56 protein-coding genes and 1 pseudogene (1 of these 57 running past the window's edge) are annotated in these 56,885 nt (G+C 68.6%); 41 read left to right on the forward strand and 16 right to left on the reverse strand.

The genetic code is table 11. From position 1 onward, the window contains the following. Positions 1–120 precede the first annotated feature (120 nt). The 6 genes from N415_RS20245 (at position 121) to N415_RS20270 (ending at position 5,996) form a co-directional block, all read left to right on the forward strand. On the forward strand, positions 121–504 hold the full coding sequence (locus N415_RS20245) for a DUF4267 domain-containing protein (RefSeq protein ID WP_068185951.1): 384 nt from the start codon (positions 121–123) through the stop codon (positions 502–504). 105 nt (positions 505–609) lie between these two features. Further along, complete coding sequence (locus tag N415_RS20250; protein WP_068185954.1) at positions 610–1,551, forward strand: NADP-dependent oxidoreductase; 942 nt, start codon at positions 610–612, stop codon at positions 1,549–1,551. Between the two features lie 74 nt (positions 1,552–1,625). Further along, positions 1,626–2,402: an SDR family NAD(P)-dependent oxidoreductase gene (locus N415_RS20255; RefSeq protein WP_068185956.1), complete on the forward strand. Its 777-nt coding sequence runs from the start codon at positions 1,626–1,628 to the stop codon at positions 2,400–2,402. Positions 2,403–2,455: 53 nt separating this feature from the next. Then, positions 2,456–2,971 (forward strand): MarR family transcriptional regulator, encoded by a 516-nt coding sequence (locus N415_RS20260; RefSeq protein ID WP_068185957.1) that lies wholly within the window; start codon positions 2,456–2,458, stop codon positions 2,969–2,971. Positions 2,972–3,304: 333 nt separating this feature from the next. Beyond that, a complete protein-coding gene (locus tag N415_RS20265) occupies positions 3,305–3,679 on the forward strand; it encodes a DUF732 domain-containing protein (protein ID WP_068185960.1) in 375 nt (124 codons plus the stop codon). 97 nt (positions 3,680–3,776) lie between these two features. After that, positions 3,777–5,996: an acyltransferase family protein gene (locus N415_RS20270; protein ID WP_068185963.1), complete on the forward strand. Its 2,220-nt coding sequence runs from the start codon at positions 3,777–3,779 to the stop codon at positions 5,994–5,996. 14 nt (positions 5,997–6,010) lie between these two features. Here N415_RS20270 and N415_RS20275 read toward each other — a convergent pair whose 3' ends face one another. Next, positions 6,011–6,301 (reverse strand): hypothetical protein, encoded by a 291-nt coding sequence (locus N415_RS20275; RefSeq protein ID WP_152531492.1) that lies wholly within the window; start codon positions 6,299–6,301, stop codon positions 6,011–6,013. A gap of 14 nt (positions 6,302–6,315) precedes the next feature. Beyond that, entirely contained in the window at positions 6,316–6,705 is a 390-nt protein-coding gene (locus N415_RS20280) for a heme-binding protein (protein ID WP_068185965.1), read from the reverse strand. Positions 6,706–6,837: 132 nt separating this feature from the next. Here N415_RS20280 and N415_RS20285 point away from each other — a divergent pair, with 132 nt between their 5' ends. The 12 genes and pseudogenes from N415_RS20285 to N415_RS20335 all read left to right on the forward strand — a co-directional run bounded on the left by N415_RS20285 (position 6,838) and on the right by N415_RS20335 (position 16,921). Beyond that, a complete protein-coding gene (locus N415_RS20285; protein ID WP_204366832.1) occupies positions 6,838–7,275 on the forward strand; it encodes a cupin domain-containing protein in 438 nt (145 codons plus the stop codon). Positions 7,276–7,377: 102 nt separating this feature from the next. Continuing rightward, positions 7,378–8,007, forward strand: a pseudogene (gene phoU, locus N415_RS20290) (phosphate signaling complex protein PhoU); the annotation flags it as partial. 6 nt (positions 8,008–8,013) lie between these two features. Further along, complete coding sequence (locus tag N415_RS32870) at positions 8,014–8,316, forward strand: DUF3349 domain-containing protein (protein WP_239645639.1); 303 nt, start codon at positions 8,014–8,016, stop codon at positions 8,314–8,316. Between the two features lie 103 nt (positions 8,317–8,419). Continuing rightward, positions 8,420–9,574: a cation:proton antiporter gene (locus N415_RS20295; protein WP_068185968.1), complete on the forward strand. Its 1,155-nt coding sequence runs from the start codon at positions 8,420–8,422 to the stop codon at positions 9,572–9,574. 99 nt (positions 9,575–9,673) lie between these two features. Beyond that, complete coding sequence (locus N415_RS20300) at positions 9,674–9,898, forward strand: hypothetical protein (RefSeq protein WP_068185970.1); 225 nt, start codon at positions 9,674–9,676, stop codon at positions 9,896–9,898. Positions 9,899–10,025: 127 nt separating this feature from the next. Next, the gene (locus tag N415_RS20305; protein ID WP_068185973.1) at positions 10,026–11,003 is read left to right on the forward strand and encodes an NAD(P)H nitroreductase; all 978 of its coding nucleotides are present in this window, start codon (positions 10,026–10,028) and stop codon (positions 11,001–11,003) included. Positions 11,004–11,011: 8 nt separating this feature from the next. Continuing rightward, positions 11,012–12,145 carry a 4Fe-4S dicluster domain-containing protein gene (locus N415_RS20310; protein ID WP_239645633.1) on the forward strand — a complete coding sequence of 378 codons (1,134 nt, stop codon included), beginning with the start codon at positions 11,012–11,014 and terminating at the stop codon, positions 12,143–12,145. A gap of 22 nt (positions 12,146–12,167) precedes the next feature. Further along, the gene (locus N415_RS20315; RefSeq protein WP_152531495.1) at positions 12,168–12,983 is read left to right on the forward strand and encodes an FAD/NAD(P)-binding protein; all 816 of its coding nucleotides are present in this window, start codon (positions 12,168–12,170) and stop codon (positions 12,981–12,983) included. Beyond that, complete coding sequence (locus tag N415_RS20320; protein ID WP_068185980.1) at positions 12,984–13,742, forward strand: oxidoreductase; 759 nt, start codon at positions 12,984–12,986, stop codon at positions 13,740–13,742. After that, positions 13,739–15,031: a Ni/Fe hydrogenase subunit alpha gene (locus tag N415_RS20325; RefSeq protein WP_068185984.1), complete on the forward strand. Its 1,293-nt coding sequence runs from the start codon at positions 13,739–13,741 to the stop codon at positions 15,029–15,031. The genes N415_RS20320 and N415_RS20325 overlap by 4 nt, the downstream gene beginning before the upstream one ends. Next, the gene (locus N415_RS20330; RefSeq protein WP_068185990.1) at positions 15,028–15,507 is read left to right on the forward strand and encodes a hydrogenase maturation protease; all 480 of its coding nucleotides are present in this window, start codon (positions 15,028–15,030) and stop codon (positions 15,505–15,507) included. The genes N415_RS20325 and N415_RS20330 overlap by 4 nt, the downstream gene beginning before the upstream one ends. A gap of 4 nt (positions 15,508–15,511) precedes the next feature. Next, positions 15,512–16,921 carry a phosphatidylglycerol lysyltransferase domain-containing protein gene (locus tag N415_RS20335; protein ID WP_239645635.1) on the forward strand — a complete coding sequence of 470 codons (1,410 nt, stop codon included), beginning with the start codon at positions 15,512–15,514 and terminating at the stop codon, positions 16,919–16,921. 1 nt (position 16,922) lies between these two features. Here the strand turns inward: N415_RS20335 and N415_RS20340 are convergent, their stop codons facing one another. The 7 genes from N415_RS20340 to acsA form a co-directional block, all read right to left on the reverse strand. After that, on the reverse strand, positions 16,923–17,357 hold the full coding sequence (locus N415_RS20340; protein WP_068185993.1) for a pyridoxamine 5'-phosphate oxidase family protein: 435 nt from the start codon (positions 17,355–17,357) through the stop codon (positions 16,923–16,925). A gap of 61 nt (positions 17,358–17,418) precedes the next feature. Beyond that, entirely contained in the window at positions 17,419–18,396 is a 978-nt protein-coding gene (locus N415_RS20345; protein WP_068186120.1) for an NAD(P)H nitroreductase, read from the reverse strand. Positions 18,397–18,508: 112 nt separating this feature from the next. Next, positions 18,509–18,763, reverse strand: a complete 255-nt coding sequence (locus N415_RS20350) for a phosphopantetheine-binding protein (RefSeq protein WP_068185994.1) — start codon at positions 18,761–18,763, stop codon at positions 18,509–18,511. Positions 18,764–18,778: 15 nt separating this feature from the next. Next, positions 18,779–20,008, reverse strand: a complete 1,230-nt coding sequence (locus tag N415_RS20355) for a dihydrolipoamide acetyltransferase family protein (protein WP_068185997.1) — start codon at positions 20,006–20,008, stop codon at positions 18,779–18,781. After that, positions 20,005–20,994, reverse strand: a complete 990-nt coding sequence (locus N415_RS20360) for an alpha-ketoacid dehydrogenase subunit beta (protein WP_068186002.1) — start codon at positions 20,992–20,994, stop codon at positions 20,005–20,007. Before N415_RS20360 ends, N415_RS20355 begins: the two co-directional genes overlap by 4 nt. Continuing rightward, positions 20,991–21,929: a pyruvate dehydrogenase (acetyl-transferring) E1 component subunit alpha gene (pdhA, locus tag N415_RS20365; RefSeq protein ID WP_068186125.1), complete on the reverse strand. Its 939-nt coding sequence runs from the start codon at positions 21,927–21,929 to the stop codon at positions 20,991–20,993. The genes N415_RS20360 and pdhA overlap by 4 nt, the downstream gene beginning before the upstream one ends. Before the next feature lie 89 nt (positions 21,930–22,018). Continuing rightward, a complete protein-coding gene (gene acsA / locus N415_RS20370; protein WP_068186005.1) occupies positions 22,019–23,830 on the reverse strand; it encodes an acetate--CoA ligase in 1,812 nt (603 codons plus the stop codon). 186 nt (positions 23,831–24,016) lie between these two features. Between acsA and N415_RS20375 the strand changes: the two genes are divergently transcribed. From N415_RS20375 to N415_RS20430, 12 genes are all read left to right on the forward strand, one after another. Beyond that, positions 24,017–25,003: a nitroreductase family protein gene (locus N415_RS20375; RefSeq protein ID WP_068186007.1), complete on the forward strand. Its 987-nt coding sequence runs from the start codon at positions 24,017–24,019 to the stop codon at positions 25,001–25,003. Between the two features lie 9 nt (positions 25,004–25,012). Further along, positions 25,013–25,294 (forward strand): DUF1918 domain-containing protein, encoded by a 282-nt coding sequence (locus N415_RS31600; RefSeq protein ID WP_068186008.1) that lies wholly within the window; start codon positions 25,013–25,015, stop codon positions 25,292–25,294. A gap of 1 nt (position 25,295) precedes the next feature. Continuing rightward, positions 25,296–25,538, forward strand: coding sequence for a hypothetical protein (locus tag N415_RS20385; RefSeq protein ID WP_068186011.1), 243 nt, complete (start codon positions 25,296–25,298; stop codon positions 25,536–25,538). A 142-nt stretch (positions 25,539–25,680) separates the two neighbouring features. Beyond that, on the forward strand, positions 25,681–26,673 hold the full coding sequence (locus tag N415_RS20390) for a 1-phosphofructokinase family hexose kinase (RefSeq protein ID WP_068186016.1): 993 nt from the start codon (positions 25,681–25,683) through the stop codon (positions 26,671–26,673). A 67-nt stretch (positions 26,674–26,740) separates the two neighbouring features. Beyond that, positions 26,741–27,529: a universal stress protein gene (locus N415_RS20395; protein WP_068186022.1), complete on the forward strand. Its 789-nt coding sequence runs from the start codon at positions 26,741–26,743 to the stop codon at positions 27,527–27,529. Between the two features lie 10 nt (positions 27,530–27,539). Further along, on the forward strand, positions 27,540–28,376 hold the full coding sequence (locus tag N415_RS20400) for a universal stress protein (protein ID WP_068186024.1): 837 nt from the start codon (positions 27,540–27,542) through the stop codon (positions 28,374–28,376). A gap of 59 nt (positions 28,377–28,435) precedes the next feature. After that, on the forward strand, positions 28,436–29,107 hold the full coding sequence (locus N415_RS20405; RefSeq protein WP_068186026.1) for a response regulator transcription factor: 672 nt from the start codon (positions 28,436–28,438) through the stop codon (positions 29,105–29,107). A 236-nt stretch (positions 29,108–29,343) separates the two neighbouring features. Next, complete coding sequence (locus N415_RS20410; RefSeq protein ID WP_068186129.1) at positions 29,344–30,996, forward strand: GAF domain-containing protein; 1,653 nt, start codon at positions 29,344–29,346, stop codon at positions 30,994–30,996. A gap of 58 nt (positions 30,997–31,054) precedes the next feature. After that, positions 31,055–31,603 (forward strand): GNAT family N-acetyltransferase, encoded by a 549-nt coding sequence (locus N415_RS20415; RefSeq protein ID WP_068186030.1) that lies wholly within the window; start codon positions 31,055–31,057, stop codon positions 31,601–31,603. Beyond that, positions 31,591–32,478 carry a universal stress protein gene (locus N415_RS20420; RefSeq protein WP_068186033.1) on the forward strand — a complete coding sequence of 296 codons (888 nt, stop codon included), beginning with the start codon at positions 31,591–31,593 and terminating at the stop codon, positions 32,476–32,478. The genes N415_RS20415 and N415_RS20420 overlap by 13 nt, the downstream gene beginning before the upstream one ends. Continuing rightward, on the forward strand, positions 32,475–32,849 hold the full coding sequence (locus N415_RS20425) for an STAS/SEC14 domain-containing protein (RefSeq protein ID WP_068186037.1): 375 nt from the start codon (positions 32,475–32,477) through the stop codon (positions 32,847–32,849). The genes N415_RS20420 and N415_RS20425 overlap by 4 nt, the downstream gene beginning before the upstream one ends. Positions 32,850–32,923: 74 nt before the next feature. Continuing rightward, positions 32,924–34,288: an HNH endonuclease signature motif containing protein gene (locus tag N415_RS20430; protein WP_068186039.1), complete on the forward strand. Its 1,365-nt coding sequence runs from the start codon at positions 32,924–32,926 to the stop codon at positions 34,286–34,288. Positions 34,289–34,290: 2 nt separating this feature from the next. Here the strand turns inward: N415_RS20430 and N415_RS20435 are convergent, their stop codons facing one another. Further along, positions 34,291–35,130: a universal stress protein gene (locus tag N415_RS20435; RefSeq protein WP_239645636.1), complete on the reverse strand. Its 840-nt coding sequence runs from the start codon at positions 35,128–35,130 to the stop codon at positions 34,291–34,293. A gap of 71 nt (positions 35,131–35,201) precedes the next feature. Beyond that, positions 35,202–38,873, reverse strand: coding sequence for a trehalose-phosphatase (otsB, locus tag N415_RS20440; RefSeq protein ID WP_068186046.1), 3,672 nt, complete (start codon positions 38,871–38,873; stop codon positions 35,202–35,204). A gap of 132 nt (positions 38,874–39,005) precedes the next feature. Between otsB and N415_RS20445 the strand changes: the two genes are divergently transcribed. The 5 genes from N415_RS20445 (at position 39,006) to N415_RS20465 (ending at position 44,494) form a co-directional block, all read left to right on the forward strand. Next, entirely contained in the window at positions 39,006–39,893 is an 888-nt protein-coding gene (locus N415_RS20445; protein ID WP_068186049.1) for a universal stress protein, read from the forward strand. A 38-nt stretch (positions 39,894–39,931) separates the two neighbouring features. Further along, entirely contained in the window at positions 39,932–41,395 is a 1,464-nt protein-coding gene (locus N415_RS20450) for a bifunctional aminoglycoside phosphotransferase/ATP-binding protein (protein WP_239645637.1), read from the forward strand. 110 nt (positions 41,396–41,505) lie between these two features. Continuing rightward, the gene (locus tag N415_RS20455) at positions 41,506–42,510 is read left to right on the forward strand and encodes an NAD(P)H nitroreductase (protein WP_068186055.1); all 1,005 of its coding nucleotides are present in this window, start codon (positions 41,506–41,508) and stop codon (positions 42,508–42,510) included. 15 nt (positions 42,511–42,525) lie between these two features. Beyond that, the gene (locus N415_RS20460; protein ID WP_068186135.1) at positions 42,526–43,629 is read left to right on the forward strand and encodes a 3-oxoacyl-[acyl-carrier-protein] synthase III C-terminal domain-containing protein; all 1,104 of its coding nucleotides are present in this window, start codon (positions 42,526–42,528) and stop codon (positions 43,627–43,629) included. Next, on the forward strand, positions 43,613–44,494 hold the full coding sequence (locus N415_RS20465; protein ID WP_068186059.1) for a 3-oxoacyl-[acyl-carrier-protein] synthase III C-terminal domain-containing protein: 882 nt from the start codon (positions 43,613–43,615) through the stop codon (positions 44,492–44,494). Before N415_RS20460 ends, N415_RS20465 begins: the two co-directional genes overlap by 17 nt. Before the next feature lie 93 nt (positions 44,495–44,587). Here the strand turns inward: N415_RS20465 and ppsA are convergent, their stop codons facing one another. Then, positions 44,588–46,984, reverse strand: coding sequence for a phosphoenolpyruvate synthase (gene ppsA, locus N415_RS20470; RefSeq protein ID WP_068186062.1), 2,397 nt, complete (start codon positions 46,982–46,984; stop codon positions 44,588–44,590). Between the two features lie 108 nt (positions 46,985–47,092). Between ppsA and N415_RS20475 the strand changes: the two genes are divergently transcribed. Continuing rightward, positions 47,093–48,472, forward strand: coding sequence for a wax ester/triacylglycerol synthase family O-acyltransferase (locus N415_RS20475; RefSeq protein ID WP_068186065.1), 1,380 nt, complete (start codon positions 47,093–47,095; stop codon positions 48,470–48,472). Here N415_RS20475 and N415_RS20480 read toward each other — a convergent pair. Both N415_RS20480 and N415_RS20485 read right to left on the reverse strand, forming a co-directional pair. Next, the gene (locus N415_RS20480; RefSeq protein ID WP_068186070.1) at positions 48,462–49,145 is read right to left on the reverse strand and encodes a PAS and ANTAR domain-containing protein; all 684 of its coding nucleotides are present in this window, start codon (positions 49,143–49,145) and stop codon (positions 48,462–48,464) included. The two genes, N415_RS20475 and N415_RS20480, sit on opposite strands and share 11 nt — an antisense overlap. A 74-nt stretch (positions 49,146–49,219) precedes the next feature. After that, a complete protein-coding gene (locus tag N415_RS20485) occupies positions 49,220–49,669 on the reverse strand; it encodes an HSP20 family small heat-shock protein (RefSeq protein ID WP_068186141.1) in 450 nt (149 codons plus the stop codon). Between the two features lie 155 nt (positions 49,670–49,824). Between N415_RS20485 and N415_RS20490 the strand changes: the two genes are divergently transcribed. The 5 genes from N415_RS20490 to N415_RS20510 all read left to right on the forward strand — a co-directional run bounded on the left by N415_RS20490 (position 49,825) and on the right by N415_RS20510 (position 55,406). Continuing rightward, the gene (locus N415_RS20490) at positions 49,825–50,202 is read left to right on the forward strand and encodes a helix-turn-helix transcriptional regulator (RefSeq protein WP_068186073.1); all 378 of its coding nucleotides are present in this window, start codon (positions 49,825–49,827) and stop codon (positions 50,200–50,202) included. Positions 50,203–50,373: 171 nt separating this feature from the next. After that, entirely contained in the window at positions 50,374–51,090 is a 717-nt protein-coding gene (locus N415_RS20495; RefSeq protein ID WP_068186075.1) for a GAF and ANTAR domain-containing protein, read from the forward strand. Positions 51,091–51,141: 51 nt separating this feature from the next. Then, positions 51,142–52,323 (forward strand): zinc-dependent alcohol dehydrogenase, encoded by a 1,182-nt coding sequence (locus tag N415_RS20500; protein WP_068186144.1) that lies wholly within the window; start codon positions 51,142–51,144, stop codon positions 52,321–52,323. Positions 52,324–52,392: 69 nt separating this feature from the next. Continuing rightward, the gene (glgX, locus tag N415_RS20505) at positions 52,393–54,543 is read left to right on the forward strand and encodes a glycogen debranching protein GlgX (RefSeq protein ID WP_068186077.1); all 2,151 of its coding nucleotides are present in this window, start codon (positions 52,393–52,395) and stop codon (positions 54,541–54,543) included. A gap of 104 nt (positions 54,544–54,647) precedes the next feature. Then, positions 54,648–55,406 (forward strand): SDR family oxidoreductase, encoded by a 759-nt coding sequence (locus N415_RS20510; protein WP_081665382.1) that lies wholly within the window; start codon positions 54,648–54,650, stop codon positions 55,404–55,406. Here N415_RS20510 and N415_RS20515 read toward each other — a convergent pair. After that, on the reverse strand, positions 55,403–56,371 hold the full coding sequence (locus N415_RS20515; protein WP_068186085.1) for an aldo/keto reductase: 969 nt from the start codon (positions 56,369–56,371) through the stop codon (positions 55,403–55,405). The genes N415_RS20510 and N415_RS20515 overlap by 4 nt on opposite strands. A 22-nt stretch (positions 56,372–56,393) precedes the next feature. Further along, positions 56,394–56,885, reverse strand: the 3' portion of a protein-coding gene (locus N415_RS20520) for a sensor domain-containing protein (protein ID WP_068186146.1). The gene runs 447 nt beyond the window's last position; 492 of the gene's 939 nt are visible here — the last part of the coding sequence; the start codon falls outside the window, past its right edge — the gene reads right to left on this strand; the stop codon is at positions 56,394–56,396.

A 56,885-nucleotide genomic window follows, 5' to 3' on the forward strand; every position in this document is an offset into this window, starting at 1 on the left:
GCCCGGAATTCGCCGCCGACATGGCCGGCTTCGACGTCGAGAACATCGTCGACGTTCAGACGACATTGCTTGACCCGACATCGTTTTCACCAATTCACTGACGAAACCGGAGTACTCGACATGACCATCACCACAACCATCGGCTACGTCCTCGCCGGGCTCCTCGCCGCCGGCATCATCTTCATCGGCGCGCGCTTCCTCGTCGCGCCGCGCGTCGCCGCGGCCGGTTACGGTGTGCTGCCCGACCTGGACCAACCGGGCGTCGGCGCCTACCTGAGCGTCAAGGGCGTGCGTGACATCGCCTCGGGCCTGGTGGTCATCATCCTGATGATCGCCGGCGCGACCCACCTGGTCGGTTGGGCGATCTTGGCCGCCACCATAATTCCACTCGCCGACGCGGCGATCGTGCTGCGCAACGGCGGCTCCAAGTCGATCGCGTGGGGAGTCCACGGCGTCACGGCCGCCGTCATGCTCGTCACGACCGCGCTGCTGGTCGTCACCTGACTATGACGACGATCACATAACCTTCCGGAATTGCTTCGACATCGAAGCGAGTTGTAGGCAGCGTAACTGCTTCGAACTCGAAGCAACTAACCGAGGAGGGACACCATGAAGGCAGTGCGGTACCACGAGTACGGCGGTAGCGACGTTCTACGAGTCGAGGAGGCCCCGCGCCCGGTTCCGGGCCCACGGCAGGTGCTGGTGAAGGTCGCCGCCACCTCGTTCAATCCGGTGGACGCCGGCATCCGCGGCGGCTACCTGGCCGAGGTGTACAAGATCGACTTCCCGCACATTCCCGGCGTCGACGTGGCGGGGACCATTGCCCAACTCGGCGACGGCGTGACGGGCTGGAACATCGGCGACGCCGTGGTGGCGTTCCTCCCGCTGGACGCCGACGGCGCCGCCGCCGAATTCGCCCTCGTGCCGGCCGAATCGCTGGCCGCCGCCCCGACGTCGGTGCCGTTGGCCGATGCGGCGGCGCTGCCGGAACCCGCGCTGACCGCGTGGCAGGCGCTGTTCGAGATCGCCGGGCTGGCCGGCGGTCAGTCGGTTCTGATCAACGGCGCCTCCGGTGCGGTCGGCGGCTACGCCGTTCAGTTGGCCAAGCAGGCCGGAGCCGTCGTCACCGCGACCGCCAAGGCGCGCGACGCCGAGCGGCTGCGCGGCCTGGGCGCGGACCGCATCGTCGACTACATCGACTACACCCGCTCGCCGATCGACGTCGAGGGCGCACCGTTCGACGTGGTGCTCAACCTGGTCAGCACCACCGACGAGCAGACCGAAGCCCTCATCGGCGTGGTTGCCGACGGCGGATTCCACGTCGGCACAATGGTTTTCGGGCCGCAGAACCCCGGCCGCGGGGTGCGCACACAGCGGGTCTTCGTCCGCAGCGACGCCGCCCAGCTCGCCGGGCTGGTTCGTCGCGTCGACGACGGGCAACTGCGCATCGAGGTCGCCGATCGCCGTCCGCTCGAGCAGGCCGCGGCGGTGCACGAGGACTCCGACTCGGGCCGCCTGCACGGCAAGATCATCCTCGTCCCCACCGACTAGTAACGCGCCCACGCTGCCCAGGCCGCGCAATGCGGCCTGGGACAGGGGGATCCAGCCCGAGAAAGGAACACATCATGGGCAAGCTCGCACTCGTCACCGGGGCCACCTCGGGAATCGGGCGCGCATACGCCGAACGCCTCGCCGCCGACGGCTACGACCTGGTGATCGTCGGCAGGCGCGCGGATCGGTTGGCCGAGTTCGCCGACGCCCATCCCGAGGTGACTGTCCGAACCGTGGTCGCCGACCTTTCCGCCGGCGAAGACATCGAGCGGGTCGCCGAAATTTGCGCCGCGGAGCCGCTGACGATGCTGGTGAACAACGCCGGGGTCGCCCACTACATGCCGTTGGCCGAGCTGCCCGCGGGCAAGGCCGCGGAACTGGTGAACGTGAAAGTCCTCGCACCGACGATGCTCACCCGCGCCGCGGTCGGCGGGATGCTGCAGCGCGGCACCGGGGCGATCGTCAACATGGCCGGCATGATCGCCTTCAGCGGTCCCGCCCCGCACTCCCAGATGCCCCGCCGCGCCGTCTACGCGGGAACACTGGCCTACCTCGTCACGATGTCGCAGACCCTCGCCGCGGAGCTCGAGGGGACCGGCGTCGTCGTGCAGGTGGTGTGCCCCGGGGTGGTGGCGACGGAATTCCACGAACGCCAGAACATGGACCTCAGCGCGGTGCCGCGGATGAGCGCCGACGACGTCGTCACCGCCAGCCTGCACGGCCTGCAGTCGGGCGAGACGGTCTGCGCACCCGGCGTCGAGGACGCCGGCCTGCTCGACGCCGTCTTCCGGGCGGACCTCGCCGCCTTCGCCGGGCAAAGCCCCCAACTCGCCACGCGCTACCGAGGCTGAGCCCCACGAACAGAACTCGCGGCACTTCGACGTCGAAGCATTACGCTCCAGGCGTGGTCAAGGCCCTCAACCCCGTCCAGCTGCAGACCTACTTCACGCTGATGGAGGCGGTCAGCCTGCTCCAGTACGCGGTGCGGGAGCAGTTACAGGCCGACGGGGGCCTCAGCTACGTGCAGTTCGAGATCCTGGCCAAACTTGCCGACGCCGAGCGCCCCCTCACCATGACCGACCTGGCCGACGGGGTGGTGTACAGCCGCTCCGGCCTGACTCACCAGGCCGGACTGCTGGAAAAGGAAGGCCTGATCACCCGCGCCAGTTCGCCCGACGACCAGCGCGCCACGGTCGTCAGCATCACCGAGGCGGGCCGTGCCCGGGTCGCCGCCGTCTTGCCCGGCCACATCGAGGTGGTGCGCGACCTGCTCTTCGACTCGCTGTCCGACCGCGACGTGCGCACCCTGGGTGAAGTGATGAGCCGCGCCCGCGACCACATGCGTGCTCGGCCGCCGCGCTCCGCCGCCCCCCGCCGTCGACCCGGCCGCGCGAATGGTGGGCGGCCCGTCCGAGGTTGAGCCGTTTGGCCCTAGGCGGCCAAGGTGGGCAGGGGCTGAGCTATGGGTGGGCTATCGAGACTGGGAGAGATGCGCTGAAGGTCAAAAAACTCATCGCTGTGGCGGTCGCATCCGCCGGGCTAAGTTGGAGCGCCGTGGAACTGGGTGCAGGCGTGGCACTTTCAGAGCCGACGTCTCCGTCCCCGGCGCCGACGCGCCCGACACAACCTTCGAAGCCGCCCGGGCCTGACCTCCCGCCGGGGATTGTTGACGCCCCCTCTATCCCACTGGGTCCGCTGATCCCGGACTCATAAGCTTTTTCCTCGCCCGTACAGATAGGAGGCCGCGACCGGTATGAACGTCCGTTCGGTGAAGTGGTGGAAGGTCTGCGCGATGCTGCTGTCTGCCACCGCGCTGCTTCCCCCAGCACCGGCGTCAGCGGACCCGAGCGATGACGCCTTCATCGCGGCGCTGGACAACTACGGGATCGACACTGGCGGCCGCGACACCGTAATTGCGCACGGCCACGCGGTGTGCGCCGCACTCGACAAAGGCCAAGACTCGAGCATCCTGGCGCTCAAGGTGATGAACGACCCGAAGCTGAACATCTCGTCAAGGCGGGATGCCGGCTTCTTCGTGGGCGCCTCGGTGGCGGCCTACTGCCCGCAATACCGAGGCTCCGTCGATCCTTCGGTGATCTGGCTACTGCCGTTCCCCCCGATGATGTGAGGGAAAGGTCAGGACCGCTAGCAGGGGAAACGGTCTCACAGGGTTTCTCCGCGGCCATTTCCGTCCCAAGCCGGAGCGCCTCTGGGACCATAGGCCGGTGACCACGCGCCAGGCCGACACCGTTCGCCCCGCCGAACGGGTGCAGGCTGCGCGGCCGGCAGAGACCGGGTTCCGCGACGATATCGAGGGCTTGCGCGGCTTCACGCTGCTGGCCATCCTCGGGTTTCACATCTCCATGCCCGGTGTCAGCGGCGGCTTCGTCGGCCCCGACATCTTCTTCGAAATCTCGGGCTTCGTCATCACCGGGCAGCTCTGGCGCCAGGTGAGCACCACCGGCACCATCGGACTGCGGAAGTTCTATGGGGCCCGGGCCCGCCGGCTGCTGCCGGTATCGGCCACGGTGGGCGTCATCACCGCGATCGCCGCGGCCCTCTTGCTGCCCGTCGTGCAGGCCGAAGGCGCCCTGAAGGACGCCATCGCCTGCGCGTTGTACGTTCCGAACTTCTGGTTCATCGTCCAACAGGTCGACTATTTCGCCGGCGGCACGCCCTCGCCGTTCCAGCACTACTGGACGTTGGGCGTGGAGGAACAGTTCTACCTGTTGTGGCCGCCTTTGATCGTCGGCACGGCGTGGCTGATCCGCCGCCTGCGTCGGCGCACGAAGACCGACGCGCCCGTGTCGAAGAGGCCGTACCTGGCGCTCGTGACGGTGATCGCGACCGTGTCTTTCGCGCTGTCGCTGCTGATCACCTACGTGATGCCGCTCGCGGCGTACTTCTCGCTCTTCACCAGGGCCTGGCAGTTGGCGGTCGGCGCTTTGGTGGCCCTGACCGCCGAGTACTGGAGCCGCCTTCCGGCGCGAGCCGCAGTGATCACGGGATGGGTCGGGACGGCCATGGTCCTGTGGGCCTGCGTCCTTTTCACCCCGGACATTCCCTATCCCGGCAGCGCCGCGCTGCTGCCCGTCCTGGGCACCGCGCTGGTGCTCGGCGCCGGCTGTTCGACGCCGAACCGGGGCGCGGGGCGGGTCCTGGCCTGGTCACCGATGCGGGCGATCGGGCGGCTGTCCTACTCGTGGTACCTGTGGCACTGGCCGGTGCTGGTGTTCGCGCCGATCATCGTGGGCCATCCACTGGGCCTGGCAGGCAGGTTCGTGGCGGCGGTCGTCGTCTCCGGCGGGCTGGGCTGGCTCACCCTGCGTTTCATCGAGAACCCGTTGCGATACGCCGCGGTGCTGCGCAAGTCGCCCGCGAAAAGCCTGGCGGTCGGCGGGTTGGCCACGTCGGCGGCGGCGTGTGTGGGCGTGGCGTTGCTGATGTGGGTGTCTTCGCTGCCGATGCCGGTCGCGGTCGCGCGCGGCGCGCAGGCCACGCCGCTGACCATCACTGCCGGGCCCGTCCCGACGGGGACCAACCTCGAGGCCTACGACGCGGCGGTGCAGAACGTGTTCTCGCAGGTACAGGCCGCGGTCGCGGCATCGGCCGATGTGAAGGCCGTGCCGTCGAACCTGAAGCCGTCGATCGGCGATGCGGCGGGCGAAATCGGGGCCATGTTGTTCAACGGCTGCCTGCGCGCACCCCTGCAGGCCGGGCAGCCCGAGTGCGCGATGGGCGACACCAACTCCAAGACGACGGTGGCCATGGTCGGCGATTCGCATTCGTCGATGTGGATTCCGGCCTTCCAGCAGATCGGCACGCAGCGGCCCTGGCGACTCGAAGCCATGGCCAAGGCGGCCTGCCCGATGATGGACCTGCCCATCGCCAACCCACTGGTCAGTCCGCTGGTTGAGTACATCCAGCGCTGCGGGCAGTGGCGCGGTCAAATCATGGACCGGCTCCGCGCCGAGCACCCCGCGCTCGTCATGGTAAGCGTGTTCCGCGGGTACACCGCCACCCACAGCAACGGATTCCGCTCGGGCTTCACCTCGTACGACCCGGCCTGGAACGAGGGCCTCACCCGACTGGTGCGTCAACTGCGCGAGACCGGCGCCAAGGTGCTGGTGCTCGGGCCGCTTCCGCACCTGACCACCTCGGTGCCGGGCTGCCTGTCCGAGCACCTCGAGGACGCGACGGCGTGCTCGCCGCCCATGTCATACGCGTTCGACCGACCCGGCATGGCCGCCGAGGCCGCCGCCGTCAAAGCCGGCGGCGGGCAGTACGCGGACCTCTCCGAACTGTTCTGCACCGCGAAGCGCTGCCCGGTCGTCGTGGGCAACACCCTGGTCTACGTCGACGCCGGTCACCTGACGCTCGAATACTCCCGGCTGTTGGCACCGGCGATCGCGGCGCTCGCCGACCGCGCGCTCGCCGGGGGCTGACGCCCACACCGCTGCTAGGTGCAGCCGCTCACGTGGATTCGTCGGCCCACCCCGGCGCACACACTGACGTTCGGTGGCGGAAAGTCTTGTGGCAGAGGGGCATAGTCGCCCGGCGGCGGGGCGTAGGTGTTGACCGTGTCGGCGACGTTGGTGCACCCGCTCACCGAAACGCGCCGACCGACGCTCGCGCAGACGTCGGCGTTGGCCACGCCGGAGGGCTGCACGACGGCATAGATTTCCGGGATCGCCGTGAGGGCCAACACCGTGACCCCAACAGCGGTCCACGACCGCGCCCACAGATTCATCGCGATCTCCTTCGCTAGGGGGTGGCGCTGCTGTCGCCCAGCAGCGGAGTCCATTGGCAACGCTGCCGGGCGTCGGCCAGCGGCTGACGGATGTTCTCCAGGTCGGCCTGCTCTTGCGGGTTGGCGTTGAAGTAGTTCTGCACGTTGTCGCGGATCTGGTCCTTGGGCTGGTCCTGAAGGCCGGTGTAGAACCCGTTCACGTCCGGGTGCGTGTACAGGTAGGTCGACAGCGACGCGGCGACACCCGCTGCGACACCGGCGATGTCGGCGGCCGTGCAGTTGGCCGGCCGGGGCGGCGGATCGGCCGCGGCGGTCCCAGCTGTGGCCAACAGCGTGCCGGCGACCGCGCCGGCGCCGATCGCACCGACGATTAGCCGGCGCCGAATGGAGATTGGGCGAAACATAGCGGGCTCCTTCCTGCGCATAAGTCATCTTCTGCCAACCTCGTCGCTTCCGGAAGGGGCGCGAGCTGGCAAGACCGGCCTCGCGGGACCAGATTCCGTTAATGTCCTAAGGCGCCGACAGGAAGGGATGCAGTGAACCATTTGCGCGCGCGGACCGCCGGATTCGTGTCAGCGGCGTTGGCGACGGCCGTCCTGATCCCCGCGACGGCACACGCGACGCCGCCGATCGGGGTCAGCGCGGTGACCCTGTCGAAGCAAACCGTCGACGGCAAGGATTACATCGTCAGCGAAATCACGGTCGCACCAAAAGGAAGCACCGGCTGGCACACACACCAGGGCGAGATTTACGGCGTCATCAAGTCAGGCGTGCTGACCCACTACGGGTCGGACTGTCAGCAAGACGGCGTCTACGGCCCCGGGGCCGCCATCACCGATCCGACGGGGCCACAGCATGTTCACCTTGCCCGCAATCTGGGGACGACGCCACTGGTGCTCGACGTGACCTACATCGATCCGGCCGGCGCACCCACCTCCGACAGCGCACCCAACCCCGGCTGCGACTTCGAATGAGCACGTTCAGCGCGTCCTGACTGCGGCCGAGATTTGGCAACGGGTGCTGTCAGAAGTCAAAGTCGTTGTCGCGCAGCAGCCGCCGCCTTAGTGTGAGCGCACATGCGCACCGCATTCCATCGGCAATTGGAGGCTCTGACAGCCTCCGTCGCTGACATGTGCGCGCGGGCCGCTGGTGCGATGCAGCGCGCCACGCACGCGGTGCTGCACGCCGACGTGTCGCTTGCCGAATGTGTCCATAACGACCACGACAAGATCACACGGCACGGCAGCTCCGCCCAACGGAAGGCTTTGGCGCTGTTGGCGCTTCAGGCCCCGGTGGCAGGCGACCTTCGAATGGTCATCGGCGACCTCAAGAACATCGCCGATGCCGAGCGCATGGGTGCTTTGGCGTCGCACGTGGCGGACATCGCACGCCGTCGCTACCCCGCATGCGCATTGCCTGAAGAGGTGATCGGTCACTTCGCCGAAATGGGTCGCATCGCCACCGATCTCAGCAACGTCGCCGGACACGTCGTGCGATCCCGAGACCCGGTCGCCGCTGCGCGAATGCGGCACGACGACGACATGATGGACGAGCTGCACAGCCAGCTGTTCACCCTGATGATTGACCGGCCGTGGAACCATGGCGTGGCCGCCACCGTCGACGTCACCCTGCTCGGCCGATACTACGAACGCTTCGCCGATCACGCCGTCGAGATCGGGCGCCGAGTCATATTCCACGCCCGAGGAGAGCCGATGTCTGTTTCCGGTGCCATCGCACGGATTGTGCAATTTCTGCGCGCCGGCTACCCCGCGGGGATTCCGGCCACGGACACCTTCCCGTTGCTCGCGGTCCTGCGTCGGCGTTTGTCCGATCGGGAGGTCATGGAGATCGCGGCTGAGCTCGTCGAGCACGGCGACCTGCCCGTGGACGCTACGACTATCCGGGTCATGATCAGCAAAATTACGGACCAGATGCCCGCACCCGAGGAGGTCGAACGCGTCAAGCGACATCTCGAGATGTGTGGATGGCCGGTCAGCGACGAGTTTCCAGCCTAGAGCGGGAAAAGGCCGTCGCGGGACTCTCCGGGCGCCATCGCATGACGGCGCCGGATCGGGATGCAGAATGACTTGGTGCTGACCGCGCGGAAGGGCCGCTGACGTGCACGGGTTCGGCTTCCACACCCTGGCACTGCTGACCGCGATCGGTTTCGCCGGGCCGCTGCTGGCCTCCGTGCCGCACCTGCGCATTCCGGTGATCATCGGCGAGCTCGCCGCGGGGCTCATCGTCGGCAAGACCGGCTTCGGCATCATCGACGACACCAACCCGACCCTGCAATTGCTCGCCAACATCGGCTTCGCTCTGGTGATGTTCGTCGTGGGCACCCACGTCCCGATCCGCGACCCCCAGCTGCGCTCGGCGGCGCCGCGGGCGCTGCTGCGCGCGGTCGCGGTCGGCGCCGCCGCGGCGGTCCTCGGTGTGGCGCTGGGGGAGGCGTTCGGCACCGGGCACGCCGCGCTCTACGCGGTGCTGATGGCGTCCTCGTCGGCGGCGCTGGCGCTGCCGGTGATCGATTCGCTGGGGCTGCAGGGGCCCGACGTGTTGTCGGTGACGGTACAGATCGCCATCGCCGATGCCGCCGGTATTGTGTTGCTGCCCTTGGTAATTGACCTGCGCCGGGCGCCGGTCGCGGCGCTCGGCGCGCTTGCCATCGCGGCCTGCGCGGTGGTGGTGTTCATCGTCCTGCGCGCGGCCGACCGCAAGGGCTTGCGGCAGCGCCTGCACAAGTACTCCGAAAAGCGGCGCTTCGCACTGGAATTGCGCACCAACCTGGTCGTGTTGTTCGCCCTGGCGGCGTTGGCAACCAGCACCCACGTGTCGATCATGCTGGCGGGCTTCGCGTTGGGTCTGGTGATCGCGATGGTCGGCGAACCGCGGCGGCTGGCGCGCCAGCTGTTCGGTATCACCGAGGGGTTTTTCAGCCCGCTGTTCTTCGTCTGGCTGGGCGCCTCGCTACAGGTGCGCGAGTTGGGCGCGCACCCCAAGCTCATCCTGCTGGGGCTCGGCCTGGGTCTGGGTGCCGTGCTGGCGCATTGCGTGGGACGACTGCTCGGCCAGCCGCTGACGCTGGCGGTGCTGTCCGCCGCGCAGCTCGGCGTGCCGGTTGCCGCCGCCACCATCGGCACCGAGGAACACCTTCTCGTCCCGGGCGAAGCCTCGGCGTTGATGTTCGGCGCCCTGCTGACGGTCGCCGGCACATCGCTCGCCGGCGCGCTGGCGGCGCGCGGCCGGCCGGCCACACAACGCCCCGGCTAACGAAGGGACCGAAGCACTCCCAGCCGGGTCCATTCGGCCCTACGGACCGCACGCAGCGCAGTGGTCGGATGAAACCTTAGGCCGATCTAGGGGGCTGCCATGAGGGATCGTTTGTATCGGGTCTCCGATCGTCTGCACGAGGGTCGCACCGTCGCGGTGCCCGGTAACGAGATCGCACACGTGGTGTCGGTGTGGCTCGCCGAGCTGGGCGCGCACAGCCCGCTGGCGGACGATCTCGAACGGGCGGTCCGCGTCGGCGATTGGGCGGTGGCCCGCACGGTCGGCGACCAGCTGTCCGTCTACGTCGCCGTCATCGCGGCCTAGGACTTGTCATGTCGAGCCCCGCAATTGGCCCAAAGTCCTTTTGCCAAGTGCCGTCCTGCTCTCGCATCGCCCCACGTGATTACGCGATCGTGGATGTGACGAAGCTTTACCGAAGGGAACCACAGCGATGAACGCGCGCTTTCCGGATGCCGGCACAGTCCGGACTGTCCTGACCCTGGCGGGCCGCGCCCCCTCGGTGCACAACACACAACCGTGGCGGTGGCGGGTCGACGACACCAGCGTGCACCTGTACGCGGACGCCGAACGCCAGCTGCCCAACACCGACCCGGACGGCCGGGATCTGATCTTGAGCTGCGGCACCGCGCTGCATCACTGCGTCGTCGCCTTCGCCGCCGTCGGTTGGCTGTCCAAGGTGACCCGGCTGCCGAATCCGGACGACCCCAATCACCTTGCCGCGATCGAGTTGTCGCCATACCCGGCCGACGCCGTCGACATTGCGCTCGCCGCGGCGATACCGCGGCGCCGAACCGACCGTCGCCACTACAGCTCCTGGCCGGTGCCGATCGGCGACGTCGCGCTGATGGCCGCCCGGGCCGCCCGAAACGGCGTGACGCTGTGCCAGGTCGAAGACCTCGACAAGCTGAACGAGATCGTCGCCGAATCCGTTGCGGAGCACTTCAATCGCGACTACCTCGCCGAGCTGACGGCGTGGAGCGGACGCTACGCGTCGGTGGCGGGTGTTCCCGCGCACAGCACGCCGGCCTCGGACCCCGCGGCGAAGATACCCGGGCGGTTCTTCGCCGGCCCAACGCTGCCGCAGGCGCCCGAATCGTCCTCCGAGGAGGACAACGCCGTGGTGCTCGCGCTGGGCACGCGGGCCGACGACCGGCTGGCGCGGCTGCGGGCCGGCGAGGCCACCAGCGTCGTGCTCCTGACCGCGACGTCGATGGGATTGGCCAGTTGCCCGGTCACCGAACCACTGGAGATCGCCGACACCCGCGAGCTGGTTCGCTCGGACATCTTCGGTGGCGGCAACTACCCGCAGATGCTGCTTCGGGTCGGCTGGGCGCCCATCAACGCCGACCCGCTGCCCGCGACGCCGCGGCGCGAGTTGACCGATTTTGTCGAGTGGGTCAACGAGTAAGTGTGCCCGTGAGCGGAGACGGCGAACACCATCAGGTCGTGTCGTTCGACGCGACGGGGCTGCACCGGCTGGTCGAGGTGCTGATCGAGCGGGGCTACCGCGTAGTCGGTCCGACGTTGCGGGACAACGCGATCGTGCTGGCGGAGCTGCAGTCCGCGGACGAGCTGCCGCGCGGCTGGGGTGTCGACGTCTCTCCCGGGCACTACCGGGTGCGCCGCCGCGACGACGACGCCGCCTTCGGACACTCGGCCGGGCCGCAGTCGTTCAAACAATTCCTGCATCCCCCGCGGCAGCGACTGTGGGCCGGCACCCGGGACGGGACGAGCGAGCCAGAACCTTTGGGCCCTGACGGGCCAGCGCCACGCTACGCGTTCCTCGGCGTGCGCGGGTGCGACCTGGCCGCGATCTCGACCCTCGACGGGGTGCTTGGCCGCTCCGAGTATCCGGACAGCTCTTTCGTCGGCCGGCGGCGACGGGCCTTCATCGTCGCGGTGAACTGCACGGAGCCGGGCGGGCTGTGCTTCTGCGCATCGATGGGCACCGGCCCTGCGGCCGGGCCGGGCTACGACTTGGCCCTGACGGAACGCCTTGACGGAGACGCGCCGTCGTACCTCGTCGACGTCGGCAGCGACGAAGGCGCCGACGTCCTCGCGGCGGTGGCGCACCGGGCCGCGAGCGACGACGAAATCGCTTCCGCGCGTGCCGATGTCGAGGAAGCAGCCCACCACATGGGCCGCCGGATGCCGGACACGGACCTGCGGGAGCTGCTGATCGCCTCGCGGGAATCACCGCAGTGGGACGAGGTGGCCAGCCGCTGCCTGACGTGTGGCAACTGCACGATGGTGTGCCCGACCTGCTTTTGCACCACCACCGAGGACGTCAGCGACCTCACCGGCGAGCACGCCGAGCGTTGGCGGCACTGGGCGTCGTGCTTCGAGTTCGACTTCACCTACGTCCACGGCGGCGGCAGCGTGCGCCAGTCCGGGGCCTCGCGCTACCGGCATTGGCTGACCCACAAGCTGAGCACCTGGCACGACCAGTTCGGCACCTCGGGCTGCGTCGGCTGCGGTCGGTGCATCGCCTGGTGCCCCACCGGCATCGACATCACCGCGGAGATGAACAAGATGGCGGGCGATGACTGAGCGGGGTGAGCCCGCATCGGCGATGGCGCCGGTGCCGTACCGGGTGCGCAGCCGCATCGTGGAGAGCCCCGATTCGGCGACGCTGTGCCTCGAGCCCGTCGACGAGTCGCTGCGGACGCCGCTGCCGGGGGAGTTCATGATGCTCTACGCGTTCGGCGTGGGCGAGGCCGCGATCTCGATCAGCGGCGACCCCACCGTGACCGACGGCTCGATCACCCACACCATCCGCGCGGTGGGGGCGGTGAGCCGGGCCCTGCACAACGCCGAACCCGGCAGCGTCATCGGCGTCCGCGGTCCCTTCGGCACCACCTGGGGGCTACAGGAAGCCGTCGGGCGCGACCTGGTCCTGGTCGCCGGCGGCGTGGGCCTATGCCCGCTGCGTCCGGCGGTGCTGGGCGCGCTGGCCGGACGATCGAGCTACGGCAAGGTGACGCTCATCGTCGGCGCGCGCTCGCGGGCGGACTTCGTGTTCGCCGAACAACTCGAAAAGTGGGCCGACGACCCGCAGATCGAACTGCACGTCACGGTCGACGTCCCGGTCCAGGGCTGGCGGGGCGAGGTCGGCCTGGTCACCGAGCCGCTGCACCGGCTCACGCTCGACCCCGATAACACCACCGCCTTCCTGTGCGGGCCGGAGCCCATGCTGCGGTTCGGCGCCGAGGCGCTGCTGGCGAAAGGCGTTGCCGCCCACAATATTCGGGTGTCGCTGGAACGCAACATGCAATGCGGAATCGGGTGGTGCGGTCACTGCCAGCTGGGTCCGCTGCTGTTGTGCCGCGACGGCCCGGTCGTCGGCTACGACGTCGCCGGCCCGCTGCTTTCCGTGAAGGAGCTTTAGATGAGCCCGACCACACTGGCCGTGTGGAAGTTCGCGTCCTGCGACGGTTGCCAGCTCACCCTGCTGGACTGCGAGGACGAGCTGCTCACCCTGGCCGACCAGGTGCAGATCGCGACGTTCGCCGAGGCGTCCAGCGCGATGGTCGGCGGACCGTACGACGTGTCGCTGGTCGAAGGCTCGATCACCACCCACCACGACGAGCAGCGCATCCGCGAGATCCGCGAGCAGTCAAAGGTTCTCGTCACCATCGGTGCGTGCGCGACGGCCGGGGGAGTGCAGGCGCTGCGCAACTTCGCCGACGTCGCCGAGTTCGCCTCCGTCGTCTACGCCAAACCGGAGTACGTCGACACGCTGGCGACCTCCACGCCGGCGTCGGCGCACGTCAAGGTCGACTATCAGCTGCCCGGCTGCCCGATCGACCGCGGCCAGCTGCTCGACACCCTCGCGGCCCTGCTGATCGGGCGCAAACCCCAGATCCCGGCCAAGACGGTGTGCACCGAGTGCAAGCTCCGCGGCGTCACGTGTGTCGTTGTCTCGGAAGGGATTCCGTGCCTCGGCCCGGTCACCCACGCTGGCTGCGGGGCGCTATGCCCCCGGCACCATCGCGGCTGCTTCGGCTGTTTCGGGCCGTCGGCGGCGCCGCGAACCGCGACGCTGATCCCGCTGCTGCGCCGTGATGGCATGTCCGACGGTGCCGTCGACCGGGTGTTCTCGACGTTCAACGTGACCACCTTCTCCGCCGAACGGAGCAACCAGTGAACCCGTCCACCCGCACGCTGAGCGTGGGCACGCTGACGCGCGTCGAGGGCGAAGGCGCGCTGCGTGTCGCGTTGAAGGACGGACAACTGGAAAGCGTCGAGCTGAACATCTATGAGCCGCCCCGGTTTTTCGAGGCGTTCCTGCGCGGACGCGCCCACACCGAGCCGCCCGACCTGACGGCACGGGTATGCGGCATCTGCCCGGTCGCCTATCAGGTCAGTGCGTGCAACGCGATCGAGGACGCCTGCGGCGTCGAGGTGGACCAGGAGCTCGTCGAGCTGCGCCGCTTGCTCTACTGCGGTGAGTGGATCCACAGCCACATCCTGCACATCTACCTGCTGCACGCGCCGGATTTCCTCGGCTACCCCGACATCATCGGGATGGCGCGCGACCACGCGCGCGACGTCGAGCGCGGGCTCTCGCTGAAGAAGGCGGGCAACCAGCTGATGGAGTTCGTCGGGGGTCGTGCGATCCACCCGGTCAACGTGCGGCTGGGCGGATTCTATTCGGTGCCAACGCGATCGGACTTCGCGCCGCTCGAAGAGCAGTTGCGCCGGGCCCTGGACGACGCGCTCGCGACCGTCGAATGGGTGTCGCGCTTCGAGTTCCCCGACCTCGAGCTGGACCACGAGTTCCTGGCGCTCACGGCGCCCGGCCGATACCCGATCGAGAACGGCGCCATCGCGCGCAGCGCCGGCCCGCCGTTTGCCGTCGCCGAGTTCACCGAGCACGTCGTCGAGTCCCAGGTGCCCCACTCCACCGCCCTGCACGCGACGCTCGACGGCGGCCGCCACCTGACCGGACCCCTGGCGCGGTTCTCGCTGAACTCCTCGGCGCTCTCACCCGTCGCGGCGCAGGCCGCCGCGCAAGCCGGCCTGGCGACCGAATGCCGAAACCCGTTCCGCAGCATCATCGTCCGCGCCGTCGAGGTGGTCTACGCGATCGAGGAGGCTTTGCGGATCATCGACGAATACCAGCGCCCGGCGCGCCCGTTCGTCGAGGTCCCAGCGCGCGCAGGCGTCGGCCACGGCGTCAGCGAGGCGCCCCGGGGCCTGCTGTACCACGGCTACCGCATCGGCGAGGACGGGCTGGTTTCGGCGGCGACCATCGTCCCGCCCACCTCCCAGAACCAGGCGGCCATCGAAGCCGACCTGGCCAACCTGGTTTCCGGGAACCTCGCCCTCGACGACGCCACGCTGACCGCGCTGTGCGAGCAGCTGATTCGCAGCTACGACCCGTGCATCTCGTGTTCCGCGCACTTCCTGACTCTGACGGTGCAACAGGGATGACGTCGGCGTCGGGCGGGACCGTCGTGATCGGCCTGGGCAACCGCTACCGCGGCGACGACGGCGTCGGCGTTGCCGTGGCCACGGAGCTGGACCGGTTGGCGCTGCCCGCGGTTCGCGTGGTGACCGACATCGCCGAACCGACGAGCCTGCTCGAGGCGTGGTCGGGCGCCACGCTCGCCGTGGTGATCGACGCGGCGGTCGGGACGCCGCCGGCGCCGGGCCGCGTGCGGCGGTGCGGCCTGAGCGACGTGGCGGCTAGTGACGGATTGAGTTCGCACAGCATCGATATCGTTCGCACGCACGCGCTGGGCGAGGCGCTCGGGCGAGTGCCCGACGAACTGGTGCTGCTGACGGTGGAAGTCGCCGACACCGGTCACGGGACCGGTTTGAGCCCCCGGGTCGCGCGCGCGGTGCCGGAAGTCGTCGGCATGGCGGTGGCCGAGCTCGCGGCGCGCTTAAGGGAGCAAGGGCCATAGTCCCGTGTCCGAGCAGCCGTTGATCGCCGGCGCCGTCGAGCCGCGGGGCCGCGAACGGGTGCTGCTCCGGGGCGATATCGCGGCGGCCCGCCTCGGCAGCGTGATCATCCTGGCCTTTGCCCTGGGCTGGTTCTTGCTGCTGGCCGTGCGCGAACACCTCGGTTTCGAGCGTGTCGCCCCCGGGCGGTTCGGGTGGTCGGTGGCGTTGCTCGCCGCGGCGGCCTTCATTGCACGCGGCATCTTCCTTGGCCGGCCGGTCACCGCCCGGCACGCGCTGATCGCCGCCGCCGCGCTGGGCGCTGGCGTGTTTGCGCACATCCTCTCGTACGGCGTGCTCGGGAACTTCCTCATCGCCGGCAGTGGGCTCGCGCTCGTCTTGCCGACGACGGCCAAACCGCAACCGGAGCTGCTGGATCAGGTGTGGCCGCTCGTGGACGCCACTCGCGAGGATCCGTTGTCGCCCTTCGCCATGCACTCGTCAAAGAGCTACCATTTCAACGCGGACCGGTCCGCGGCGATCGCTTACCGCACCCGGCTCGGGTTCGCCGTCGTCAGTGGGGACCCGATCGGCGACGCCACCCAATTCAACGGGCTGGTAACGGATTTCGTCCGGATGTGCCGAAGCCGCGGTTGGCAGATCATCGTGCTGGCCGCCGGGGAGCGGCACGTCGGCCTGTGGCGCAACGAGGTCGTCGGGCAGCCGATGATCACGGTGCCGATCGGCCGCGACGTCGTCGTCGACGTCCCGCGCTTCACGTTGGCGGGGCGGCGTTTTCGCAACCTGCGCCAGGCGGTGCAGCGGACCCGCAACAGCGGGGTCACCACGCAGATCGTCGACGAGCAAGGGCTCGACCAAGCGCTCTCCGCCGAGCTGACCGAGGTGCTGTATGCCGCGCACCGCGCAGCGCGGACCGAACGCGGCTTCTGCATGAACCTGGATGGGGCCCTGCAGGGCTGTTATCCCGGCATCAAGCTGGCCATCGCGCGCGATCGGTCGGGCCGAGTGGTGGCGTTTCACCGCTACACCACGGCCGACGCGGGACTGGAAGTCAGCCTCGACGCACCGTTCCGCCGCCCCGACGCCCCGAACGGTGTCGACGAGCGCCTCAGCGTGGATATGATCGATGAAGCGAAAATCAGTGGAGCGCTCCGGCTTTCGCTGGCGTTCGCCGCCTTCCCGGAGATCTTCGACGCCGTGAACCCGACGCCGCTGCAACGGGCCGCGTATCGGTTGATCCACCTGCTCGACCCGTTGATCCGGCTGGAGTCCCTGTACCGCTACCTCAACAAGTTCCATTGCCTGGCCGAGCGACGGTACGTGGTCTTGTGCGCCCATCACATCCCGGCCGCGCTGCTGGTGTTGCTGTCGCTCGAGTTCCTGCCCCGCCCGCGCCGCAAAAGACTGGTGAGATGACTCAGGTGCGGTCGCGGCTGCCCAGCAGCGGCGGCCCGAACCGGAACCGGCGGCCGGTGACCATGTCGGGAAGCACCCGCACGTAGTGGGTCTTCTCGGAGGTCAGCCACGGCAACAGCTGTGCGCGTTCGGCTTCCTGGATCTGCTCGTCGGTGCGCAGCGAGCGGGCCCGGCCCTTGACGATCACGCTCCAGCCCTCCGCGACGTTGTGCTCGTCGACCTCGAACAGCACGCGGTTGTTGATCGCGGTGCTGACCAGCTTGGTGCCCTCCGCCGTGCGAAACAGGATCGACTTGTGCTGGACCACGAAGTTGACCGGGAAGATCTCGGGCAGGCCGTCGACGCTGGTGACCAGTCGTCCCAGGGCCACGCCGGACATCAGCTCCCAGCATTCGTGCTCCGGCAGGATCGTCACGCCGTCATCGGTTATGGACATCAGCCACCCTTCTTCAATAGGTCAAAGTCATTCAACCGCTTGGCCGTTCGGGCAAGCGTAGCTAGCGAATCCGCAGCACGTCCTCCGATGCACGCCTGGGGGTCGGGGCGGGCGCCGCTTCCATCGGCGGCGCGATGCCGGCGCGGATCAGCACCTGTGGCTGGCCGTCGTGTTCCAGCAGACCGCGCACGACGTCACGGCTTTCGTCCAGCTCGATCAGATGGGTCAGCGTGCAGGTCGCCAGGAACGCCATCGTGCATTCCAGCAGCACGGTCGACAACACTTCGCCGCACCGCAGCACGTCCGCCCTGGTGTCCTCGGGGGTGGACAGCACCAAGATCTTCGACCAGTCCACCGCGACCTCGGGGCGGCGATCTTGTTTCGTCCGGGCCGGGAATTCCCGCGCCACGTCCACGCGGCCAATTTCCTTGCCGGACAACAGCGCGCCCGGCGGCACACCCTCGTTTATCGCGAAAGGCGAAGTCCACCACTCGAGTTCGGCGTGATACGACGCGTCGTCGCGGCGCAGCGCCTCGGTGAGCTGTGACGCCTTGACCAGCTCGGGGCGCTGGTCGTCGCGGAGCACGTCGAGTGTCACCAGGCTCTCGTCGAACGTGCTGCGCAGCACGGGCTCGAAGAGGTCCCAGTAGGTGGGCTGTCCCATCGGGAGCCGGTCGGTTCGGCGGTGCAGGATCGCGTTGGCGCGGTCGCGCTGCGCGCGCGTGACGTACTCGACGGGGTGGAATTCGACAGTCGCCAAATGGTCCGGGTCGTTCGGATTGGGAAAGCGGTCGACCTCCGCGCCCCATCCCGAGGCGAGCATGGTGACCCGGAGGTGATCGAGCGCGGCGCCGCAGCTGAGGATCGCCTCCCGGCCGGAAGGGTCCGTGCCCGGCACCGTTCGGTCGCGGTCGACGAACAGCCGCAAAGCCCCGTCCTCGGCGACCCACCGCCACGGCTGGCTGTTGTGTACCGACGGAGCCCGGCACGCAAGCTGCACCGCTTGCCTGAGAGTCTGCGTGTCCACCGTCGTCTTCATGGCCGTCAATTCCTTGCCGAGGTTTCGATTCACCATCGACGGTAGGCCGGAACCCGGCTGGTGGCCAGGGTCGTTGTACCCGGTCGCCGGGGCCGATCAGGTGCCGAAAGGCCTACGCAGAAGAGTTCTTTTCGACGTAGCCCACCACGTCGGCCAGTGTCCGAAGCGACCCGTAGTCCGATTCGGGGATGTCGACGTGCAGCCGCCGGTGGATGCCGCGAAGGAAGCTGAGCCAGTCCATCGAATCGAGGTCGACCTGGTCGCGCAGCAGCACGTCGTCGCTGATGTCATCCGGCTCGACTTCGGGGGCGATGCTTGTCAGCACGGAAAGCACAGCCGTCCGGGTGTCTTCGTTCATCGTCGTCATGTGCACTCACTTCCCTCACTTTTCGAGGAGGTCGGGCTGCTGGAGCAGCTCGTTGATCGCGCTGAGGAACAACGCTCCCCGGTGGCCGTCGCTCGCGCGATGGTCGGCGGCGAGCGTCGCCTGCACGGTGCTCATCACCCGGATTCCGCCGTCGATGACGCAGACCCGCTGGGCCGGCTGCCCGAAGCCGACGATCGCCACCTGCGGTGGGTAGATGACGCCGAAGACCGTGTCGACGCCCTTGTCGCCGAGGTTGGTGACGGTGATTGTCGGGTCGGACATTTCCGAGCTTCGGAGGGAGAACGAGCGCGCCCGCGCGACGAGGTCGGTGAGGTCGTCCATCAATTCGTCGAGCTTCTTCTCCGGGACGTCGTGGATGGCCGGCGCGACGAGACCGCCGCCGCGCAGCGAGATCCCGACGCCGACGTGGACCCCGTTCGCGGGCTCGAACCCGTCGTCGCGCCAAAATCCGTTGAACTCGCCGAAGCGTTGCGCGGCGACGCCGACCGCCTTTAGCAGCAGCACGGCCGGCAGCACCCGCTCGTCGATGGAGCGTTGCGCGTTTCGGGTGGTCAGCCAGGTCAGCGACTTCTCCAGCACGATCTCGTCGGCAAGGTAGTAGTGCGGGATCTCGTGCTTCGACCGGCTCATCGCGGCGGCGATTGACGTGCGCATCGCGGCCGCGCGGTCGGCCGGTGTGGCCTTGGCGGCTTTTTCCTCTTTTGGCTTCTGCGGCTGCTGGGCGGCGGCGTGCCGAATGTGGGCGGCGGCGTGCTCGACGTCGCTGATGATGACGGCGCCCTGCGGGCCGGTCCCGCTCAGCGCGTCGATGTCGACGTGCAGGCTCATCGCGAGGCGGCGGGCCGCCGGCGACACCCACCGGCGATGCTGCGGGGCGCCGGCGGGAGTGGCCCCGAGGGGCGCCTTGGCGCGTTCCGCCGCCGGTTTGTCACCGTTGGCTGCGGGGCGCTGTTTGGCGGCGGGCCGGGCCCGCTTTTCCGCCCGTTCGCCCGGGGCGAGCAGCGTCGCCAAAGTGGTTCCCACTTGGACCGTTTCACCGACGGGGACGAGCAGTTCGCCGACCGTGCCCTCTTGCCAGCATTCGATTTCCACGGCGGCCTTGGTGGTTTCGACGACCGCCACGATCTGGCCGCGCGTCACCTTGTCCCCGGGCTTGACCAGCCACTCGTTGAGCGTGCCCTCGTCCATGTCGGCGCCCAGGGCGGGCATCTTGAACTCGATCATTGCGGCGGCTCACCGAACAGGCCCTGGACGGCGGCGACGATCTGCGCGGTTTGCGGCAGCGCCGCCTGCTCCAGGTGCTTGGCGTACGGCATCGGGACCTCGGCGCTGCACACCCGGGCGATGGGGGCGTCGAGGTCGTAGAACGCGCCCTCCACCACCCGCGCGGTGATCTCGGCGGCCAGACTGCCGCTGCGCCAGGCCTCGTCGATGACGACCAGCCGATGCGTCTTGCGCACCGATTCCAAGATGGTGTCCTCGTCAAGTGGCCGCAACACCCGCAGATCAATTACCTCGCAATCGATTCCGGCCAACGACAACTCGTTTGCGGCGTCGAGCGCCTTCCACAGCGAGCCGCCGTAGGCCACCACGGTGACATCGTTGCCGGCGCGGCGAACGGCCGCTCCGGAGATGTCGGTGGGTCCGAGGGTCTCGATGTCCGACGAGGTGTTGTAGAGCTGGACGTGTTCGAAGATCACCACCGGGTCCGGGTCGGCCAGCGCCGGTCCCAGCATGCCGTAGGCATCCTCGATGGTGGCCGGGGCCACCACCTTGATGCCGGGGATGTGGGCGTACCAGGGTTCCAGGCTGTGCGAGTGTTGCGCCGCGAGCTGGCGTCCGGCGCCCGTGGCCATGCGCACGACGATCGGGACCGAGAACTGCCCGCCCGACATGTGGCGAAGGGCCGCAGCGGTGTTGACGATCTGATCGAGCGCCAACAGGCTGAAGTTCACCGTCATGACTTCGACGATGGGGCGTAATCCGTTGAGGGCGGCCCCGATTCCGATCCCGACGAAGCCCAGCTCCGACAGCGGCGTGTCGCGCACCCGCTCGGGTCCGAATTCGTCCAGCAGGCCCTTGGACGCCGCGTAGGTTCCGCCGTAGCGGCCGACGTCCTCACCCATCAGCACCACGCGCGGGTCCTCGCGCAGGGCGTCGCGGATCGCGTCGTGAACGGCGGCCCGGTAGGTCGTCTTGGTCGTCTTCATCGCGCCTCCTCCGGAGTCGGTGTGAGCACGTCGCGTTCGAGATCCGCCACGTCCTCCCACGTGCCCGCCTCGGCGAAGGCCACCGCGGCTTCGATCTCGGCGACGGCCGAATCCTCGATCTCCCGAACGTCTTCGGCGGACAGCGTGCCGTCGTCCAGGCACCGGTCGGTGAACGACCGGATCGGGTCGCGGTCACGCCACCGTTCGACCTCGCCCTTGTCGCGGTACAGCTCGGGGTCGAACATCGAATGGGCCCGGAATCGATAGGTGCGGAATTCGATGAAGAACGGTCCGCCGGTGTCGCGGACATGATCGACGCCCTGCTGTGCGGCGACGTGGCAGGCCTCGACATCCATCCCGTCGACGGCCATGGTCGGCACGCGGTAGGACGCCGCCTTGACGGTGAGGTCGATCTGCGACTGTGCCCGCTCCAACGCGGTGCCCATCGCGTAAAGGTTGTTCTCGCAACAGAACAACACCGGCAGGTGCCACAGCGCCGCCATGTTCAACGACTCGTGAAACGCGCCCTCGGCCACCGCGCCGTCACCGAAGTAGCAGGCCGTCACCCGCTTCTGCTGCAGCATGGAGTCGGCCAGCGCGATGCCCACCGCCAGCGGCAGGCCGCCGGCGACGATCGCGTTGCCGCCGTAAAACCGCTTCGACGCGTCGAACAGGTGCATCGACCCGCCGCGGCCGCGGGAGCAGCCCTCCTGCTTGCCGAACATCTCGGCCATGATCGAGGTCATCGGGATGCCGCGAAGCAGCGCGTGCGCGTGCTCGCGGTACGTCGCGACCACCGCGTCGTCGTCGGCCAGCGCGCGCAGGGACCCGGCGGCGACGGCCTCCTCGCCGACGTAGAGATGCAGGAACCCGCGAATCTTGGCCGCGCTGTACAGTTCCGCGCACTTTTCCTCCATGCGGCGCACCCGAACCATGTCCGACAAGAGTTCATGGGCCAACTTCACGGTGCTGGTCTGGCGCCGCTCCTCCTCACCGCTTCGCGCTGCATCGTCGCCGGCGCGTGTCATGACGGCACCCCCTCGGCTTGGCGGTCCGGTTGTCTCTCGATGGTGGAGGTGTCGCCCTCGGGCAGCCCGAGTTCGCGGGCCTTGAGCAGCCGGCGCATGATCTTGCCGCTGCTGGTGTGCGGCAGCGTGTCGACGAACTCGAGCTCCTTGGGGGCCACGGTGGCCCCTAGTCGTTTGCGCGCGTGGCCGATCAATTCCCGGCGCAGGTCTTCGTCGGCGACTACGCCGTTCTTAAGCGTGACAAAGGCTTTCACCATTTCGCCGACGGTCGGGTCGGGTATGCCGATGACGGCCGCCTCGGCAACCGCCGGGTGATCGGTGAGCGCGCTTTCGACCTCGAACGGGCCGATCAGATGCCCCGCGGACTTGATCACGTCGTCCTTGCGCCCGACGAACCAGAAGTAGCCGTCGGCGTCCTTCTTCGCGAGGTCCCCACTCAGGTAGAGGCCGTCGGCGAAGGCGTTGCGGTAGCGCTCCTCGGCACCCAGGTAGCCGCGGAACATCGAGGGCCAGCCCGGCTTGAGCGCGAGCTCACCCTCGACGTCGGGTTCGTCGACCACGGTGGTCGTGCCGTCGTCGTTGTGGCGCACGATGAATGCGTCCACGCCGGGCAGCGGCCGGCCCATGGACCCGGGTTTGATGTCGAACGCCGGCGTGTTGGCGATCATGATGCCGCCCGTCTCGGTCTGCCACCAGTTGTCGTGAATGGGCAAGCCCAGCACCCGCTTTCCCCACCACACGGCCTCGGGGTTGAGCGGTTCGCCCACGCTGGCGATGAACCGCAGGCGCGGAAAGCGGTATTGCGCGGGCAGTTCCGGGCCCGCCTTGATGAGCATCCGGATCGCGGTCGGTGCCGTGTACCACACCGACACGCCCTGGTCCTGCAGGATTTGATACCACCGCTGGGCGTCGAACTCGGCCTCGTCGACGATCGAGGTGACCCCGTGCAGCAGCGGGCTGATGATGCCGTACGAGGTTCCCGTCACCCAGCCGGGATCCGCTGTGCACCAATAGGTGTCATCGGGGTGCAGATCCAGCGCGTACAGGCCGGTGAGATAGTGCATCGCGACGGCGCCGTGCACGTGAATGGCGCCCTTCGGGGTGCCGGTGGTGCCGCTGGTGAAGTGCAGCAGTGAGGGGTCGTCGGCGGTAGTCGGCTCGATCGGCGCGTTCTCGTCGGCCGCGTCCACCCACTGCCAGAAGTTGAGCGTTCCGGGTAGGGGATCGGCCCCCTGTTCGTCCCGGCCATCCCCGTCGACGACGAAGACGTACCGCACCGACGGCAGCCGATCGCGGATCTTGGCGATCTTGCGCCGGTAGAGCGCCGCGGTGGTGACCAGGACGTCGGCCTGCCCGATGTTCACCCGGGTCGCGATCGGCTCAGGCCCGAAAGCAGAGAACAGCGGCGAGACCACGCTGCCGTTGCGAAGCGCGCCCAACATCGCGATGTAGAGCTCGGGCGAGCGATTCATCATCGTGAACACGCGGTCGCCCTTGCTGATGCCGAGCGAGCGCAGGGCGCTGGTGAATCGTCTGGTGAACCGGCCGAGGTCCGCGTAGCTGAGGTCGCGCGTGGTGATCGCGCCGTCCCAGCCCGCGTCGAGGACGAAACGCAACGCGGTCCGGGTGGCGGTCGGGCCCTCCGCGTGCCGGTCCACCGCGGCGTAGGCGATGTTGCAGCGGCCATGTCCCATGCCTTCGCACAACGCCGGCACGTCGGACCAGTGAAACTGCGAGCGCGCTTGTTGGTAATCGGTGAGGTTGGGGCGGACGACGCAGTCGTCGGGGGTCTTATGGATGACGTCCATGAGGGGTCCTAGCGGTGTGGCCGGCTCTGTCGCCTGGGCATGTTCATCGTTTGCCCGGCCCGCAATGCCGCAATAGAGACGAAAGTCATCAATGGACCGGCGCCGCCCACCCGGGGACCAAGGACCCTGGTGGCGGAACGCGCGCATGCCCGAGGGTCGACGTGGGACAGGAAGTGAGCGTGCGCAATGACCCAGACGACGGTGGATACCGGCGTGATCACCAGCGCGGTGGAGGTGGCGTGCCGCGCACCGTCGCTGCACAACATTCAGCCCTGGCGCTGGGTGGTGCACAAGGCGAGCGTCGACCTGTTCGTCGACCCGCACCGAACGGTCACAGCCACCGACAGGTCGGGTCGCGAGGCGATCATCAGCTGCGGTGCCGCGCTCGATCATTTTCGGGTCGCGATGGCCGCGGTCGGCTGGGACACCAACGTCGATCAGTTCCCCAACCCGAACAATCTTGACCACCTCGCCTCGGCCGACTTCGCCTCCCTCGACTATGTGGCGCAGGCCAGGCGGGATCGCGCCGACGCGATACCGCGTCGCCGGACCAACCGGCTGCCGTTTCGCGCGCCGAGGCACTGGCCGTCGCTGGAAGCCGTATTGCGCAGCTCAATCGACGACGAGCTGGTGACGCTCGATGTGCTGAACGACGATGCGCGACCGCGGTTGGCCGAGGCGTCCCGGCTTACCGATGAGCTGCGCCGCTACGACGATTCTTACCAGCACGAATTGCTTTGGTGGACATCGCCATTGCGCGAGGCGGAAGGGATCCCCGAGGGCGCGCTGGCCGCGGAGTCGGACGCCCGACGGGTCGACGTCAACCGCCGGTTCCCCATCGACCCGTCCGACGAAAGCGGCTCCGCCGGCACCTACGACGAAGCGAAAATCGTGGTGCTGTCCACACCCGGGGACGCGCGGGTCGATGCCCTCAATTGCGGCGAGGCGCTTTCGGCGATCCTGCTGGAGTGCACGATGGCCGGCCTGGCCACCTGCCCGGTAACGCACCTCACGGAACTGCAATCCAGTCGCGACGTCATCTCCGATCTGACGAGCCGGCCCGCCGCGGTTCCCCAGATTTTGATCCGCGTCGGCATCGAACCCGAGGGGGAGTTGACCCCCGAGCCGACACCGCGGCGGCCCTTGGGCGACGTGTTGGAGATCCGGCGATGAAGGCTGGCGATGAAGGCTAAGGTCGGGGACTGGCTGGTGATCAAGGGCGGCACCATCGGACGCCGGGATGTGCGCGGGTTGATCACCGGGGTGCGGTCGGCGGAAGGCGAGCCGCCATACCAGGTTCGGTGGCTCGACACCGACGAACGGGCGACGGTGTTCCCGGGCCCCGACGCGATCGTCGTCACGGCGGCCGAGCAGCGAGCCGCCGACAAGCGGGCGCGGTCGCGGTTCGCCGCCATGCAGGCGGCCATCGCGGGTCAGGCGCGCACGGCGGGCAACAGGAATTGAAATGTCCTCTCTGCCAAGCGGTCCACCGCTGCTGACCGACGGTGACGTCGACACGCTCGCGTGGCAGTTCCTGCGGTCGCCGTACGCGGACGACACCTATGCGGATTGGCCGCTGGACCGACGGCTCGACGGCTTCCTTCGCCGCGAGGGGTTGGACCGTCTCGTCGAGGACGGCGACACATACGACCTCATCCTCGATCGGGTGATGGCCTACATCGCTGCTCGGGCCCGGCTTTCCAGCTGACGAGGTCGGAGCCGACGAACGGCCCGCCACGCCGGGACTTCCGTCCCTACCGCGGGCAACGCCCTATTGGTCGGATGGAGTCGTCACTGCCACAAATGTTCAGTTCTGGTAATTCCGACCACAACGAGCGGAGTCAACGACCATGCAGACGCCGTCGCGGCCGCCTGGGAGCCGACCCCAAATCGTCACGCTGACCATGAACCCGGCGCTGGACATCACGACGAGCGTCGACGTCGTGCGTCCGACGGACAAATTGCGCTGCGCCGAAACCCGTTACGACCCGGGCGGTGGCGGCATCAACGTCGCGCACATCGCGCACGAGCTCGGCGGGTCGGTGCTGGCGGTCTTTCCCGCCGGCGGGACGACCGGTGGCCTGATCGCGCGGCTGCTCGCCGACGAGGGCGTGCCGTTTTGGCAAGTCCCGATCGGCGCGGCCACGCGCGAGAGCTTCACCGTCAACGAGACCAGCAGCGGCCGCCAGTACCGCTTCGTCCTGCCGGGGCCGCAACTGACGCTGCGCGAACAGGCGCACTGCCTCGAACAGCTGCGGATGGTGGCGAAGTCGGCCGAATTCGTGGTGGCGAGCGGCAGCCTGCCGCCGGGCGTGACCACCGACTTCTACCAGCGGGTCGCCGACATGTGCGGCCACGTCGGCGCCCGGCTGATCCTGGACACCTCCGGCGGCGGCCTGCGACACGTCTCCTCCGGCGTGTTCCTCCTCAAGGCCAGCGTCCGAGAGCTGCGGGAATGCGTCGGCCGCCCCCTGGAAACCGAGGCCGAACAACTCGCCGCCGCACACCAGCTCGTCGACAGCGGTCGCGCGGAAGCGGTGCTGGTGTCCCTGGGGTCAAAGGGCGCGCTGCTCGCGACGGCCCATGCCAGCCAACGCTTTTCGGCCATTCCGATGCCCGGCGGGAGCGGCGTGGGGGCCGGCGATGCGATGGTCGCGGCCATCACGGTCGGGCTCTCTCGCGGCTGGCCGCTGGTCAAGGCCGTCCGGCTGGGCATCGCGGCGGGCGCGGCGATGCTGATGACGCCCGGCACCGCCGCCTGCCTTCGCGCGGACGTGGAGAAGCTGTTCGCCCAATCGGCGGAACCCTGCGATATCGCAAATGACGAACGGCTACCCAGATAAGGCCTAACGACCCCTCTGCAACGACCGGCGCGGCAATAGCCTGAAATTTGAAGAGTCAGGAGCCGACATGAACCAGCTGGACGCCAAGTCGGTGGTAGTGGGCGTCAACGGCTCACAAGCCGCGGTTAACGCCGCCAAGTGGACGGTCGATGAGGCGCTGAGCCGGCAGCTGCCGATGCGCCTCGTCTACGTCACCCCTCGCCGGGACACGGGGTCGGAGCCGCTCTCCGAGTGGGAGCTGGAGCGCGCCGAGATGGCCCTGTCCCGAGCGGAGTGCGCCGTCCAACAGGCGAAAAAGCCGGTTGAGGTCGAAACGGCAATCCTCTCAGGCGATCCCGGCAAAGTGCTGGTCGACGAATCGCGGGACGCGGCCTTGGTTTGCGTGGGCACCTCCAGGCGCGGGTGGGCGTCCGACGGCCTGCTGGGGCCGACGGCCACCACGTTGGTCGCCGAGGCGCAATGCCCGGTCGCGATCATCCGCACCAATCCGGACGGCTCGCCGACCGAGCTGGGCGTGATCGCCGTCGTGCTCAACGACGAGCCGGACAACGACGAAGTCGTGCACCAGGCCATGGAGCAGGGCCGGCGCCGCCACGCGACCGTCCGACAGATCGATCGGCGACTGAACAGCTGGGTCAGGCGCTATCCGGACGTGCACGTACAGACGGTCGCCGCGGGCACCGGCGCGAAAACCGGTGAGAGGCAGGGCGGCGCCGTCGGACTGGCTCCCCAGTTGGCTCCCCAATTGGCTGTCGTCGGCAGTGCCGACGCCCTCGAGATCGCCGGGCTGTCCACGCCGAACTGCCACCCGATCGTGGGCTATCCCGACTGTTCCGTCCTCGTGGTCCGCCATTAGAGGACAGTCCGTGAACGAATTGGCTACGCCGCAGTCGATCGTCGTCGGCATCGACGGCTCGAAGGCGGCGATCCGCGCGGCGCTCTGGGCGCTCGACGAGGCGGTGAGCCGTGACGCCCCCCTGCGGCTCGTGTGCGCGACCGAACAGGATGGCACTGACCAAACCGATCAGGCCGCCGGCCAGGCGGCAATTCGCCAGGCGGTCAAGGCAATTGAGGCCGCGGGCAAGCCGGTGAAGATCGAAACCGAGGTGGTCCAGGGCCCGGCGATCGGCTGCTTGATCAGCGCGTCGGCGGCGGCGGGCATGGTGTGCGTCGGCGCGGTCGGATTGCGTCACTTCCGGCCGGGCCGGGTGGGTTCCACCGCCGCGGCCTTGGCGATGTCGGCGCGCTGCCCGGTCGGCATCATCCGCGCCCGCGACGACCACCCGCACCGCCCCGACGGGATCGTCGTCGAGCTGGACGGGTCGCCCGACAACGGCGTCTTGCTGGGCGCCGCCGCCGCGGAGGCCCGGCTGCGCAACGCCGCCATCCGGGCGATCATCTGCCGCCGGACCGCGCCGGACGAGAAGGGGCCGGACGACCGAGACGGCGATCGGCGGGCCCTCGCCGACCTGGATCGCCGGCTGGCCCGCTGGACGCGGCAGTATCCGGATCTGCGGGTCGAGTCGGTGGCCGTGCACGGCGGGCTGCTCGAGTATTTGGCCTACAACCGCGGCTCGGTAGGCCTGGTGATCGCCGGCGCCCGCGACCGCCGGCAGCTGAGGGAACTCGTCGGACCGGCCGGCAGCGCGGTGCTGCAGGACGCCGACTGTTCGCTGTTGGTCGTCAATCAGCAGCACTTATGACGCGGGCGATAATGAAAACATGCGATATTGAGAGTCGGTCGCGTAAGAAAGGGCTCTTGATGGTCAAGGTTTTCCTCGTCGATGACCATGAGGTCGTGCGGCGCGGTCTTGCCGATCTGCTCGCGTCGGACCCCGAACTGGAAATTGTCGGCGAGGCCGGATCCGTGTCGGAGGCGAAGGCGCGCATACCGGCCTTGCAGCCCGACGTCGCCGTCCTCGACGTGCGCCTCCCCGACGGCAACGGAATCGAACTGTGCCGCGACCTGGTCTCCGACCATCCGGACCTGCGGTGCCTGATGTTGACGTCATTCACTTCCGACGAGGCGATGCTGGAGGCGATCCTGGCCGGCGCCAGTGGCTACGTCGTCAAGGACATCAAAGGCATGGAGCTGGCCCACGCGATCAAAGAGGTCGGCGCCGGTAAATCCCTCCTGGACAACCGTGCCGCCGCCGCGCTGATGGCGAAGCTTCGCGGGACGACCGAACGCGAAGACCCGCTCTCCGGGCTGACCGAACAGGAGCGGACGCTGCTCGGGCTGCTCAGCGAAGGTCTGACCAACCGGCAGATCGCCGCCCGGATGTTTCTTGCCGAAAAGACGGTGAAGAACTACGTGTCGCGATTGCTGGCCAAACTGGGCATGGAGCGCCGGACGCAGGCTGCCGTGTTCGCCTCCAAGCTGGACCAGCGGTCCGGCAGGCCGCACACATCGACAGAACCGCCGCGGGACTAGCCGGCGGCCCGAACCGCTTTGCTGAGGGCGGCTGCGCGCGCGGCTCGCCGGGTTGGGTGCCCGACCTCTTAGGGTTAAGCTGGCTGCGGCATCTCGCGTTCCGTAGATACTCGCTGTTTGCCCTACGCAAGCTGCCTCTTGGCCAGGTTGTCGTGGAGGTATGAGGTCGGGTGACCGGCGGCGACGAACGCGGCTCGGCGTTAGCCGGGCTGGGCCAGCGTGGGCTGGTCAGCAGAATGCACGCGCAGCTGGACGAGTTGCTGGCGGCCCGCGATCAAATGGAACAGCTGCTGCGCGTGTTCGTCGAGATCGGCGCGAACGTCGACGACCTTGACGCGACGCTGCACCGGATCATCGCCGCGGCCAGGGAACTGACCTCGGCCCCCTACGGCGCGCTCGCCATCCGCGACCCCGACGGCACCCTGCTGAGGTTCATCCACGAGGGCATGGACCCCGAGACCGTCGAACGCATCGGGCCCCTGCCGGTGGGCAAGGGCCTGCTGAGCCTGTCGCTGCTCGACACACCGGCCCTGCGCGTGGACGACCTGGGCGCGCATCCGGCCGCCGCCGGGTTCCCCGAGCATCACCCGCCCATGCGTGCCTTCCTCGCGGTGCCGATCACCATCCGCGGGATCGTGTTCGGCAACATCTACCTGACCCACGTCGACCCGGCGCGGGTGTTCTCCGAGTCCGACGAGGTCGCCGCCCGCGCACTCGCGTTCGCGGCCGCGGCCAGCATCGACAACGCCCAGCTCTTCGAGCGCGAGCGGCTGTCGGTGAAGTGGATGGAGGCGAGCCGCGAGATCACGACCGCGCTGCTGTCTAGCACCGAGCCGCACCGGCGCCCACTGCAGTTGATCGCCGAACGCGCGCGCACCCTGACCGGCGCCGAACAGGCGATCGTGCTGGTCCCGGCCGACGCCGACCTGCCGTACGACGAGGTCGACACGCTGGTGGTGGCAGCTTCGGTGGGGGTTAACGCCGACGACGTGATGGGCCGCCAGGTCCCGGTCAACGGTTCCACCAGCGGCGAGGTCTTCCGAACCGGCCAACCGATAATCACCGAGTCCTTGCAGTACCCGATCCAGGCGTTCACCGATGTCGGACAGCGCCCCGCGATACTGATGCCGCTACGCACCGACGACCAGGTCGCCGGCGTCATCGCGATCGCCCGCGGCGCCGACCAGCCGCCGTTCGACGAGAGCTACCTCGACCTGGTCAGCGATTTCGCCACCCACGCCGCGATAGCCCTGGTCCTGGCCGCCGCCCGGGACGACTCGCGCCAGCTGACCATCGTCGCCGAGCGCGAGCGCATCGCCCACGACCTGCACGACCACGTCATCCAGCGGCTGTTCGCCACCGGCATGGACCTGCAGGGCACGCTTGCCCGGGCCCGCTCCCCGGAGGTGGCCGAGCGGCTCAACCGCACCCTCGACGATCTGCAGACCATCATCGAGGAGATCCGGACGACGATCTTCCAGCTCAAATCGCCGTTGGGAAAGGGCGCCGACTTCCGGCAGCGGATCCAACAGGTGGTTGCCGACCTCACCGAGAATCGCGAGATCGTCACCACGATGCGCCTGCACGGCCCGATGACCGCGGTCAGCGGCGAACTCGCCGAGCACGCCGAGGCGGTCGCCGCGGAAGCGGTCAGCAATGCCCTTCGCCACTCGGGGGCGTCCCGGCTGACGGTTGAGGTCGATGTCGCCGACATGTTCATCCTCGACGTCAGCGACAACGGCTGCGGGATCCCCAACGACAACACGCGTAACAGTGGGCTGGCCAACATGAAGTACCGCGCCGAACAACTCGGCGGCACCTGCGAGGTCACCAATCCGCCGGAGGGTGGCACGCGCGTCCACTGGATCGCCCCGCTGACCGACGACTAACGGGCTGGGGTCTAACGGCCCTGCCGGGTGGTGCCGAATCCGAATAACGTCGTGAATCATGAGCGATCAGGCGGTGGGCTCCGCGGGTACGGCCCGGCTGCTCGACGGACGCGTCGTGTCGTTACGCCCCCTCACCGGCGGCGACGCGCAGGCCGTCATGGCGCTGCATCAACACCTCAGCGATCACGACCGCTACTACCGCTTCTTCACGCTGCAGCCGGTCCAGCTCGACGAAGTCGTCGACAAGCTGACCCAACCCGCCGACGGCCGATACGCCCTCGGGGCATTCGACGCGGACCGGCTGATCGGTGTGGCGAACTACACCGTCGTGCGCGAGCATCCGAAAGCGGCCGAGTTCGCGATAGTGGTTGCGCATGAAGATCATTCGCTCGGCGTGGGAACGGCCTTGCTCAAACACCTGGCGCGGGTCGCTCAGGCCCAGGGAATCGGGCACTTCGTCGCCGACGTCCTCGGCGAGAACCATCTCATGCTGATGGTCGTGTTCGACCTCGGCTGGCGCTGCGAGCCGGCGCAGTACGGATCCGTCCGTCACCTCGAGATCGAGCTGCCCGACCTCGGCGATGAGGACGCGAAATGCCCGGCGTGACACGTGAATTCGGGGTACTCGTCTCGGTCGACGGGTCGCCGGCATCCGATGCCGCCGTCGCCTGGGGTGCGCGCGAGGCCATCATGCGCGACCTGCCCCTCACTCTGATGCACGCCGTCGCACCGGTGGTCGTCGGCTGGCCGGTGGGCCGACTGTACGACGAGATGCCCGAGTGGCAACACGACGACGCGCGGCACGTCATCGATCAGGCCCACAAGACGCTGACCGCCGCCCTAGCGGGGGCCGCGCCACCCGAAATACGCACCGAGGTGGTGTATTCCGGCGTGGTGCCGGCGCTGGTCGAGGCCTCCAGGGACGCGTGGATGGTCGTCGCGGGCAGCCAGGGCCTGGGCGCGATGGGCCGGCTGCTGTTGGGGTCGGTCACCACGGGATTGGTGCACTACGCGCACTGCCCGGTTGCGGTCATCCACTCCGATGGGACGGCCGCCGCCGCCGACGCGCCGGTGCTGCTGGGCATCGACGGATCGCCCGCGTCGGAGGCGGCGACGGTCCTGGCCTTCGACGAGGCAGCGCGCCGCGGCGTCGGGCTGCGCGCGCTGCACGTGTGGAGCGACGTGGGGGTGTTTCCGGTGCTGGGGATGGACTGGCGCGACCGCGAGCGCGAGGGGCAGGAGATCCTCGCCGAACGCCTGGCCGGCTGGCAGGAACGGTATCCGGACGTGCGCGTCGAGCGATTGCTCTTCTGCGACAAGCCATCCCACTGGTTGCTCAAGGAGTCCGAGCACGCCCAGCTGGTCGTGGTCGGCAGCCGCGGTCGCGGCGGATTTCCCGGGATGCTGCTCGGGTCGGTGAGCTCCGCCGTGGCGCAGTCGGCGAAAGTTCCCGTGATTGTTGTCCGTGAGGAGAATCGATGATCGAAGTGTTGGAGGACATGCCGCAGGGCGTGACCGGCATCCGGGTGTCGGGCCGGCTGCGCGGCAACGAGCTGCGCCACTTCAAACCCGAGATGGAAAAGATGCTGCAGAACGGCGAGATCAGGATCGTCGAGGTCATCGCGCCCGACTACGAGGGCTTCGGGCCGGGCGGGTTCGCCGAAGACCTCAAGCTCGGGTTCGGCGCGCTTTTCACGCATTACTCGGACTTCAAGCGGATCGCCGTGGTTTCCGACAAGGACTGGGTCGGCCACGTCATGCACGCGGTGGCGTGGATGATGCCCGGCGAGCTCGCCGTGTTCGGGCTCGACGAGTTTGACCGCGCGAAGGAATGGGCCGCCGGGACTTCGTAAACCCCTGTGTCACTTTGGTTTCAGTGGTCACAGGGCGGGGTTTGTTGTCGGTGGGTGTTCGTACGATTCGGGGTATGAGTGCGAGCAGTCGTGAGGAGATCGTCGAGGTTTTCGACGCGCTCGATCATGACGTGAAACGCCTGTGCGACTTGTCTTTTGACGCGCTCACCACCCCGGAGCGGTTGCGGGTTCTCGAGCGGGTGGAGGCTGCGGCGCGGCGGCTGCGCGCCCCGCAGCACACGCTGATCAACCAACTCACCGCCCAATCCGGCCCAGAAGAACTCGGCGGCACCCTGCGCGGCGCGCTGGCCGACCGGCTGCGCATCACGAAGGCTGAGGCGTCTCGGCGCATCGACGAAGCCGAGGATCTGGGGGAGCGTCGGGCGTTGACCGGGGAGGCGTTGGCGCCGCAGCTGAGCGCGACGGCCGCCGCGGTCCGCGACGGGCGCATCGGCGACACCCACGTGCGGGTGATCCGCAGCTTTTTCGCTCACCTGCCCGCCGAAATCGACCTGGGCACCCGGGAGGCCGCCGAGGCCGATCTGGCCGGCAAGGCCCGCGACTATCGCCCCGACGAGCTGGCCAAATACGCCAAACGGATCATGGACTGGCTGCACCCCGACGGCGAGTTCAGCGACGCCGAGCGGGCCCGCAAGCGCGGCATCGTGTTGGGCAACCAGGAATTCGACGGCATGTCACGCATCAGCGGCCTGATCACCCCGGAGTTGCGCGCCGCGATCGAGGCGATGCTGGCCAAGCTGGCCGCGCCCGGCGTCTGCAACCCCGACGACGAGATCCCCGTGGTGGATGCGATACCGGACGAGGAGGCGGTGCGCCGCGACACCCGATCCCAGGCTCAGCGCAACCACGACGCCTTCCTCGCGGGCCTGCGCGCCCTGTTCGCCTCGGGCGAGTTGGGCAGCCACAACGGCCTACCGGTGTCGATCGTCGTGATGACCACACTCAAAGAGCTCGAGGCCGCCACCGGCAAGGCCCTGACCGGCGGCGGCACCCTGGTGCCGATGTCCGACGTCATCCGCTGGGCCGGCCACGCCCACCATTACCTGGCGATCTTCGATGACGCCAAGCCGCTGGCGCTCTACCACACCAAACGCCTCGCCTCACCGGCACAACGCATCATGCTCTACGCCCGCGATCGCGGCTGCACCAAACCCGGCTGCGACGCCCCGGCCTACCACAGCCAGGTCCACCACATCCAAGGCTGGACAACCACCCACCGCACCGACATCGACGACCTCACCCTGGCCTGCGGACCCGACAACCGCCTCGCCGAACAAGGCTGGACCACCCGCACCAACGCCCGAGGCGAAACCGAATGGATCCCCCCACCCCACCTCGACCACGGCCAACCCCGCACCAACAGCTTTCACCACCCCGAACGATTCCTCCGCGACACCGACGACGACGAACCCGTTTGATCTCAGTCGCGCACCACCAGCACTGAGCATCCGGTGCGGCCGAGCGGGGATTGATCCGATGGGCCGATGATCTGGGCGACCTTGTCGGCGTCCTCGCTGCCCACCACCGCGAGATCCACGGATTCCTGTGTGTGGGTGAGGAATTCGGCGGCCCCGCGCCTGGCGGCGGCCGGCATGACGTGCACCTCGCGATACCGCGATACCCACTTGCGAAGCCGGGGCTCAAGCTGCTCGTAGGGGATCTCGCCCAACCCCCGCCGCCAGGTTCCGAGCGCCAGGATCGACGCCCCGCGCAGCCGCGCCGCCCGGAAGCCGTGTTCGAGCACAGCGTCATTGCCCGGTGAATCGTCGACGACAACGGCGATGTACCCGCAATCCTTCGCCGCGGCATCGCCGTTGTTGCGGACAATCGCCACTGGGCAATGCGCTTTCCGGGCGACGGTGTCGGCGGTCGAGCCGAGTATCTTGCGTGCGACCCACCCGATCCCCGCGGATCCCACGCAAACCATTGCAGCACTGCGGGATTCGTCAATCAGGACGCCCTCCGGCGATCCGCTCACGATGTCGCATTCGACTTTGACCGGCTCACCCATGGCCGCAAGCGCCGCGTCGGCGGCGCGCAGGGACTCCTGGGCGTACTCGACCTCCAGGCTTGCGTCGTTCCCGACGTCGCCAGGGACCGCTTGGACCAGCCGCAGCGGCACGTTGCGGCTGACCGCCTCGGTGATCGCCCACTTCGCCGCGTTGATCGCCGCGTCCGACCCGTCGATGCCCACGACGATCCGCTCCGATGACGGCGGATTGTTCATCACGACCTCCCGATCCGGCGGCGGGGCCGCCATTCGCAGACGTTATTAAGGGAGGCGGGCGTGTCGGCAGGGCCGTTCGACCCACATCCCTGGGCATTAGGGCTTCAGGCGACCTCGATGCTCTGCCCGGGCAGGAGATGCTGCACGCGGCCGCGGCATTCGACCACGATCGGACCGGCGTTGCCGGCCTCGGAGGTCAGATCCCCTGTCCGTCCGCTGATCCGGAGGTGCAGCCGGTGACCGCGGTACACGAAGGGGAACTCGATTGCGCCGAGCGCCGCGGGCCAGTGCGGGCCGAGCACCAGGCGGTCGTCGCGCGTTTCCAGCCCGGTGAAACACCGCTGCACCAGATCGAAGCTGCCGGCCATCGCGGCCAGGTGTATCCCTTCCGCGGTGGTGCCGCCCTGGATGTCGGCGACGTCGGAACCCAGCACCTGGACGAAGTACCGCATGGCGTGGTGGCGGTTGGCGCGGGTGAGGACCCAGGAGTGCACGATCGCGCTGAGCGTGGAGCCATCCGAGGTTCGCGACAGGTAGTACTCGATGGTCTTCGGGATCTGCTCGGGCTCGAAACGGTAGCCGAGCCGGCCGAACAGGCCCAGCAACTCCTCCGACGACAGCAGGTAGAACAGCATCAGCGCGTCGGCCTGCTTGGAGGCCTTGTAGTTGTTGACGCTGTCGTCCTCGGCCTCCAGGATCCGGTCGAGCCGCTGGATGTTGCCGTATCGCTGCCGGTAGTGCTCCCAATCCAGTTCGGCCAGTTCCGAATAGCCTTCGAACTGGCTGATCACGTCGTCGTGGAAGGGGACGAACATGCGCCGTGTCACGTCATCCCACCGGTCCAGCTCCTCGGTCGTCAGGCCGACCTTGCCGACCAGATCGAGCCTGTCGCGCAGCGGCAGCAGCTCCAGCGCGTCCATTGCCCGCAGGATCACCCAGACCGCCATCACGTTGGTGTACGCGTTGTTGTCGACGCCGTCGTATTCCTTGCCCGGATAACCGGAATGGAACTCGTCGGGGCCGATGATTGCCCGGATCGTGTAGCGGCCGCGGGTGTCGTCGAAACTCGCCAGGCCCACCCAGAAGCGCGCGATCTCGACCAGCATCTCGGTGCCGTAGTCGATCAGGAATTGGCGGTCACCGGTCACCTGGTAGTGCTGCCAGGCGTTGTAGGCGACCGCGAGGCCGACGTGGTGCGCGCGGGCGCTGGCGTCCGGATTCCAGTGGCCCGATTGAGGATTCAGGTGCACCTCCTGGCTCACCTCGCGGCCGTCGCTGCCCGATTGCCACGGGTACATCGCGCCGAGATAGCCGGCCCGGCGCGCGGCACGGCGCGCCTCGGGAAGCCGCCGGTAGCGATACAGCAGCAGCGACCGGGACACGTTCGGCAGGCGCAGGCTCAGGACCGGCGAGACGAACAGCGAGTCCCAGAACACATGGCCGCGGTAGGCCTCGCCGTGCAGCCCGCGCGCGGGAACCCCGGCGTCCAGTTCGGCGGTGTGCGGCGAAAGGGTCTGCAGCAGGTGCACCAGATGCAGCCGGAGCACCCGCAGCGCCGGCGTGCTGTCGGTGAGGCCCACGTCGCACTGCTCCCACAGGCGCGCCCAGGCCCGGGTGTGCTGCTGGTGAAGGTCGGCGTAGCGGCCGGCGGCGTCGAGGTATTGCTGTGCGGCACTGACCGGTTCGGATATGGCGGTGTCCCGGCCGGTGAAGACGGTCGCCACCTTCTCGCACGTCACGGACTGCCCCTCCGACAGCGTGACCGCGATGTCGTGACCGCCCCGGTCGCCGTCGGTGACGACGGCGTAGCGCGCGTCGGCGCGCACATCGGGGACGTCGTCGCGCCACACGGTGGTACGCGCCGCGACGGCGATCGCGATCCGCGACTGCGAGGTCTCGGTCCGCAATACCGTTGAGTCGGAACCGGTTTCCTCGATCGCCGTCGCGGTGAGGTGCGCGCCGGACAACGACCGGTAGCGCTCGACCATCGTATTTTGCACGCTCGCATCCAGCAGCGACCTGAACTCGACCGTGCCCGACCAGTTCTCGGCGCCGACGGTGGTCTTCATGGCGAGCAGGTGCGGCTGGTGCATGGAGGCGAAACGCTGCTGGGTCAGCGTCGTGATCCGGCCCGAGCCGTCGCGAAATCGCAGACTGCGGCTCAGCGTCGCGTCGCGCAGGTCGAATGTCTGCCGAAAGAACAACAATTCGGTGTCGTCGGCGGAAAACCACGCCCCGCCGTCGATCCGGAACGTCAGCGGCAACCAGTTGGGCAGGTTGACCAGGCTCTCATTCTCGATCGTCCGGCCGGCGACCCGGTCGGTCAGCGTGTTGTACACCCCGGTGGCATAGGTGCCCGGGTAATGGGCGTCAGAAGCCGCCGCCTCGGATGCGCAACCCCGGGTGGCCAGGTAACCGTTCCCCACGGTGCACAGCGCCTCGCGCAGCCGCTCGTACTTCGGGTCGTAGCCCTCGTAGACGAGTTCCCACGCGTCGCCGGGCGTCGCCGCCGCCTGTTCCAGGTCCAGGGCCAGCCGGTGGACGAATTCGGCTACGGCGGTCGGGTTTTCGAGGCTGAACGGCGCCGCGGACGGGCGATCGCCGTCCTCGTCGTGGCGCACCACGATGCCCACGCCGTCGAATTGGACGGCGTCGAAGGCGTCCTCGTCGGTGATGTCGTCACCGATGTAGATCGGCAGCACGGCGCCGGGTTCCGCGCCGTCACCGTCCACGATGCGTTGCAGCAACCAGCCGAGCGTCGTGCCCTTGTCCCCGTCCATGTTCGGGCGAAGTTGGATGACCTTGCGGCCGGGGGTGATCCGCAGGCCCTCGGTGCGGGCAAGCTCGCGAACCGCCACGATCGCCCGGTCGACGTCCTGCGGTTCGGCATTGCGGTAATGGACGGCGACCGCAAAGCGCTTGCGCTCCACCGCGATTCCCGGAACGTTTCTCAGCGTCTCCGTCAAGCGGTCGGCGGCGCGCGCCACGCTGTCGGCGACGTCGGCGGCGGCGTTCTCCAACGCCGAGCCGTCGGGCGCGATCACCTCGTAGCCGTGTCCGCCCGCGTACCACACGCCGTCGACCTTCACCCGTTCGCGGACGTCAGCGACGTCACGGCCGCTGATCACCACGACGGGACACCGCGCGGCGAGCGCGCGCAACGCTCTGTCGGCACCGTCGACGAGCTTCGCCGATTCCGGGTGATCGACGATGTCGGACAGCGTGCCGTCGAAGTCGAGGAAGACCACGGGTCGCCGGTTCGCCACCAGCTCTTTGACCTGGCCGTAGGCGAGCAGCGCATCGGCGATCCGCGACATGGGCGCGCCGCCGCGGCGCACCGAGATCTCGGCCAGGTCGGCGACCACGGCGTCGGCGCCACAGGACAGCAGCCCGGCGGCGTGCCCGTTGCGCTGGACGCCGATGACGAGGCCGAAGCCCCCGTCCCCGGCGGCCTTGACCCCGGCCTCGTCGCGGTCGATCACCGCGCATCGGACGGCGCGCACCCCAAGGCGGCGGGCGGTTTCGGTTGGCGACGGCCCGTCGACCGCGAGGCCGACGAGGTCGTCGATCCCCGCGGCGCGCAGGGCTTCCGCGCAGTCGCGGCCGGGCGAGTAGACGGCCGCCGCGACGCCGGCGTCCCGCAGCCGCCGCAGCAGGGGGACGGCCGAATCGCGTGCCTCGACGGCACGCGGTGCCGCCTCGGTGATCAGGCTGTCCAGCCCGAGGATTACCGCATCGTGGTAGCGCCGATCAACGGTGGCAGCCCATTCGGTCACTTCTGTGACGATGCCACTTGGCGGCCCGGGTCAACGGGGCCTGATGTCCACGGGTTTGGGGACTAAAGCCTCATGTTCGACGAGCGTTCGGCCAATAGCGTTTTGAGCAGACGTAGGAGGTACAGGATGTCTATGTCCACACCCACGAACCGCCACGGCATTGTCGCCGGTGTCGACGGGTCGCCCGCATCGAACGCCGCCGTCTGCTGGGCGGCTCGGGACGCGGCGATGCGGAACGTCCCGTTGACGTTGGTGCACATGTACAGCACGTACGTGCCGACGTTCCCGCAGATACCGCTTCCGGCCGGAGTCGCGGTTTGGCAGGAGGAGGACGGACAGCAGGTCCTCGAGCAGGCGGTCAAGATCGCCGAAGACGCCGTCAAGGGCGACCAGCAGGTCGCGATAAGCACCGAACTGAAGTGCTCGCCGCCGGTGCCGACGCTGATCGACCTGTCCGAAGAGGCCGACATGATCGTCGTCGGCAGCAACGGGCGCGGCGCGTGGGGCCGGGCGCTGCTGGGTTCGGTCAGTTCGGGCGTCGTGCGGCACGCGAAGTGCCCGGTCGCCGTCGTGCGGGACGAAGACCCGCTGATGCCGCACCCGCAGCAGGCTCCCGTGCTGCTGGGCATCGACGGCTCGCCCGCCTCCGAGCTCGCGACGGCCATCGCGTTCGACGAGGCCTCCCGCCGCGGGGTGGACCTGGATGCGCTGCACGCGTGGAGCGACGTTCAGGTGCTCGAACTCCCCGGATTCGATTGGGCGGTGGTGAAGGCGGAAGCCGAGCGCAGCCTCGCCGAAGGGCTGGCCGGCTGGCAGGAACGCTATCCGGACGTCACGGTGCGGCGACTCCTCGTGTGTGATCAGCCGGCCCGCCAGCTGATCGAGAAATCGGAGTCCGCCCAACTGGTCGTCGTCGGCAGCCACGGCCGGGGCGGCCTCGCCCGCACGCTGCTCGGTTCCGTCAGCAACGCCGTCGTGCACTCCGTCCGGATGCCGGTGATCGTCGCGCGCCCCACCTAAGGCTTGGCACGGGCGTCCGCGGCGGCGAGGCTTAGGCGGTGACCGAGACCCGAGCGCCCTATATCGATGTGCACGAAACCCACACGGGCGTGGTCGTGCTCGCGGGCGATCGGGCATTCAAGGCCAAGAAGCCGGTGCTGACCGACTTTCTCGACTTTCGCACGCCGGAGCGGCGCGAGCTCGCGTGCCGCCGCGAGGTCGAGCTGAACCGCCGGCTGTCGCCGGACAGCTACCTCGGGGTCGCCCAGCTGTCCGACCCGGGCGGCGGCCCGGCCGAACCGATCGTCATCATGCGTCGCTACCGCGACGAGGACCGGCTGGCGTCCATCGCGCGCCGCGACACCGACGGCTCGGTGCGAGGGCTGCTGGACACCATCGCCGCGGTGCTGGCCCGCTTCCACGAGCGCGCCGAGCGCGGCCCGGCGATCGACGCGCAGGGCGAGGCGGCCGCGATCGAGAAGCGCTGGCGCGACAACCTGGTGGAACTGGACCGCTACACGGACACGGTGTCCAGCGCGACGCTGTCGCGAATCCGGCGGCTCGCAACCGAATTCATCGCCGGCCGCGAACCCCTGTTCCGGCGCCGCGTCGAGGACGGGCTGATCATCGACGGCCACGGCGATCTGCTCGCCGACGACATCTTCTGCGGCCAGGACGAACCGGCGCTGCTCGATTGCCTGGAGTTCGACGACAAACTTCGCTACGTCGACTGCGTCGACGACGCCGCCTTCCTCGCCATGGACCTCGAGTTCCTCGGCCGCAAGGACCTCGGCAAGCACTTCCTGCAACGCTATGCCGCGCACGCGGCGCGGGAGGCGCCCCGGGCGCTCGCGCACTTCTATGTCGCCTACCGCGCGGTCGTGCGGGCGAAGACCGACTGCGTGCGACTGTCCCAGGGCAAGCCGGAGGCCGCCGACGACGCCGCCCGGCACCTCGCGATCGCCGACGAGCATCTCCGCAGCGGCGCGGTACGCCTGGCCCTGGTCGGCGGAAACCCCGGCACCGGCAAGTCCACCGTCGCCCGCGCGCTCGCCGAACAGACTGGGGCCCAGGTCATCTCGACCGACGACGTCCGCCGGGAACTGCGGGACTCCGGCACCGTCGCGGGCGACTCCGGCGTCCTGGATCGGGGGCTCTACAGCCCGGACAACGTCGCGGTCGTGTACGAGACCGCCCTACGGCGGGCGCGGTCGCTGCTGGGCGAGGGGCAATCGGTGATCCTCGACGGCACCTGGCGGAACCCGGAGCTGCGGGCGCGGGCCAACCGCCTCGCGTCCGAAACGCACTCGGCGACGGTAGAACTCATGTGCTCGTCGACGGTCGACACGGCTGCCGGGCGGATCACCACCCGGCGGCCGGGCAATTCCGAGGTGACCCCGCAGATCGCCGCGGCGATGGCCGCCGAGCGCGCCGGCTGGGAGACCGCGCACCGCATCGACACCTCCGGGGCCGTCGAGGACTCGGCGCGCCAGGCCGTCGACGCCTGGCGCCAAACGGTTTAGGTTCCGGTCCCAGGAGTCGAACGCCCCGGTCGTAGGGGACCAACGGCCCTGTCAGCGATGTGTGCCACGTCCCTATGGTCAGTTCGAGAGACTTGAGTGGAGTGGTTGAGATGCTGCTGAAAGCGCCGGATTCCGAAGTCATCCGCGACGCCGTGATGCTGGCGAGCCGGGCGCCTTCGCTGCATAACAGTCAGCCCTGGCGGTGGGTGGTCGAGGGTGCGCGGCTGCAGCTGTGGGCCGACTCCCGTCGGCTAATGTCCGCCACCGACCGCACCGGCCGGGAGCTGACGTTGAGCTGCGGCGCGGTCCTCGATCACCTCCGGGTCGCGATGGCTGCCGCCGGCTGGGACAGCGCTACCGAGCGCCTCCCGGATCCCTCCGAGCCGAATCACCTGGCCACCGTCGAGTTCCGGCCCGCCGACGGCGTGACGGAGGCGCAACAGCTGCGCGCCGACGCGATCCGTCATCGCCGCACCGACCGGCTGCCGTTCGCCGCGCCCGCCGGTTGGGCGGTGGTGGAGGCGCAGCTGCGCCTCGCGGTCCATCCGCACGACGTCCTGCTCGACGTGGTGCCCGAGGATGCGCGGCCGACGCTGGCGGAGGCGTCGGCGCTCACCGAGCAACTGCGGCGCCACGACGCCGCCTACCTGTCCGAATTACGCTGGTGGACCTCGCCGTTCGAGTCGGACGCCACCCACGTGCCGGAAAGCTCCCTGGTGTCCAGCACGGAGGCCGCCCAGGTCGACGTGGCGCGGACCTTCCCGCCGGCGGGCGGGGGCCACCGGGGCGACGCCGTCGATCGCGACCACTCGAAGATCGTGGTGCTGTCCACCCAGCACGGGGACGCCCGGCTGGACGTCTTGCGCTGCGGCGAGGCCCTGTCGGCGGTGTTGCTCGAGTGCACCATGGCCGGCCTGGCCACCTGCACGCTGACCCACATGACCGAGATGTCGATGAGCCGAAACATCATCACGCAGATCACCGGAACCGCCGGCCAGCCGCAGCTGCTGATCCGGGTCGGCCGGCCGGCGCCGAACGGTTACCACGTCGAGCCCACCGCGCGGCGGCTGGTGACCGAGGTCCTCAAGTTTCGCAGTGACCCGCGAGGGGACTGAAAGGAGGTGGCGCCGATGGCTCGGCACTGGCTTGTGATGGAGACCCCCGGGGAGGGCGTTGCGGCGCCGTTCGTCGCCCGGCTGGCCGGCGCCGGGCGGCAGCTGCCCGAAACCCGGCTCACCACCGACGAATTGATGGCGACCACCCGCCACCGCACCCACATCGACCTGGAACGGCTCACCGGGATCCGCGAGCGCCGGGTATCGGTGGGCGACGAGGATTCCTACAGCCTGGCCACGTCGGCGGCGCTGAACGCGCTGGCCACCGCGCGCCAGGACCCCGCCGCGCTCGACGTGGTGATCAGCTGCAGCATCACGAAATTCCGCAGCGGCCTCACCCAGTGGCTCGAGCCGACGATGAGCAGCGCCGTGGCCCGCGCGATCGGTGCGCCCCAGGCGATGACCTTCGACGTGTCCAACGCGTGCGCCGGGATGCTCACCGGAGTAACAATTTTGAACAACTGGATCCGGCAGGGCATCGTCGAGCGTGGGCTGGTCGTCAGCGGTGAGTACATCTCACAGTTGAGCCACAACGCCGCCCGCCACATCCGCAACATCATGAGCAAGGAACTCGCCTGCCTGACCCTGGGCGACGCCGGCGCGGCGCTCCTGCTCGAACGGGCCCCAGCGGGCTCCGCGGGCATCGGTCTGGCCGGGTTCACCACCGTGGCCGACTACAGCAGGCTGTGCCTGGCCTATCCGGAGGGACACGACCCGGGCGCGCGGATGTTCACCAACTCCCGTGCCATCCAGAAGGCCGCGATCGCCAACACCCCGCTGCTGTTGAGCGAAGTGCTTGACGCGGTGGGCCTTTCGATTCACGACATCGACCACGTGATCACCCACCAGACCTCGGCGCGGGCCATCCGCAAGGGAATGAAGCGGATGTCGGAGGCATTTGGCGACAGCCCGCGCCACGACGCGGTGATCACCGTCGACCGGTACGGCAACACGGCGTCGACGACCCACACCGTGGCGCTCGTCGAGGAACTCGAGGCCGGCAACATCCGGCCCGGCGAGCGGGTCGCGTTGCTCGCGCTGGCCTCCGGATTGGAGATCGGCGTCGTCCTGCTCACCCTGGATGAGGATTTGGTGAATCGCTATGGGCACGGTCATTGATCGAGTAGACGTCGCACACCCGCACCTGCGTGGTCGCCACAGCGCGCTGCACCTCGCGGTGATCGCCGCCAAGGACTGCCTGCACCAGGCCGGGTGCGATCCCGACGAGCTGGATCTGGTTGTCAACGCCGGGATTTACCGGGATCGCAACCTGGGGGAGCCGGCGCTGGCCGCGCTGATTCAGGACGACATCGGGGCCAATCCGGAGGATCCGCACGCCGGAGCGCACGGCACCTTCTCGTTCGACATCGCCAACGGGGCCTGCGGGGTCCTGACCGGACTGCAGATCGTCGACGGCTTCTTGCGGTCACGCAGCATCAACCGCGCGCTCGTCGTGGCCAGTGATGCCGACCCGGGTCACGGGATGAGCGAGCACTTTCCGTTCTCGGCCGCCGGTGCGGCCCTGCTGTGCCACTGGACCGACGACGACTACGGGCTGAGCCGGGTGTCCTGGGTGAACACGGACGACACCGAGGCCTTCTCGGCGACGGTCGGATTCGCCGACGCGCGAAATGTGCTGCGGTTCAATCACTCGGCAGACATGGACGAGCGGTTCGCCGCGGCGGCCGCCGCGGCCGTGCGCGCGTGCCTGGACGCGCAAGCCATTGGGTTGGACGACGTCGACCTGATCGTCGCCGCCCCGGCCCGGCCCGAGTACCGCGCGGCACTGAGCCGTCTGCTCGAGGTGCCGCGCGAAAAGGTCTGCGTCGCAGCCGATCACCGCATGCACACCGCCGCCCTGGCCGCCGCGTTCGAACCGGCCGCCGAAAACTTCCCGGTGGGTGCCCGGGTGCTGTTCGTCGCCGCCGGCGCGGGCGTCACCGCCGGTGCTGCGCTGTATCGCCAGCCGCCGTCGTCGAAGTGACTCGAGCGTCACGCCAGCGTGACGCTCGAGCTCGAGAGTCACGCCAGCGTGACGCCCGGCCGAGGATCGAGACGGGCAGACCTCAGCGAAAAGTCACTGCAGCGGCACCGCTTGGCGCTCCAGCTCGAGAATCTGGCGGGTGGTCTTGACGACCACGTCGGGGTTCAGGCTGATCGAGTCGATGCCGGCGCGGACCAGGAACTCCGCCATGTCCGGGTAGTCGGACGGCGCCTGCCCGCACAGCCCCGAATGAATCCCGTTGCGGCGGCAGCCTTCCACGGCCAGGCGGATCATCTCCTTGACGCCCTCGTCGCGCTCGTCGTAGTCGAAGGCCACGATCTCGCTGTCGCGGTCGACGCCGAGGGTGAGCTGGGTCAGGTCGTTCGAGCCGATGGAGAAGCCGTCGAAGCGTTTGGCGAACTGATCGAGCAGGATCACGTTGTTCGGGATCTCACACATCGCGTACACCTGGAGGCCGTTCTGGCCGCGCTGCAGGCCGAGGTCGGCCATGGTCTGCAGCACCAGGTCCGCCTCGGTCACCCGGCGCACGAACGGGAGCATGATGATGACGTTGGTCAGGCCCATGTCCTCGCGGACGCGTTTCATCGCGCGGCATTCCAGCGCGAAGCCCTCGGCGTAGGCGGGGTGGGCGTAGCGTGAGGCGCCGCGGAACCCGATCATCGGGTTGCTCTCGACCGGCTCGAACGCGCTGCCCCCGATCAGGCTGGCGTATTCGTTCGTCTTGAAGTCCGACATCCGGACCACGACGGGCTTCGGCCAGAAGGCGGCCGCGATGGTGCCGATTCCCTCGGAGAGGCGCTCCACGAAGAATGCGCCGCCGTCGGGGTAGCCGCGGGTGAGCCGTTCAATGGTGCGCAACGCCTCGGCGTCGCCGACCTTTTCGGGGTGCAGCAGGGCCAGCGGATGGACCTTGATGTATTCGCTGACGATGAACTCCATCCGGGCAAGTCCCACACCATCATTCGGTAAGAACGACGTCTTGAACGCGAGGTCGGGGTTGCCGAGGTTGACCATGATCTGGGTCCGCGGCCGCGGCAGGCCGGCCACTTCGGTGCGGTCGACGTGGAAACCCACCTCGCCGCGGTATACCCGCCCGGTATCGCCCTCGACGCAGGACACCGTGACGACCTCGCCGTTCGGGACGCTCGTGGTGGCGTCGCCCGCGCCGACCACGGCCGGGATGCCCAGTTCGCGCGCGATGATCGCGGCGTGGCAGGTGCGCCCGCCGCGGTTGGTCACGATCGCGGCGGCGATCTTCATGACCGGCTCCCAGTCCGGCGTGGTGGTGTCGGCGACGAGAACCTGGCCGGGCTGGAAGTCGGAGAGGTGCTCGAGGTTGTCGATCAGTTTCGCCCTACCCGACGCGACCTTCTCGCCGACGGAGCGGCCCTCGGTGAGTATCTCGCCCCTTCCCTCGAGCACATAGGTCTCCACCGTCGTCGAACTGCGCTGGGACGCCGCCGTTTCGGGGCGGGCCTGGACGATGTAGAGCTGCCCGTCGAGACCGTCCTTGGCCCACTCGATGTCCATCGGCCGCCCGTAGTGCCGCTCGATGGTGCAGGCATAGCCGGCCAGCTCGAGGACGTCGTCGTCGGTGACGCAGAACCGGCCGCGGTCGGCCTTCGGCGTCGGGATGTTGCGGGTGGTCTGCTTGGTCCCGCCCTCGACGAAGACCATCTTCACCGCCTTGTCGCCGATCAGGCGGCGCAGCACGGCGCGGTGGCCGGCCTGATAGGTCGGCTTGTGGACGTAGAACTCGTCGGGGTCGACGGCCCCTTGGACCACGTTCTCGCCCAACCCGTAGGCGCCGGTGACGAAAACGACGTCATTGAAGCCGGATTCGGTGTCGATGGTGAACATCACGCCCGACGAGGCGAGGTCGGAGCGCACCATCTTCATGATGCCGATCGACAGCGAGACCTTGAAATGGTCAAAGCCCTGGTCGATACGGTAGTGGATGGCCCGGTCGGTGAACAGGCTGGCGAAGCAGCGGCGGCACGCATCGAGCAGGCTCTCGGCGCCGGTGATGTTGAGGAAGGTCTCCTGCTGGCCGGCGAAGCTGGCCGTCGGCAGGTCCTCGGCGGTCGCCGAGCTTCGCACCGCCAGGCTGACGTCCTCGCCGTACTCCTGCTGAAGCATGCGGTAGGCGGCCACGATCTCGGCGGCTAGGTCGTCGGGAAGCCCTGCGCCGTAGACGATCTCACGGGCCCGCTTGCCCCGGCGCGCCAACTCGGCGACGTCGTCGGGGTCGAGGTCGTCGAGCTCGGCGTGCAGCGCGTCCCAGGCGCCGGCGCGGTCCAACATGTGTCGGTAGCCGGCCGAGGTGGTGGCGAACCCGTGCGGGACGCGCACGCCCTGCCCGGAGAGCTTCTGGAACATCTCGCCGAGCGAGGCGTTCTTGCCGCCGACCAGCGGCACGTCGTCGATGCCGATCTCTTCGAAGAAGCGAACGTAGTTGAACCTGCTCATGGGCCTCACGATATGGCCGCATTTGGCGCGGCACAGCCGGCATTAGGCCCCGAAAGTTGGGGACTTCTGACTCTGACTCCGGCGGCGCGTAGGGCGGAAAGTAGCCAAATGGAGCAACTGACCGCCCTCGATGCCACCTTCCTCGAAGTCGAAGACTCCGATCCGCACGTGAGCCTGGCGGTCGGGGGCGTGTCGATCATCGAGGGTCCCGTTCCCGACTTCGACGAGTTCGTCGCCGCCTTCGCCAAACGCGTTCCGGACATTCCGCGATGCACGCAGGTGCTGCGGACGCACCCGCTGGATCTCGGCGCACCCGAATGGGTGGACGACCCGCACTTCGACATCGCGCGCCACCTGCACCGGCTCGCGCTCCCGCACCCAGGCGGCGACGCCGAACTGTTCGAGACCATCGCGGCCGTGATGGAGCGCCGGCTCGATCGCGAGCGCCCCTTGTGGGAGTGCTACCTGATCGAGGGGCTGGCCGACGACCGCTGGGCCGTGCTGACCAAGATCCACCACTGCATCGCCGACGGCATCGCGACGACGCAGATGCTGGCGAGGTTCAGCGACGACCGGGACGAACGCGAATCCTTCGCCACCGACATCCGCGCCGCCAGGGAACCGGAGCGGCCGGGGCCGAGCCTGCCCAGGTTCAGCCTCAACCCGCTGAGCTGGGTGAACGGCCTCGGGCGAAGCGCGCTCGCCGCGGCGGCGACCGCCGAACAGGTCGCGGTGGGCGCGGCCGAACTGACGGCCGGCCTGTTCAGCCCCGCGCCGGCATCGTCGCTGAACGGGCCCGTCACGAGCATGCGCCGGTTCAGCGTGGCCCGGGTCCGCCTGGCCGATCTGCAGGAGGTGGCCGCGGCGTTCGGCGTGACCCTCAACGACGTGGCGCTGGCGGCCATCACCGACAGCTACCGCAAGATGCTGATCGATCGCGGCGAACAGCCGGCACGCAACTCGTTGCGCACGCTCGTCCCGGTCTCCGTCCGCCCGACGAACCACTTCGACGTGGCCGACAACCAGGTCTCGGCGATGCTGCCGTTGCTGCCCGTCGACGAGGGCGACCCGGTCGAGCAGCTGCGGCTGGTGCACGGCCGGCTCACCCGGGCCAAAGCCAGCGGCCAGCGCGAGGGCGGCAGCGCGGTGGTGGCGGCCGCCAAGAACGTCCCATTTGTCTTCTCCGCGTGGGCGATTCGCCTATTGGCGCGGCTTCCCCAGCGGGCGGTGGTCGCACTGGCGACGAACGTTCCGGGTCCACGCAAACAGCAGAAGCTGATGGGCCGGCGGGTGCTGGAGATCTTCCCGATCCCGCCGATCGCGCTGCAATTGCGCACCGGCATCGCGATGCTCAGCTACGCCGACGCGTTCATCTTCGGCATCACCGCCGACTACGACACCGCGCCCGACATCGAGGCGCTCGCCGCCGGGATCGAGAAGGGGGTCGCGCAGCTGGTGCAGGCCGCCCGCGACTCGGTCAACGCTTGACGGGTCGGCCGTCTTCGCGGCGGATGCGCTGGTGCGCGGTCAGCAGGAGATGGTCGAATTCCTGCGTGTTGAGCCCCAGGCCGGCGGCAGGGAAGTCTTCGATGATCTGCTCGGCCAGCAGCCGCAGCTTGACGTTCGCCTCCTGGGACAGCCATTTGAGTAGGTTGAACGCGGCGTCGTCGCTGATTCGGTAGACCAGCATCAGCATGCCCTTGGCCTGTTCGATGCCGGCGCGATTCTCCTTGATCTCCGCCAGCCGCGCGGTGACGAGATCCTCCTGGGCGCTTTCGGGGGAAGCGTCGACATAGAACCCGTGCGTCCCGATCACCTCACCTTGGTCGTCGACGAGCTGATCACCGACGACGATGATGTGGCGCACGTGGCCGGCGGTGTCGATGATGCGGTGGCGGGTGCTGAACGCCCCATGCGTGTTCAGGATCTGGTCGATCGTGGCCGCGACCTGCCCGCGGTCGTCGGGGTGCTTGTGCGCGAGTACCAGGTCGGTGGTCGGGGTGACGCTGCCGGGTTCGTAGCCGTGCATCCGCTGCACCTGGTCCGACCACTCCCAGCGCTGGTCGGCGAAGTAGAACCGGAACCAGCCCACGCGCTGCGGGACGCCCCCGGCCAACGCCTTTTCGACGTCGGGCGTCTCCCCGTTCAGATGCCATTCCATGGTGGGCCTCGCCTCCCTGGGCGCCTCCCTGGGCAAAGGGTGGGGCGGCCGTAAGCCGCCCCACCCGCCGGTCGTTAGGCGTCGATCACCTCGCGCTTGTTGGCTTCCTCGTTGATGGCCTTGTGGCCGTTGCCGTGACTGACGGAAATCTTGCGCGGCTTGGCCTTCTCGGCCACCGGGATGCGCAGGCGCAGGACGCCCTCGGAGTAGGACGCGTCGATCCTGTCGGTGTCGAGGTTTTCGCCGAGCACGAGCTGGCGGCTGAACACCCCGCGCGGCCGTTCGGTGGCCAGCATCTCGCGGTTGGGGTCGACGCCCGGGCGCTCGGCGCGCACGGTCACGACATTGCGCTCGATGTCGATGTCGAGCGTGTCGGCGTCGATGCCCGGCAGGTCGAACTCGACGACGAACTGTTCTCCCTCGCGCCACGCGTCCATCGGCATCACCGCCGGCCGGGCGGCCGTGCCGAGCACTTGTTGGGCGAATCGGTCGAGGTCACGGAAGGGGTCGGTACGCATCAGCATGGCGGTCACCTTTCACTCCAATCTGCGGCTCTGAAGTGGTCAATTCCCGTGTGTCTTTCTGTGTCAGAAGACATAGATTTCATATATCACTATCGACAGAAGACCGCAAGTGTGATAAAGAGGTTTTCTGAGTAAGTTCATCGAGGGGACGGCCGATGACCGAGAGCATTGGGGAGGCGGGCGCGCCGGCGTCGGACCGCGGCGTGTACGGGATCTCCGTGGCCGCCGAACTTTCCGGCATCCCGGTGCAGTCGCTGCGCCTCTACGAACGGCACGGGCTGTTGAGTCCCGCTCGCAGCGACGGGGGAACGCGGCGGTACAGCGCGAACGACCTGGCCCGGCTGCAGCGCATCAGCGCCCTGCTCGACGCCGGGGTCAACCTCGCCGGCATCGCCCGCATCCTGAGCCTGGAAGACCACAACGCCGAGCTCTCGGCGGTCAACACCGATCTGCGCTCCACCAATCGCACCTTGCGGAACGCGGCCAAGGGCACTGGTCCGAAGAAAAACGGGGCCCGGCGCGAAAGTCGTTGACCGCCAACGTTGTTACCTGGCCGCTCGACGACGGGCGCACGGGCGCCGTCCGGGCCGTCCCCTTTGAGCTGTTTGCACTTCGTTGTTTGGCCCGTAGGCTTCGTTTTATGCGTCCAATTGTTGGATGCGCGACCGCCGCCGGCCGGCCGGAAACCCTCAAGGGGTGATGCCATGCGGACCGACAAGAACTCGGTTGTCGGCGAGTTGACCCAACTGATGGCCAACCTGGACCCCCAGGGTACGGAGACGGCGGCCGGCCTGCGCGAACTCGTCGAGAATGGCGTTCGGCACATGCCGGGCTGCCAGTACGCCGGGATCACCCTTGCCGAGCGGGGCAACACGGTCACCAGCGTGGTCTCCACCCACCGCTATGCGGCGGTCCTGGACACGATCCAGGACCGGCGGCAGGAAGGCCCGTGCCTGGCCGCCGCCTGGCGGCACCACATGATGTATGTCGACGACCTGAACGTCGACCAGCGCTGGCCGCACTATCAGCGTGACGCGCTCGAGGCGACTCCGATCCGCTCGATCGTCTCCTACGAGTTGTTCGACGACGAAAAGAGCATGGCCGCGCTCAACTTCTACGCCGACCACCCGCACGCGTTCAGCGACGAATCACTAGAAATCGGCGGCATTTTCGCCACGCATGTGGCGCTGGCGTGGTCGATAATGCGCCGGCAGGACCAGTTCCGCAGCGCGCTGGCGTCGCGGGACACCATCGGTCAGGCCAAGGGCGTCATCATGGAGCGCTTCAACCTCGACGCCGTCGAGGCGTTCGAACTCCTCACCCGACTGTCCCAGCAGTCCAACACCAAGCTGATCGACATCGCCAAGGCGCTGATCGACAGCGAACACCCGCTCAAGCCACGGCATCGCGGACCCCGTTAGTAGTCGCGCGCTGGCGTTTCGGGCCGCCCGACGCGGGTATGTGCCATGCACATGAAAGCCGTCACCTGGCAGGGCAAGCGCGACGTCCGCGTGGAATCGGTGCCCGATCCCAAGATCGAGCAGCCGACCGACGCCATCATCGAAGTCACCTCCACCAATATCTGCGGTTCGGACCTGCATCTCTACGAAATTCTCGGGGCCTTCATGAGCCCGGGGGACGTCCTGGGGCACGAGCCGATGGGCATCGTCCGCGAGGTCGGCGGCCAGACGGGCGATCTGCGTATCGGCGACCGGGTCGTCGTCCCGTTCCAGATCTCCTGCGGCCGTTGTCACATGTGCGACATGCAGCTCTACACCCAGTGCGAGACCACCCAGGTGCGCGACCAGGGGATGGGCGCGGCGCTGTTCGGCTACTCGGAGCTCTACGGCGAAGTCCCCGGCGGCCAAGCCGAACTGCTGCGCGTGCCGCAAGCCCAGTTCACCCACATCAAAGTCCCTGAGGGACCGCCGGATTCGCGTTTCGTGTACCTGTCCGACGTGTTGCCGACCGCCTGGCAGGCGGTGGCCTACGCCGACATCCCGGACGGGGGCTCGGTGGCCGTGCTCGGCCTGGGCCCCATCGGCGACATGGCCGCGCGCATCGCCGACCATCTCGGGTACCGGGTCATCGCCGTCGACCTGGTGCCCGAACGCCTGGCCCGCGCCGCCGGGCGCGGCATCCATACGATCGATCTGAGCCGGCTCGACGCGCCCCTCGGCGACGCGATCCGCGACCTGACCGACGGCCGCGGCACCGACTCCGTCATCGACGCCGTGGGCATGGAGTCGCACGGGTCCCCGGCGGCCAAGTTTGCCCAGCAGGCCACCGGCATGTTGCCGGACTTCATCGGCAAACGGCTCATGCAGACCGCCGGCGTGGACCGGCTCACCGCCCTGTACTCCGCCATCGACATCGTGCGGCGCGGGGGAACCATCTCGCTGATCGGCGTCTACGGGGGAATGGCGGACCCACTGCCGATGCTCACCCTCTTCGACAAGCAGGTGACCTTGCGCATGGGCCAGGCCAACGTGAAGAGGTGGGTCGACGACATCATGCCCCTGCTGACCGACGACGATCCCCTGGGCGTGGACACGTTCGCCACCCACGTGCTGCCCCTCGACCAGGCGCCGCACGGGTACGAGATCTTCCAGAAGAAGCGGGACGGGGCGGTAAAGGTAATGTTAAAACCTTGAAAACCGCTCTGCTGCAAGCCTTTCCGGACCATCGTTTGGAGTAGGCCCGGGTAGGGTATTGAAAGCCGCATGACATCCGCAGAAAACCTCGCGCCCACTCCGACCGGTGAGGTGTGGCCGGGTCGGGCCTATCCGCTGGGCGCGACGTACGACGGCGCGGGCACCAACTTCGCGGTGTTCAGCGAGGTGGCCGAGCGGGTGGAACTGTGCCTGTTCGACGCCGACGGGACGGAGAGCCGGGTCGCGCTGCCGGAGGTCGACGGGTTCGTCTGGCACGCCTACATCCCCGGCATCGAACCCGGCCAGCGTTACGGCTACCGGGTGCACGGCCCGTACGAGCCGGAGAACGGCCTGCGGTGCAACGCGAACAAGCTGCTGGTGGACCCGTACTCGAAGGCCATCGACGGCACCTTCGAGTGGAACCAGTCACTGTTCAGCTACAACTTCGGCGACCCCGACAGCCGCAACGACGAGGACTCCGCGCCCAGCATGCCCAAGTCGGTGGTGATCAGCCCCTACTTCGACTGGGGCAACGACCGGCCGCCGGACCACCAGTACGCCGACACCGTCATCTACGAGGCGCACGTCAAGGGCCTGACCCAGACCCATCCCGACATCCCCGAACAGCTGCGCGGCACCTACTCGGCCGTGGCGCACCCGGTGATCATCGAGCACCTCAAGAGCCTCGGCGTCACCGCCATCGAGCTGATGCCGGTGCATCACTTCGCCAACGACTCGACGCTGGTGGACAAGGGCCTGTCAAATTACTGGGGCTACAACACGATCGGGTTCTTCGCTCCCGACTTCAAGTACTCCAGCGCGACCTCCCCGGGCGGACAGGTGCAGGAATTCAAGGCGATGGTGCGGGCCCTGCACGAGGCCGGCATCGAGGTCATCCTCGACGTCGTCTACAACCACACGGCCGAGGGCAACCACCTGGGCCCCACGTTGTCGATGCGGGGCATCGACAACGCCGCCTACTACCGGCTGGTCGACGACGACAAGCGTTACTACATGGACTACACAGGCACGGGCAACAGCCTCAACGTCGGGCATCCGCACGCGCTGCAGCTGATCATGGACTCGCTGCGCTACTGGGTGCTCGAGATGCACGTCGACGGCTTCCGCTTCGACCTGGCCGCCACGCTGGCCCGCGAGTTCTACGATGTCGACCGGCTGGCGACGTTTTTCGAACTGGTGCAACAGGATCCGACGATCAGCCAGGTCAAGCTCATCGCCGAACCGTGGGACGTCGGCCCGGGCGGCTACCAGGTGGGCAACTTCCCGCCGCAGTGGACCGAATGGAACGGCAAGTACCGCGACACCGTCCGGGACTTCTGGCGCGGCGAGCCCGCCACTCTCGATGAGTTCGCCTACCGCCTGTCCGGGTCGGCCGACCTCTACGAGCACACCGCGCGCCGGCCGGTGGCGTCGATCAACTTCGTCGTTGCGCACGACGGGTTCACGCTGCGCGACCTGGTGTCCTACAACGAGAAACACAACGAGGCCAACGGCGAGGACAACAACGACGGGGAGAGCCACAACCGGTCGTGGAACTCTGGGGTAGAGGGGCCGACCGACGACCCGGAGGTCAACGCGCTGCGGGCCCGCCAGCAGCGCAACTTCCTCACCACGCTGCTGCTCTCCCAGGGTGTGCCGATGATCTGCCACGGCGACGAACTCGGCCGCACCCAGAACGGCAACAACAACGGCTACTGCCAGGACAACGAGCTCACCTGGATCAACTGGGCAAAAGCCGATAACGGCCTGCTGGAGTTCACCCGCGTCGTGTCGGCCCTGCGCGCCAACCACCCGGTGTTCCGCCGGCGCCGGTTCTTCTCCGGCAAGCCGCTGGGCCGCCGCGGCCAGGACGGGCTGCCGGACATCGCCTGGTTCACGCCCGAGGGCACCGAGATGACCGACGAGGACTGGGGCGCGGGATTCGCCAAGTCCGTCGCGGTGTTCCTCAACGGCCACGGCATTCCCGACCGGGACGCGCGGGGGCAGCGGGTGTTCGACGACTCGTTCCTGTTGTGCTTCAATGCCCACCACGAGCCGATCGAATTCACGCTTCCGCCAAAGGAATTCGGCGCGGCGTGGCAGCTCGTGGTGTTCACCGGGCCCGAGGAGGAGACGCCCGCCGAGGAGGTGCCCGGGGGAGGCACCCTCACGGTGGACGCGCACACCGCCGTCGTGCTGCAGGCCCCCGACGGGGCATGACCGGGTTGACATAAACCGCCCGAACGTCACCTAGCCGCTCCCCGATCGATACGCTGTTGCCTGCAGCGTGCTCGTTACAGGAGAGGGCGAATATGTCAAGGACAGTGGTGGTTGGCGCCTCGAGCGGACTCGGGCGCTGCATCGGCGTCGGCCTGGCGCAGCGCGGCGATCAGGTGGCGCTGCTCGCCCGGCGCCGCGAGCGCATCGAGGCCGCGGCGAACGAGGCCGGGCCGGGCGCGATCGCCATCGAATGCGATGTCACCGACGAGGCGTCCTGCCGGTCGGCGATCGGCGCGGCCGCGGACGCGCTCGGCGGGATCGACAACCTCGTGTACACCCCCGCCATCGGCCCGCTGGTCCGCATGGTCGACACCGATGCCGAGACGTGGCGGCGCGTCTTCGACACCAACGTGATCGGCGCCGCGCTGGTCACGGCCGCGGCGGTGCCGCACCTGACCGAGTCGGCGGGCAAGGTGGTGTACCTGGCCTCCGACGCGGGCACCTACGGCCCGCCCTGGCCGGGTCTGGGGGCGTACGGCGTCAGCAAGGCGGCCCTCGAGCGGCTCGTCGAGGCGTGGCGCGCCGAACACCCCGACATCGGCTTCACCAACCTGATCGTGGGGGAGTGCGGGGGCGGCGAGGGCGACGCGGCGACGGGCATGACCACCGGCTGGGACATGGACCTCGCCATGAAGGCCGCCCCGCTGTGGGCCTCCCGCGGCTGCATGCCCGGCAAGCTGATGCCGGTCGAGGACCTCATCGACGTGGTGCACACGATCCTGCGCACCAACGCGACGACGTCGATGCCGCTGGTGGTGGCGCGCGGCGCCCCGGCCAGCCCCCCGGCGTTCGCGGAGACCTAAACGCTTAACTTCTCGCGGGCCTTGTCGAGCAGGAAGCGCCCGTTCGACACCGGGCGGAACGCGCGCGCCGCGTCGGTGAGGGCGTCGCGGGAATCCGGCGGCAGCTCGATGTCGGCGGCGGCGACGTTGAACTCGAGCTGCTCGAGGCTGGAGGCGCCGGGGATGGCGACCACGCCCGGGAGGCTGATCAGCCAGGCCAGGGCGACCTGCGCCGGCTTGGCGCCGACCTGCGCCGCGACGTCGCGCAACGTCTGCAGCAGCGGCTCGATGCGGCGCAGGTTCTCGGTGCCGAAGTACCGGTTCACCGCTCGAATGCCGCCGGGACGATTGTCCACGCCGTATTTGCCGCCCAGCAGGCCCTGCTCGAGCGGGCTCCAGGCGATAACGATGCGGCCTTCGCGCTCCGCGAAGGGGACCAGATCCTCCAGCGCGCCGGAGTGGGCGAGCGAGAAGTGCACCTGGTTGCTGATCACCGGGCGCCCGAGCGCGGCGTCGGCCTTTCGCCACCGCTCCAGTGAGTAGTTGGAGACGCCGGCCGCGCCGATCTTGCCCTCGTCGAGCAGGTCGCGCATGCCGGGCATGATCACCGAGTCGGGGACCACCGGGTTGGGCTGGTGGATCTGGTAGAGCGGGATGCGGTCGAGGCCCAGCCGCCGCGCGCTCGCCTGCTCGCGCTGCTTGATGACGACGGGGAAGGGGGCGACGGGCATGATCTTGCTGGCCACCGCGACCTCGGCGCGCTCGTCGCCGAGCGCCTCGCCCAGGATCCGCTCGCTCTTGCCCAGCCCGTACACCTCGGCGGTGTCGAACAGCGTCACGCCCAGGGCGCGGGCGCGCTGCACGATGTCGCGGGCGGCGCCGGAGGCGTAGCCCTCCCCATAGCCCCACTCGCGCGACCCGAACTGCCATGTGCCCAGGCCGATTCGGCTGACCCGTCCGACCCCGTCGACGTCGAGATACTTCATGCGGCCCACCCTAGGCGATCCCCTAGCCCGGGATCTTGTTCAGCGCGGCGGTGGCGATGCTCACGGCCGATTGCCGTGGCTTGGCACCGTCGGTGGTGCCGCTGTACGACACGTACAGGTCGACCACGACGTTGGCCTTGGCCGCGACGGCGCGGGCGGAGCGCACCTGCAGGCCCTTGGGCGTCAGGTCCAATGCGGTGATGCCGTTGCCGGCGTCGGTGGGCTCGCCCAGGGCGAACGGAATGGCCCCCGCCTCGGGGATCGTCACGCTCACCGTCGTGCCCCCGCACCGGCGCCACCCGTCCAACAGCTTCGCCAGCTGCGATTGCGCCGCCGGCGCGTCGCGAAACGCGGCTACGGCCTCGATGACCTGGACCGATTTGAGCAGGCTGCGGGTGTCGGAGAATTCCGCCGCGCGGTAGCCGAAGATGGCGTCGACGTTGTAGGCGTCCGGGGTCCCGGGGGCGATGCTTCCCCAGCACTCCGCACGGTCGATGGTTCCCTCCCGGTCGGA

Origin of the sequence: Mycobacterium sp. UM_CSW, assembly GCF_000455205.1 — a bacterium.
In the GTDB taxonomy this organism is placed as follows: Bacteria; Actinomycetota; Actinomycetes; order Mycobacteriales; family Mycobacteriaceae; genus Mycobacterium.

Coding starts and splice junctions, on each gene's coding strand:
- N415_RS20495 (WP_068186075.1), top strand. CDS start 50,374: ATGCGGACCGACAAGAACTCGGTTGTCGGCGAGTTGACCCAACTGATG.
- N415_RS20375 (WP_068186007.1), top strand. CDS start 24,017: ATGACCCAGACGACGGTGGATACCGGCGTGATCACCAGCGCGGTGGAG.
- N415_RS20300 (WP_068185970.1), top strand. CDS start 9,674: ATGAGGGATCGTTTGTATCGGGTCTCCGATCGTCTGCACGAGGGTCGC.
- glgX (WP_068186077.1), top strand. CDS start 52,393: ATGACATCCGCAGAAAACCTCGCGCCCACTCCGACCGGTGAGGTGTGG.
- N415_RS20245 (WP_068185951.1), top strand. CDS start 121: ATGACCATCACCACAACCATCGGCTACGTCCTCGCCGGGCTCCTCGCC.
- N415_RS20490 (WP_068186073.1), top strand. CDS start 49,825: ATGACCGAGAGCATTGGGGAGGCGGGCGCGCCGGCGTCGGACCGCGGC.
- N415_RS31600 (WP_068186008.1), top strand. CDS start 25,013: ATGAAGGCTAAGGTCGGGGACTGGCTGGTGATCAAGGGCGGCACCATC.
- acsA (WP_068186005.1), bottom strand. CDS start 23,830: ATGGACGTCATCCATAAGACCCCCGACGACTGCGTCGTCCGCCCCAAC.
- N415_RS20345 (WP_068186120.1), bottom strand. CDS start 18,396: ATGAAGACGACGGTGGACACGCAGACTCTCAGGCAAGCGGTGCAGCTT.
- N415_RS20455 (WP_068186055.1), top strand. CDS start 41,506: ATGCTGCTGAAAGCGCCGGATTCCGAAGTCATCCGCGACGCCGTGATG.
- N415_RS20385 (WP_068186011.1), top strand. CDS start 25,296: ATGTCCTCTCTGCCAAGCGGTCCACCGCTGCTGACCGACGGTGACGTC.
- N415_RS20330 (WP_068185990.1), top strand. CDS start 15,028: ATGACGTCGGCGTCGGGCGGGACCGTCGTGATCGGCCTGGGCAACCGC.
- N415_RS20465 (WP_068186059.1), top strand. CDS start 43,613: ATGGGCACGGTCATTGATCGAGTAGACGTCGCACACCCGCACCTGCGT.
- N415_RS20395 (WP_068186022.1), top strand. CDS start 26,741: ATGAACCAGCTGGACGCCAAGTCGGTGGTAGTGGGCGTCAACGGCTCA.
- N415_RS20340 (WP_068185993.1), bottom strand. CDS start 17,357: ATGTCCATAACCGATGACGGCGTGACGATCCTGCCGGAGCACGAATGC.
- pdhA (WP_068186125.1), bottom strand. CDS start 21,929: ATGGTTCGGGTGCGCCGCATGGAGGAAAAGTGCGCGGAACTGTACAGC.
- ppsA (WP_068186062.1), bottom strand. CDS start 46,984: ATGAGCAGGTTCAACTACGTTCGCTTCTTCGAAGAGATCGGCATCGAC.
- N415_RS20425 (WP_068186037.1), top strand. CDS start 32,475: ATGATCGAAGTGTTGGAGGACATGCCGCAGGGCGTGACCGGCATCCGG.
- N415_RS20265 (WP_068185960.1), top strand. CDS start 3,305: ATGAACGTCCGTTCGGTGAAGTGGTGGAAGGTCTGCGCGATGCTGCTG.
- N415_RS32870 (WP_239645639.1), top strand. CDS start 8,014: ATGTCTGTTTCCGGTGCCATCGCACGGATTGTGCAATTTCTGCGCGCC.
- N415_RS20515 (WP_068186085.1), bottom strand. CDS start 56,371: ATGAAGTATCTCGACGTCGACGGGGTCGGACGGGTCAGCCGAATCGGC.
- N415_RS20305 (WP_068185973.1), top strand. CDS start 10,026: ATGAACGCGCGCTTTCCGGATGCCGGCACAGTCCGGACTGTCCTGACC.
- N415_RS20350 (WP_068185994.1), bottom strand. CDS start 18,763: ATGACGACGATGAACGAAGACACCCGGACGGCTGTGCTTTCCGTGCTG.
- N415_RS20390 (WP_068186016.1), top strand. CDS start 25,681: ATGCAGACGCCGTCGCGGCCGCCTGGGAGCCGACCCCAAATCGTCACG.
- N415_RS20320 (WP_068185980.1), top strand. CDS start 12,984: ATGAGCCCGACCACACTGGCCGTGTGGAAGTTCGCGTCCTGCGACGGT.
- N415_RS20500 (WP_068186144.1), top strand. CDS start 51,142: ATGAAAGCCGTCACCTGGCAGGGCAAGCGCGACGTCCGCGTGGAATCG.
- N415_RS20315 (WP_152531495.1), top strand. CDS start 12,168: ATGGCGCCGGTGCCGTACCGGGTGCGCAGCCGCATCGTGGAGAGCCCC.
- N415_RS20255 (WP_068185956.1), top strand. CDS start 1,626: ATGGGCAAGCTCGCACTCGTCACCGGGGCCACCTCGGGAATCGGGCGC.
- N415_RS20360 (WP_068186002.1), bottom strand. CDS start 20,994: ATGAAGACGACCAAGACGACCTACCGGGCCGCCGTTCACGACGCGATC.
- N415_RS20445 (WP_068186049.1), top strand. CDS start 39,006: ATGTCCACACCCACGAACCGCCACGGCATTGTCGCCGGTGTCGACGGG.
- N415_RS20420 (WP_068186033.1), top strand. CDS start 31,591: ATGCCCGGCGTGACACGTGAATTCGGGGTACTCGTCTCGGTCGACGGG.
- N415_RS20415 (WP_068186030.1), top strand. CDS start 31,055: ATGAGCGATCAGGCGGTGGGCTCCGCGGGTACGGCCCGGCTGCTCGAC.
- N415_RS20485 (WP_068186141.1), bottom strand. CDS start 49,669: ATGCTGATGCGTACCGACCCCTTCCGTGACCTCGACCGATTCGCCCAA.
- N415_RS20475 (WP_068186065.1), top strand. CDS start 47,093: ATGGAGCAACTGACCGCCCTCGATGCCACCTTCCTCGAAGTCGAAGAC.
- N415_RS20405 (WP_068186026.1), top strand. CDS start 28,436: ATGGTCAAGGTTTTCCTCGTCGATGACCATGAGGTCGTGCGGCGCGGT.
- N415_RS20355 (WP_068185997.1), bottom strand. CDS start 20,008: ATGATCGAGTTCAAGATGCCCGCCCTGGGCGCCGACATGGACGAGGGC.
- N415_RS20275 (WP_152531492.1), bottom strand. CDS start 6,301: ATGAATCTGTGGGCGCGGTCGTGGACCGCTGTTGGGGTCACGGTGTTG.
- N415_RS20460 (WP_068186135.1), top strand. CDS start 42,526: ATGGCTCGGCACTGGCTTGTGATGGAGACCCCCGGGGAGGGCGTTGCG.
- N415_RS20430 (WP_068186039.1), top strand. CDS start 32,924: ATGAGTGCGAGCAGTCGTGAGGAGATCGTCGAGGTTTTCGACGCGCTC.
- N415_RS20280 (WP_068185965.1), bottom strand. CDS start 6,705: ATGTTTCGCCCAATCTCCATTCGGCGCCGGCTAATCGTCGGTGCGATC.
- N415_RS20410 (WP_068186129.1), top strand. CDS start 29,344: ATGCACGCGCAGCTGGACGAGTTGCTGGCGGCCCGCGATCAAATGGAA.
- N415_RS20250 (WP_068185954.1), top strand. CDS start 610: ATGAAGGCAGTGCGGTACCACGAGTACGGCGGTAGCGACGTTCTACGA.
- N415_RS20435 (WP_239645636.1), bottom strand. CDS start 35,130: ATGGCGGCCCCGCCGCCGGATCGGGAGGTCGTGATGAACAATCCGCCG.
- N415_RS20480 (WP_068186070.1), bottom strand. CDS start 49,145: ATGGAATGGCATCTGAACGGGGAGACGCCCGACGTCGAAAAGGCGTTG.